Annotated in this window: 34 protein-coding genes; 17 read left to right on the forward strand and 17 right to left on the reverse strand. The window is 44.9% G+C overall.

Going from position 1 to position 43,133, the window contains the following annotated elements; genetic code table 11:
* Positions 1–798: 798 nt before the first annotated feature.
* Positions 799–1,152, reverse strand: coding sequence for a hypothetical protein (locus ACS8E3_RS12065; RefSeq protein ID WP_439244505.1), 354 nt, complete (start codon positions 1,150–1,152; stop codon positions 799–801).
* Between the two features lie 93 nt (positions 1,153–1,245).
* Between ACS8E3_RS12065 and ACS8E3_RS12070 the strand changes: the two genes are divergently transcribed.
* The gene (locus tag ACS8E3_RS12070; RefSeq protein WP_439244507.1) at positions 1,246–2,046 is read left to right on the forward strand and encodes an NAD-dependent deacylase; all 801 of its coding nucleotides are present in this window, start codon (positions 1,246–1,248) and stop codon (positions 2,044–2,046) included.
* Between the two features lie 32 nt (positions 2,047–2,078).
* Here ACS8E3_RS12070 and ACS8E3_RS12075 read toward each other — a convergent pair whose 3' ends face one another.
* From ACS8E3_RS12075 to ACS8E3_RS12090, 4 genes are all read right to left on the reverse strand, one after another.
* Positions 2,079–3,080: an adenosine deaminase gene (locus ACS8E3_RS12075; RefSeq protein WP_439244509.1), complete on the reverse strand. Its 1,002-nt coding sequence runs from the start codon at positions 3,078–3,080 to the stop codon at positions 2,079–2,081.
* A gap of 46 nt (positions 3,081–3,126) precedes the next feature.
* Entirely contained in the window at positions 3,127–3,651 is a 525-nt protein-coding gene (locus ACS8E3_RS12080; RefSeq protein WP_439244511.1) for a TPM domain-containing protein, read from the reverse strand.
* A gap of 88 nt (positions 3,652–3,739) precedes the next feature.
* Positions 3,740–4,912, reverse strand: a complete 1,173-nt coding sequence (locus tag ACS8E3_RS12085; protein WP_439244513.1) for a TPM domain-containing protein — start codon at positions 4,910–4,912, stop codon at positions 3,740–3,742.
* 46 nt (positions 4,913–4,958) lie between these two features.
* Positions 4,959–5,588, reverse strand: coding sequence for a LemA family protein (locus ACS8E3_RS12090; RefSeq protein ID WP_439244515.1), 630 nt, complete (start codon positions 5,586–5,588; stop codon positions 4,959–4,961).
* 728 nt (positions 5,589–6,316) lie between these two features.
* Between ACS8E3_RS12090 and ACS8E3_RS12095 the strand changes: the two genes are divergently transcribed.
* Positions 6,317–7,882 carry an alanine/glycine:cation symporter family protein gene (locus tag ACS8E3_RS12095; RefSeq protein WP_439244517.1) on the forward strand — a complete coding sequence of 522 codons (1,566 nt, stop codon included), beginning with the start codon at positions 6,317–6,319 and terminating at the stop codon, positions 7,880–7,882.
* Between the two features lie 271 nt (positions 7,883–8,153).
* On the opposite strand, the gene ACS8E3_RS12100 is transcribed toward ACS8E3_RS12095, so the two are convergent.
* Positions 8,154–8,771, reverse strand: coding sequence for a fasciclin domain-containing protein (locus tag ACS8E3_RS12100; RefSeq protein WP_439244518.1), 618 nt, complete (start codon positions 8,769–8,771; stop codon positions 8,154–8,156).
* Between the two features lie 355 nt (positions 8,772–9,126).
* The gene (locus tag ACS8E3_RS12105) at positions 9,127–9,681 is read right to left on the reverse strand and encodes a fasciclin domain-containing protein (protein ID WP_439244519.1); all 555 of its coding nucleotides are present in this window, start codon (positions 9,679–9,681) and stop codon (positions 9,127–9,129) included.
* Positions 9,682–10,264: 583 nt separating this feature from the next.
* Here ACS8E3_RS12105 and metH point away from each other — a divergent pair.
* Together metH and ACS8E3_RS12115 are read left to right on the forward strand one after the other, a co-directional pair.
* On the forward strand, positions 10,265–14,023 hold the full coding sequence (gene metH / locus ACS8E3_RS12110; RefSeq protein WP_439244520.1) for a methionine synthase: 3,759 nt from the start codon (positions 10,265–10,267) through the stop codon (positions 14,021–14,023).
* Between the two features lie 436 nt (positions 14,024–14,459).
* Entirely contained in the window at positions 14,460–15,950 is a 1,491-nt protein-coding gene (locus ACS8E3_RS12115) for a hypothetical protein (RefSeq protein WP_439244521.1), read from the forward strand.
* 67 nt (positions 15,951–16,017) lie between these two features.
* Here ACS8E3_RS12115 and ACS8E3_RS12120 read toward each other — a convergent pair whose 3' ends face one another.
* The 5 genes from ACS8E3_RS12120 to ACS8E3_RS12140 form a co-directional block, all read right to left on the reverse strand.
* Positions 16,018–16,164, reverse strand: a complete 147-nt coding sequence (locus ACS8E3_RS12120; protein ID WP_439244522.1) for a DUF2256 domain-containing protein — start codon at positions 16,162–16,164, stop codon at positions 16,018–16,020.
* Positions 16,165–16,465: 301 nt separating this feature from the next.
* Positions 16,466–16,951 carry an META domain-containing protein gene (locus ACS8E3_RS12125; protein WP_439244524.1) on the reverse strand — a complete coding sequence of 162 codons (486 nt, stop codon included), beginning with the start codon at positions 16,949–16,951 and terminating at the stop codon, positions 16,466–16,468.
* A gap of 421 nt (positions 16,952–17,372) precedes the next feature.
* Positions 17,373–17,495: a hypothetical protein gene (locus ACS8E3_RS12130; protein ID WP_439244526.1), complete on the reverse strand. Its 123-nt coding sequence runs from the start codon at positions 17,493–17,495 to the stop codon at positions 17,373–17,375.
* Between the two features lie 183 nt (positions 17,496–17,678).
* Positions 17,679–18,776, reverse strand: coding sequence for a lipase secretion chaperone (locus tag ACS8E3_RS12135; protein WP_439244527.1), 1,098 nt, complete (start codon positions 18,774–18,776; stop codon positions 17,679–17,681).
* A 144-nt stretch (positions 18,777–18,920) separates the two neighbouring features.
* Positions 18,921–19,985 (reverse strand): esterase/lipase family protein, encoded by a 1,065-nt coding sequence (locus ACS8E3_RS12140; protein WP_439244528.1) that lies wholly within the window; start codon positions 19,983–19,985, stop codon positions 18,921–18,923.
* A gap of 344 nt (positions 19,986–20,329) precedes the next feature.
* Between ACS8E3_RS12140 and map the strand changes: the two genes are divergently transcribed.
* Together map and glnD are read left to right on the forward strand one after the other, a co-directional pair.
* The gene (gene map, locus ACS8E3_RS12145; protein WP_439244530.1) at positions 20,330–21,121 is read left to right on the forward strand and encodes a type I methionyl aminopeptidase; all 792 of its coding nucleotides are present in this window, start codon (positions 20,330–20,332) and stop codon (positions 21,119–21,121) included.
* A 153-nt stretch (positions 21,122–21,274) separates the two neighbouring features.
* Positions 21,275–24,019, forward strand: a complete 2,745-nt coding sequence (glnD, locus tag ACS8E3_RS12150; protein WP_439244531.1) for a [protein-PII] uridylyltransferase — start codon at positions 21,275–21,277, stop codon at positions 24,017–24,019.
* A gap of 100 nt (positions 24,020–24,119) precedes the next feature.
* Here glnD and ACS8E3_RS12155 read toward each other — a convergent pair whose 3' ends face one another.
* On the reverse strand, positions 24,120–24,818 hold the full coding sequence (locus ACS8E3_RS12155; protein WP_439244533.1) for a hypothetical protein: 699 nt from the start codon (positions 24,816–24,818) through the stop codon (positions 24,120–24,122).
* Between the two features lie 254 nt (positions 24,819–25,072).
* On the opposite strand from ACS8E3_RS12155, the gene dapC reads away from it, so the two are divergent.
* From dapC to ACS8E3_RS12185, 6 genes are all read left to right on the forward strand, one after another.
* A complete protein-coding gene (gene dapC / locus ACS8E3_RS12160; protein WP_439244535.1) occupies positions 25,073–26,290 on the forward strand; it encodes a succinyldiaminopimelate transaminase in 1,218 nt (405 codons plus the stop codon).
* A 145-nt stretch (positions 26,291–26,435) separates the two neighbouring features.
* A complete protein-coding gene (locus ACS8E3_RS12165) occupies positions 26,436–28,361 on the forward strand; it encodes a DUF294 nucleotidyltransferase-like domain-containing protein (RefSeq protein ID WP_439244537.1) in 1,926 nt (641 codons plus the stop codon).
* 92 nt (positions 28,362–28,453) lie between these two features.
* Positions 28,454–29,059 (forward strand): 3'-5' exonuclease, encoded by a 606-nt coding sequence (locus ACS8E3_RS12170; RefSeq protein WP_439244539.1) that lies wholly within the window; start codon positions 28,454–28,456, stop codon positions 29,057–29,059.
* Between the two features lie 96 nt (positions 29,060–29,155).
* Positions 29,156–31,117 (forward strand): D-alanyl-D-alanine carboxypeptidase/D-alanyl-D-alanine-endopeptidase, encoded by a 1,962-nt coding sequence (locus tag ACS8E3_RS12175; protein WP_439244540.1) that lies wholly within the window; start codon positions 29,156–29,158, stop codon positions 31,115–31,117.
* A 47-nt stretch (positions 31,118–31,164) separates the two neighbouring features.
* A complete protein-coding gene (locus ACS8E3_RS12180; RefSeq protein ID WP_439244541.1) occupies positions 31,165–31,653 on the forward strand; it encodes an ABZJ_00895 family protein in 489 nt (162 codons plus the stop codon).
* A 264-nt stretch (positions 31,654–31,917) separates the two neighbouring features.
* Positions 31,918–32,445, forward strand: a complete 528-nt coding sequence (locus ACS8E3_RS12185) for a DUF421 domain-containing protein (RefSeq protein WP_439244543.1) — start codon at positions 31,918–31,920, stop codon at positions 32,443–32,445.
* A gap of 127 nt (positions 32,446–32,572) precedes the next feature.
* Here the strand turns inward: ACS8E3_RS12185 and ACS8E3_RS12190 are convergent, their stop codons facing one another.
* Entirely contained in the window at positions 32,573–33,034 is a 462-nt protein-coding gene (locus tag ACS8E3_RS12190; protein WP_439244545.1) for a DUF2147 domain-containing protein, read from the reverse strand.
* Between the two features lie 188 nt (positions 33,035–33,222).
* On the opposite strand from ACS8E3_RS12190, the gene rlmH reads away from it, so the two are divergent.
* Entirely contained in the window at positions 33,223–33,711 is a 489-nt protein-coding gene (gene rlmH / locus ACS8E3_RS12195; protein ID WP_439244547.1) for a 23S rRNA (pseudouridine(1915)-N(3))-methyltransferase RlmH, read from the forward strand.
* 179 nt (positions 33,712–33,890) lie between these two features.
* Positions 33,891–34,667, forward strand: coding sequence for a DODA-type extradiol aromatic ring-opening family dioxygenase (locus ACS8E3_RS12200; protein ID WP_439244558.1), 777 nt, complete (start codon positions 33,891–33,893; stop codon positions 34,665–34,667).
* A gap of 17 nt (positions 34,668–34,684) precedes the next feature.
* Here the strand turns inward: ACS8E3_RS12200 and ACS8E3_RS12205 are convergent, their stop codons facing one another.
* Positions 34,685–36,178 (reverse strand): amidase, encoded by a 1,494-nt coding sequence (locus tag ACS8E3_RS12205; RefSeq protein ID WP_439244548.1) that lies wholly within the window; start codon positions 36,176–36,178, stop codon positions 34,685–34,687.
* A 134-nt stretch (positions 36,179–36,312) separates the two neighbouring features.
* Entirely contained in the window at positions 36,313–39,612 is a 3,300-nt protein-coding gene (locus ACS8E3_RS12210; protein WP_439244549.1) for a DNA translocase FtsK 4TM domain-containing protein, read from the reverse strand.
* 460 nt (positions 39,613–40,072) lie between these two features.
* Here ACS8E3_RS12210 and trxB point away from each other — a divergent pair, with 460 nt between their 5' ends.
* The 3 genes from trxB to ACS8E3_RS12225 all read left to right on the forward strand — a co-directional run bounded on the left by trxB (position 40,073) and on the right by ACS8E3_RS12225 (position 42,447).
* Positions 40,073–41,086 carry a thioredoxin-disulfide reductase gene (gene trxB / locus ACS8E3_RS12215; protein ID WP_439244551.1) on the forward strand — a complete coding sequence of 338 codons (1,014 nt, stop codon included), beginning with the start codon at positions 40,073–40,075 and terminating at the stop codon, positions 41,084–41,086.
* A gap of 30 nt (positions 41,087–41,116) precedes the next feature.
* Positions 41,117–41,935 carry a leucyl/phenylalanyl-tRNA--protein transferase gene (gene aat, locus ACS8E3_RS12220; protein WP_439244553.1) on the forward strand — a complete coding sequence of 273 codons (819 nt, stop codon included), beginning with the start codon at positions 41,117–41,119 and terminating at the stop codon, positions 41,933–41,935.
* Positions 41,936–42,003: 68 nt separating this feature from the next.
* On the forward strand, positions 42,004–42,447 hold the full coding sequence (locus ACS8E3_RS12225; protein ID WP_439244554.1) for a MerR family transcriptional regulator: 444 nt from the start codon (positions 42,004–42,006) through the stop codon (positions 42,445–42,447).
* 21 nt (positions 42,448–42,468) lie between these two features.
* Here ACS8E3_RS12225 and rimI read toward each other — a convergent pair whose 3' ends face one another.
* A complete protein-coding gene (gene rimI, locus ACS8E3_RS12230) occupies positions 42,469–42,942 on the reverse strand; it encodes a ribosomal protein S18-alanine N-acetyltransferase (protein WP_439244556.1) in 474 nt (157 codons plus the stop codon).
* Between the last annotated feature and the right edge of the window lie 191 nt (positions 42,943–43,133).

A 43,133-nucleotide genomic window follows, 5' to 3' on the forward strand; every position in this document is an offset into this window, starting at 1 on the left:
AGCGATAAAGTGATAACTCATCTTAGACAAAATACAACCATCATAAGGGCATTCGACATTACTCGGCAAGTCTGAATATGAGATTTGTGAGATCAGTGCAGAGACTGGATGACTAATTGACCTTTATGCTACTCATTTGCTAAAGTCTATTGAAGAAGTCTTGGTATTGGCTAGATCCGGTGAGCCCATCAAACGTTTCGTTTGTGAAAGCATCCCCTAGAGCTGCCAAGGCTTCTTCTCTATTTTTGTCAAAGTGCGAGTAGTCACTCAAACATCTCTTAGCTTTCAAATAGCGCTTTCATCGCCGCATAGTACATTAAAAGGATAACGATGCTTATTATGCAAGCATAGTCTCATGACAAGTCGCATAAAGTCAGCTCACAGCTAGCCACGATTTATAGGCATAAAAAAAGCCCTCTTCAAGGCTTCTAGTCTTATTATAAACTGCTCAAGATATACTGTATCGATTTACTATTGTTATAGTTTTTATCCTTAATAAACGATATTGATAATAAAAATAGCAGCTAATGAGGTGATTAAACTAAAAGTTGCTAACGAATACGAAAAGAACCGAACATTACTCATAAAGTACTCTTTTAATATAGAGTGGAGGTAGTCTATCACCCTAATATACTTTATTTAATCTTTATGGCATAGAAATATTAAACTTTGACTGCTAATTAATTAATAAAACAAATAAATTATAGAGAAGATTTTTCATAAGATCTCGGGCGTGTTGAACATTCACAAACGAGTACTGATGTAGCTAAAAGGGTTATAGCTAAATTTAGGCTTGCTCTACTCCGCGTCTGCTAAATGAGCAGCTAACAACTCGCGGCTAGGAGCGCGGTGATAGTTAATGATTGGCACCTCGCCTAATCTACGCTGACCAGCAGCGATGCTGTTATCGATAGTGATCATCGCGACTTTTTTGCCTTGGCGGCTGACGAGTAAATGCTTGGCTTTGCGGCTGACCTGATACTCAGGAAAGCTGTTTTTGAGTAAAGTAACGGTCTTTTGCAGCGCATCGTTCTTGGGTAGTTTATTAGCGCTGGCACCATTCGCCACTTTTGCACCGCGTGCCTTGGCCAGTAGCCACAGTGCAGCCACGACACTTAGCAATATGACAAGCCACCATATTCCGTCTATCATAAAGGCATACATCCATCGTTATTGAATTGAGGGTTATTGAATTGAGGGTTATTAAAGTACGTTGACCATAAAGTGCAGAATGAGGATTAAGTCATGGTAGCAGAATTATCAGCAGAGTTAATAGCACAAGTTCAGCAAGCGGCGCAATTATTACGCTCTGCCAAGCGCATTTGTATTTTGACTGGCGCCGGTATCTCAGCTGAGAGCGGTATCCCAACCTTTCGAGATAAGCAAACGGGCCTGTGGGAGAAGTTTCGCGCCGAGGATCTAGCCAGTCCTATCGCGTTTGCGCGCGATCCTAAGCTGGTCTGGTCTTGGTATCAGTGGCGACGGCAGCTGGTGCATGACAAAGCGCCCAATCCGGCGCATCGAGCCTTAGCGCAGTGGCAATCCGCTAGCGCTTCAGTGCAGCAGCACATCACCTTAATCACCCAAAACGTCGATGACTTGCATGAGCAGGCAGGGAGCGAGGCTGTCCACTTGCACGGTCATCTGTGGAAAAATCGCTGTAGCCAATGCGATAGCGTTTATGAAGATGATCCCAATGCTAAAGATAAGCCGCTCGATTTCGATGAGCAGCTAATCGCTTGCCCACAGTGCGGTGGTTATATCCGGCCTGATATTGTCTGGTTTGGCGAGTCGCTACCGGTGGCCGCTTGGCAAACGGCTGAGGATGCGGCAGCGAATTGCGATATCTTTATGAGTATCGGTACCTCAAGCTTAGTCTATCCGGCGGCAGGACTGGCGCAGCTGGCCAAGCAAAACGGCGCGCAGATCATTGAAATCAACCCTAACCCTACGCCTAGTACGGTGGTGGACCTCACTCTAGCGGCTAAGGCAGGCGCAGTGATGCCGGTATTGATTGACAAAGTAATCAATAAGTCAGACAAGTAGCGTGTTAAGTTGGAGGCTAAATATTTGCGTTATTAAGCATTCGCTGCGGTATCTACTTTATCGAGATACGCTTGCTTTAGTTCCTCGCTGATAAACGCTGATTTAAAAGAGTTTTTGACTAAAGTTATGATATCGTCTGCCGATAAATCGATATGCTCATAAAGGTTGATAAAGTTCTGATTGATATAGCCTTTAAAATAAGCCGGATCGTCGGAATTGACACTGACGTTTAGGCCGTAGTCTAGTAGCTGTTTAATATTGTGCTGCGGATAATCGTCAAATACTTTGAGTTCAATATTGGAGTTGGGGCAGACGGTGAGCGGTATTTGCTCTTCCTTTAGGCGCTGCATCAGTTCTGGGCTATTGATCGACTGCACGCCATGATCGATTCGCTCAATCGCTAATAAGTCCAAAGCCTCATTGATATAGCTAAAATCGGCTTCCTCGCCGGCGTGAGCGACAAGCTTAAAGCCCTCGGCTTTGGCGCGTTTAAACACTGCTTCAAACTTAGCTGGTGGATTGCCTATCTCTGCCGAATCGAGACCGACACCGATGATATCGTCCTTATAGGCTAAGGCTTGCTCGAAGGTCTCAAAGGCGTCTTGCTCAGATAGATGCCGCAAAAAGCACATAATGATAGCAGACGTAATACCGTACTGCTTATGAGCGTCCGCAAGCGCCCTTTTAATACCACCGATGACTGTTGCAAACTCAATACCTCTCTCGGTATGGGTCTGCGGGTCGAAGAATATCTCAGTATGGACGATATTATTGTCCACGCACTGTAAGATATAGGCCCAAGTCAGATCATAAAAATCCTCTTCAGTGATTAAAACATTGGCCCCAGCATAATAGATATCCAAAAAGCTCTGTAGATTCGTAAAGTTATAAGCGGCGCGTACTTCCTCTACTGTCTCATAAGGAATAGTCACCTCATTCTTCTTGGCTAGCCTAAACATTAATTCTGGCTCAAGTGACCCTTCGATATGTAAATGCAGCTCAGCTTTTGGTAGTCTTTTTATCAGCTCAATCATTTTTTACCCTTACCGTGTCTCTGTTATACGTTCTTGTACTTATAGCTTACTTCAAAAAAACCACTGCATCAGATAGCTCGTTACCGGCAGGGTCTTGCTCGAGATGATAGTATTGACGCAGCAGCTGCCCAACCTCATCGAGCAAATCGGCCAGACTCTCCTCGACTTTTTTGCTAGCGATACCGGCCACCGCCTTATCACACATGGCCCGCCATACGGTTGGGCTAACATGGGCGCTGATACCACGATCCGCAATAATGTCTAAGCTTTGCTCACAGATATTGACATAGACTAGGACGCCGGTGTTCTCTTCGGTATCCCACACGCGGTAATCGCTAAATAAATCAATAGCCCGCGCGCGCGCATTTGTATGATAAGCGGCCTGAATCGGCAAAGCATTTTCTATAATTAAGAACACCTCACCGCGATGGCCGATTTCAGCTTCTGTTACCTTCGCGGTCAGACGTGCCCTCGCCTCTGGCGTCAACCACCTACTGTGCAGCACGGGTACAAATGCGACCTGACGCCATAAGCGAGCGAAACTTGCCTGCGACGAGTTATCTTGGACCATGCTTGTGTTTCCTCAAATATGCTATTGCTCTATGAATAAATACTGACTCAATTAGGAATTAGGCGCGGTTAAGTGAATAGCGCGCAGGCTACCAAGAGCCGCCAGCGCCGCCACCACCGAAGCCGCCGCCGCCGCCGCCGAAGCCACCACCACCAAAACCACCGCCGCCGAAACCGCCACCACCGCCGCCAAGACCGGGTAAGAATATCATGCCGCCACCGCCGCCGCGTCCACCGCGACCGCCGCCGCCTGAGCCGCGAGAAATTAAGAATAGCCAGATAAATATAGCCATAATAACGGTCATAAAGAAACCGCCGCCTAACGCTAACGAGCCAGCAAAGAACCCACCCGCGGTTAGAATAGAGCCGAGCACACGGCCGAATATATTAGTAATAAAACTACCGAATATCATCGCCATAAGGAATAAAAAAATAGGCGATGGCAGCTCATCTGAGCCTTGCTCGGCACGGCGCGCTTCTGCTTGCGCGTCGGCGCGGGCTAATATCTCTGGATCGGCGGTTAAGCGCTGCTCGATTTTATCCAAACCGGCTAATAGCCCTGCGCCATAGTCGTTCTGCTTAAAGTAAGGGGTAATGTCTTCACGGATAATACGATTGACTGCAGCATCAGGTAGCACTCCTTCTAAGCCATAACCTGTCAATATATATATCTTGCGATCATTAATAGCAGCTAAGATTAATAGGCCATCGTCGGTATCGGCTTCGCCCAACTCCCATCTTTCAGCCGTCTGCAAAGAGTAATCAAAGATAGGTATACCATCAGTTGTCGGTACGATTACCACCGCCGCTTGCGCAAGCCCCTGACGATAGATGCCTTGCAGCTGCGCCTCTAAGCGCTGCTTTTGTTGCGGGTTTAAGATATTGGCTTGATCGATGACTGGACTATTGAGAATCAGCTTATCCGCATCAACGCCAGCAGCGGTAGATTGAACAGGTGGCGGGTTGTTAGCTTGGGCTGGGTTAGCGGCATTGCTATTAGCATTGGCTGCATTAGGATTGATAGCATCGTTACCTAGTATAGCGTCATTGATTGCCTCATTACCGAGTACCGCATCGTTGATCGCTTCATTAGACTCGCCTGCCTTCGCGATAGCAACTAAGTCTTCAACGCTGCGTTGGTTCTGAACATCAGCATCAGCGCTAGCCACAGCGACCTCATTCTGCGCGGCAGACAGCGCAGAAGTGCTCGCGGCGCTAAGGGCGAATAATACGGCGGTTACGATTGCTCTAGAGTTGCTCATCTAATCTATCTTACCTAGTGTTTTTTCAAATAATGACTTGCTAAAACTATTCACCAAAATCAACTTCAGGTGCGGTAGAGATAGCGTCTTCATTAGCGACCGTAAAGTTCGGCTTAGTATCCATGCCGAACACTTTAGCCGTGATGTTCGTTGGAAACTGACGCACCGTCGTATTATAGCCTTGCACTTCTTGAATATAACGATTACGGGCTACGGCGATACGATTTTCAGTACCTTCTAATTGCGCTTGCAAATCCTGGAAGAGCGCATCGGACTTTAAATCCGGATAGCGCTCTGATACTGCCATAAGTCTGGAGAGAGCACCCGTCATCTGCTGTTGTGCCTCAGCATAACGCTCCATCGCTTCTGGGTCATTAAGGAGCTCTGGAGTAACGGTGATACCGCCCGCTTGTGAGCGTGCTGCCGCCACTTCCGTAAACACCTCTTGCTCTTGATCAGCGTACTGCTGTACCACTTTTACTAAGTTTGGTACTAGATCGTCACGGCGTTGATACTGATTGACCACCTCTGACCAAGAAGCGGTGACTTGCTCATCTTGTGATTGCAAATTGTTATAACCACAACCGCTTAGACTCACGGCTGAGGTCGCTAATACCGCTGATAACAATAAAGGTTTAACAAAAGATAAAGGCTTGATAATAGATTGGCGTGCCATTTATATGTCTCCAAATAATAATCTCATAATGAGTCATGCTTATAGACCGCTACATATAGCTATTCTTAAAACGGTATGTAGGCAATCTAAGTCTATGGTGCTAATGATGGCAACATCATAGCTGTTTTACAATTGACCGTTACCAAAACACAACCGCAAACTAGTAGCAGCGCTACCTTACAAGCCACCAGAAATGATATTTGATAAATTTATTCTCAGTACTAAACTTAAATTGCCTTTTAGTTTGCTTAAGCAAAAAAAACGGTTATGAGATAAAAAATACCTAGTAATTTACTAAAAAATATGGCAAATTGCTGTTACGCAGCCGTACGGTTGGCATACATTTAGTAGTAGATTTAATACTAGATAGAGATAGTCTGTTACAAAGTCTGGTTTTTAGCGTATAGTTATAAAGCTAGCTGTCAGTGCTGATGAACTTATTATCGATTTAGCATAATGTTTTAAAAAACTATCCTATGATATTTTTTAAGTCATTATGACATAACGATATTACTATAGTGTAGTGACCAAGGCGGCAAATGGAATTGCACCGCAGCTCATTGTTTGTTGGAACGTTACAAAAGATATTCATGGAATGAAGCGATGAGCCGCGCGGGTAAACACAAGAAACTCATACTCAGTAGGACGTTCAATAGAAGCCCAAGATAGCTTGGTTGCGGTTTCTATCCTTATCGATACGCTACTGAGGACGTTTGAGGAATATAGATATGGAAGGTTTAGTTGGTTTAGCAAATGACATTATTTGGAGCCCCGCGCTGGTTTATTTATGCTTAGGCGCTGGGCTTTTTTATTCTATTTTAACGCGCTTTGTACAAGTGCGTTTATTTGGCGAGATGCTCAGACTGTTATTTAAGGGCAAACCTGACAATGATGGTATCTCATCCTTTCAGGCACTAGCGGTATCTCTTGCAGGCCGTGTCGGTATGGGTAACATCGCCGGTGTAGCAGCCGCCATCGGTTTTGGTGGCCCAGGTGCAGTATTCTGGATGTGGATTGTGGCCTTCTTGGGCGCATCAACCGCTTATGTCGAGTCTACTTTAGGTCAGATTTATAAAGAGCGCGACGTCGTCACTGGCGAGTATCGCGGTGGCCCGGCTTACTACTTCGAGCGCGCACTTGGCCAAAAATGGTACGGTATTTTATTCGCCATTGCTTCTATTGTCGCTTGTGGGGTGTTCCTACCTGGCGTACAGGCCAACGGCGTTATCAATGCTGTCGCTCAGGTCGCAGGTGAAGGCTCAGCGATGAACTTCATGGGCATAGACACAGGCTCCACTCGTCTAATCGCCTTAGCTATCATCCTAGTGGTTTTAGGCTTTATCATCTTTGGTGGTATCAAGCGTATTGCAACCTTTACTGAATACGCGGTTCCTTTCATGGCATTAGGCTATATCATCCTAGCGCTACTGATTATGTTTACCAACTTTAGCATGATTCCAAAAGTGTTTGGCATGATCATCGGTGATGCCTTTACCGCGCAAGCAGGCTTCGGTGCTGCTATCGGTTGGGGTGTGAAGCGTGGTATTTACTCAAACGAGGCCGGTCAAGGTACAGGTCCACACGCAGCATCAGCTGCCGCGGTCGATCATCCAGCACAGCAGGGCTTAGTACAAGCATTCTCAGTATATGTCGATACCTTGTTAGTTTGTTCTGCTACCGCCTTTATGATTTTATCTACTGGCATGTACAACATTCAAGGAACTTTGGCCGATGGTCAATTCCTAGTACAGAACGTCGCAGCTGACGTTGAGATAAGCTCACCGTCATTTACCCAAATGGCGATGGAATCAGTCTACGGTACTTTTGGTGATACCTTTATTGCGATTGCGGTATTCTTCTTTGCCTTTACTACTATCTTGGCTTACTACTATATCGCTGAGGTCAATATCTCTTACCTCACCCGCTCTATGGGTAAAGGCGCTAGTAAAATCGGTCAATTCGTTGTCAAGCTAGTCATCATGTTCATGGTCGCTTATGGCGCATTGAACAGCTCTGGATTTATCTGGGGACTTGGCGATGTCGGCGTTGGTCTCATGGCATGGCTCAACATTGTTGGTATTATCATTATCTTCTTTGTGGCACGTCCTGCTATCGATATCCTACGCGATTACGAAGCACAGCTCAAAGCAGGTGGTGGTACGACTTCTAATAGATTCGTCTTTGATCCTAAGAAATTCGGTATCAAAAACGCCACTTATTGGGAAGATCGTCATGCCGCTGAAGTTGCGCTAAAAAGACAAGAAACAGATCTGCGTAAAGATCCTAGAGTTTAGACTCTGATAAAAGACAGCGTCAATAAAGAATGAACGTCTTATAAAAACTCGCAGCTTAGGTTGCGAGTTTTTTTATGGCACCTGTCTGCCCTCCTTAGAAAGTTATTTGCTTCGCCTATCAGACCTGCTAGAGCAAATAACCTTTCCTACTTGACATTAGGCGATCTAAAAACTTCATTACCATGTAAGATTGATACCCAAAATTGACGCAAAAAAAAGCCCAACCTATAGGCTGAGCTTCTTTAGAAGTTTGATTTAGGTCTACTAGAGATTACTCAGGCATTAGTACCGTGTCGATAGTGTGAACGACACCATTAGTCGCCATAATATCAGTTCCGGTAATGTTTGCCGTATTACCAGTTGCATCCGTGATGACATTAGCATCGCTAATAGAAATCGTCTTGCCGTTGGCCGTTTCGATATCTGTACCGTAAGGAATATCAGCTGCCATTACCACCATAGGAACAACATGGTAAGGTAGAACGCTGTTGAGTAGCTCAGTATTAGCCAACAGCTCTTCTTTAGTAACGCCTAACTTTTCTAGTACTGGAGCAAAAGCATCATCAGTAGGTGCAAATACAGTGTACTGGCTATCTGTAGACATTAGCATCGAATCAAGACCAGCTGACTGTAGTGCCGCAGTCAGAATCGTTAGGTTTTCGTTGTCTGCTGCTATTTCAGCAATAGACTGAGTCGCCATCGTGTCTGCCATTGGCTCAACCATCGGATCCGCCTCAACTGCCGGATCAACCATCACTTCTGTTTCAGTGACTTCAGTAGTTGTCATCTCTGGCTCTACTGGATCGGCAACCGTTTCCGTGTCGTTACAGGCTGCTAGCGATAAGGCAGAAGTGGCAACCGCTAGAGATAGTATTGTCTTCTTTAACATAAGAGTATCCTTTCTAATTAATATGAGTGGTGTTGTGAATAAAGTTCTTATTGCTGTCATAATTAACGATAGCAATTCAAGTTTGAGAGTAACACATCAAATGGCTAATACTATGTATAGGTAATGATATGGAGGTATAGGTATTGATATGAAGCTTAGACTTATTGTGGCCTTATTCTTTTATGCTTGAAATATCCAGTCTCTACGCAAATAATCGACTTGACTAAATAAACAAATTAAGCTTTTGAACATTGTTAATTAAATAATATTAGTGAACCTTGAATAATGAGCTCATCAAGGTTCACTAACGATTGAGTCAGGCTAACTGTTTAGATTAACCCTTTAAATAGACAGCTTATTTTGGTAATAGCACCTTATCAATAACATGGACCACACCATTTGTTGCTGCAATATCCGTCTTAATGATAGTAGCAGTACGACCGTTTTCATCCATCAGCATTTTCTGCGGAGTAACCATTAAAGTATCGTTACTAGCGGTCATAACATTACCAGGCATAACGTCTTTGGCATACATAGCCATGTCACTATTTACCACGTGATAGCCTAATATTTTTCTCAACAAGGGCTTGTTAGCGAATAGCTCAGCCTTTGTCATTCCTGTATCTTTTAACGCTTGCGCGAAAGCAGCATTGGTTGGTGCAAAGACAGTATAGTTAGCATTAGGATCAGATAACATACCTGCTAAGCCGGCAGCTTGTACTGCTTCTACGAGTATTGAGAAGTCTGCATTACTTTGTGCCACTTGTACTACATTCATTTTGGCCATATTTTGCGTAGTCATAGGCGCTTTCATCGCCGTATTTTTCACTGGCATCATATTATTACAAGCTGATAGACCTGCCAGTGATACCGCTAAAGCTCCTACAGTTGCTAATTTAGTCATTTTCATAGTTATATCCTTATTCATGAAATATCTCCTATTTTTTACCATAGGAGTTGATTTGTTGTTGTATAGAGGGGATCTTTTATAAAAAACTATGAGTCTTGGTTTATCACTTTGGTATATATGCACTAAAATGAATAACAAAACTAAAACTTATAAGAAATTCTTATAGAAGAACAATCCTTCTGAACTCAAATTAACATATAGAATTTCTATATAAATTTGTTATTACGCTACTTTTTGTAATGTCAGTGTAAGTTTTGCTCAGTTTTTAGGCAGTCGCTAACGCCTTAGTTTTACTGTGGAATTCTGTTAGCGTTGTTATCAATATTGAAAATCGAAATGATATTTATTTAAAGTTATCTTGTTTACAAACTTGCTCATACACGACGTTAATATGTTAAGAGATGTTTAAAAAAAATAGCTACCTATATCTTTTTATTGACTCTATAGATAATTAAAATCATAGAAACTGATCTCAAGTGACCCGTAAATGGTTTACTTTTCATGTTAATATGCCTACATTTACTTTTATTATATTAACCAGCTACTCTTCCCTTTTAGACATAATGATATAAGTGCTTCTTCTATGACTTCAAAAACCACGACTAATGATTTTGTGCTAACACCGCCGTCTGTCTTTCCGTACAAAGAGCAACAGCTTAGCGCCCGCGCGCGTATAGAAGCGCAAATGGCAAAGCGTATTTTGATGCTCGATGGTGCGATGGGTACGCAGATTCAGACCTACAAATTAGAGGAAAAAGACTATCGTGGTGAGCGTTTTGCCGATATTGAGCAAGATGTGCGCGGTAATAATGATCTGCTGGTGCTAACGCAGCCGCAAATGATCACCGATATTCATCATGATCATCTCGCAGCAGGTGCAGATATCATTGAGACTAATAGCTTCAATGGCACACGGCTATCGATGGCCGACTACGATATGGAATATCTAGTGCCAGAGCTTAATATTACCGCCGCTCAGATAGCGCGCAAGGCTGCAGACGAGTTTACTGCGAAGAACCCCGACAAGCCGCGTTTTGTTGCAGGGGTCATTGGTCCCACTTCGCGAACATGTTCGCTATCGCCTGATGTCAATGATCCCGCTTATCGTAACGTTACCTTTGATCAGTTAACCGATAACTACCGTGAAGCGACATTAGCGCTAATAGAAGGCGGCGTCGATATTATTTTAATCGAGACCGTGTTTGATACGCTGAACGCTAAAGCGGCGATATTTGCTATCACTGGTGTTTTCGATGATATCGGTTTTGAGCTGCCGATTATGATATCAGGCACCATTACTGATGCTTCGGGTCGTACGCTCTCTGGTCAAACTGCTGAAGCTTTTTATAACTCAGTGCGTCATGCGAAACCTTTGTCGGTAGGCTTCAACTGTGCACTCGGCGCTGATGCGCTACGCCCGCACATCCAAACGCTCTCGAATATCGCCAGTATGTATGTCTCAGCCCATCCAAACGCCGGCTTGCCTAATGAGTTTGGTGAATACGATGAGACCCCTGAACAAACCACCGCGCTGCTAGAAGGCTTTGCCAAAGCAGGCATCTTAAACATCGTGGGCGGCTGCTGTGGTACTACTCCTGAGCACATTCGTCTCATCGCGGAGATGGTCGCTAACTATCCACCGCGCGCGATTCCTGAGATTGCCCCGGCCTGCCGTTTATCAGGGCTAGAGCCATTTACTATTACGCCTGACAGCCTGTTCGTCAACGTCGGTGAACGTACTAACGTTACTGGCTCGAAGAAGTTCCTACGTTTAATCAAAACCGAAGCTTATACTGAAGCTTTGGACGTGGCACGTGACCAAGTTGAAGGCGGCGCGCAAATCGTCGATATCAACATGGACGAAGGCATGCTCGACTCCAAGCAAGCGATGATCCACTTTGTCAATCTGGTCTCAGGTGAGCCGGATATCAGCCGTGTGCCGTTGATGCTCGACTCCTCAAAATGGGAGATCATCGAGGAAGGCCTTAAGCGCGCGCAGGGTAAATGCGTGGTCAACTCCATCTCTCTAAAAGAGGGCTATGAGGAGTTTGTGCGTCATGCCAAGCTCTGTATGCGTTACGGCGCGGCTATCATCGTTATGGCCTTTGATGAAGACGGTCAGGCCGATAGCCTTGAGCGTAAAATTCAAATCTGTCAGCGCAGCTACGATGTGCTCGTTAATGATATCGGCTTCCCGTCTGAAGATATTATCTTTGACCCGAACGTCTTTGCGGTCGCCACCGGCATTACTGAGCATAACAATTATGGCGCAGACTTCATCAACGCCACCAAATGGATCACGGACAACCTGCCTAATGCGATGGTATCGGGCGGCGTCTCTAACGTCTCGTTTAGTTTCCGCGGTAACCCCATCCGCGAAGCTATTAACTCAGTATTCCTCTATCACGCCATTCAGAATGGCCTGACTATGGGCATCGTCAACCCAGCGATGCTGGAGATATATGACGATATTCCTAAGGAAGCCCGCAATGCCATCGAAGATGTAATGCTCAATCGTAATCAAGGCGAGAGCGGTCAAGATGCCACCGAGCGGCTAATGACCGTGGCTGAAAACTTCCAAAACGACGGCAAGAAAAAAGACAGTACCGTCGACATGAGCTGGCGCGAGGGCACCGTAGAAGAGCGCATCGCTCATGCCCTGGTTAAAGGTATCACCACCTTTATCGATGCTGATACCAAAGAGGCTTGGGAGAAATATCCCAAACCGCTAGAGGTCATCGAAGGACCACTGATGGATGGCATGAATATCGTCGGCGACTTATTTGGTTCCGGTAAAATGTTCTTACCACAAGTGGTGAAATCGGCGCGCGTTATGAAGCAGTCGGTCGCTTGGCTGAACCCGTATATCGAAGCGGAAAAAGTCGAAGGCGAGACCAAAGGTAAAATCCTGATGGCGACGGTCAAAGGCGACGTCCATGATATCGGTAAAAACATCGTCGGCGTGGTACTCGGCTGTAACGGCTACGATATCGTCGATCTTGGAGTCATGGTACCGTGTGAGACTATTCTCGATACAGCGATAAAAGAAAAAGTTGATATTATCGGCTTGTCAGGCTTGATTACTCCTAGCCTCGATGAGATGGTCTATGTCGCCAAGCAAATGCAAGAGCGCGGTATGACCCTGCCACTTATGATCGGCGGTGCTACCACTTCTAAAGCGCACACCGCTGTTAAGGTTGAGCCGCAATATAGTAACGATGCGGTCATCTATGTCTCAGATGCCTCGCGCTCAGTCGGGGTGGTGACTAAGCTACTCTCCAAAGACAATCGTCAAGGCCTTATTGATGAGACGCGTGAAGAGTACATCAAAGTACGCGAGCGTCTGGCGAAGCGTCAACCTAAAGCGGCGAAGTTGTCTTATGCCGAATCCATCGAGGGTGGTTTTCAGTACGATTGGGACAGTTATACTCCGCCCGTACCGAATAAACTCGGTCAGGTGATATTAGACGACTACCCTATCGATAACTTGCTACCTTATATCGACTGGACACCGTTCTTTATCTCTTGGGGACTGGCTGGTAAATACCCCAAAATCCTTCAAGATGAGGTCGTTGGTGAGGCAGCGCGTGATTTGTTCGATAATGCTAAAAACTTAATGCAAAAGATGATCGATGAAAAGCTCATTGTGGCCAAAGGGGTGTTTAAACTTGCCCCAGCCAAGCGCACTAGCGCAGATACGATTAGCGTTTATGACAAAGCGCTTGAAGACGGCGGACAGCCAACACATACCTTTGAGCATTTGCGCCAGCAGTCGGACAAAGCCAGTGGCAAGCCCAACTTTAGCTTAGCGGACTTTATCTCGCCATCAAGTAGCCACACCGATCATATCGGTGGCTTTACGGTATCGATAGTTGGCACCGAAGACTTGGCTGAGCATTACAAAGCAGCAGGTGACGACTACAACGCGATCATGGTACAAGCGCTATCCGATCGCCTAGCCGAAGCCTTTGCTGAGCATTTGCATGAGCTGATCCGTAAGGACTATTGGGGCTACCAAGCTGATGAAAATTTAACCAATGATGAGATGATTAAAGAAAAGTACGTCGGTATCCGCCCTGCCCCTGGCTACCCTGCTTGCCCTGAGCATACGGAAAAAGGCAAATTGTTTGATTGGCTCGGTACGGTTGACGCTATCGGTACGACGTTGACTGAGAGCTTTGCGATGTGGCCAGCGTCTTCGGTAAGCGGTTTCTATTACTCCCATCCTGATAGCGAATACTTCAACGTCGGAAAAATAGGCCGAGATCAGTTAGAGGATTATGCTAAGCGGAAAGATTGGGATATGAATACCGCTGAGAAGTGGTTAAATCCGAATCTGTAGGGTTATTAAAGGTTTAGCAGAATATTGTGAATTGCCTTTGGCGTACTAATTAAAATTTAGTACGCCAAATTTTTTGTCTTTGTTATTATTTTTATCACAGTGTCTTTAGTCATATCTTATTTGACACTATTTAATAGTGACACCGCCATTTTTTATTTTTTAAGCACAATTCAAAGAAGCTTTAGCTTTTTTGTGCGACAACACGTATACCACATCCTCTCACCAGACGTTTAAACTGTCTTTTTTTCTTAATATTTTAATTCGCTTATCCGGATTGTTTTTGATATATTCAATATTGTGAATATAATTAAGGTGTGCTAGTTATATTCTATGCCGTCATCTTGAAGGCATTTTTCTTTTTCTACTAAAAGGAGGAACAAGGACGTTCGTGTGAGCTTAGTTCGATTTTACATTTTTTATTCAAGGAGAGATAAAAATGAAACCCTTCAAATTGACACTACTGGCCATTACTACAGCGCTGTTTTTACAAGGATGTGGTGATGATAATGATGGACCATCTACGTCGCAACCTGATCAGTCAGATATTGACACTAATATCGTCGGCTTTTGGAGTGAAGATAGTAGTAATGACAACAGCTTGAGCGCCATATCTTTTATGAGTGACGGTACTTATGTGCAAGTTCAGGTTGACAACGAATCGCTGGTTGATGATCCACAAGGCGGTCTTGAATGGGGAACCTATGAGATTGACAGTAAAACTGGAGAATTAACCACCACACAGCTGTTTGACGAGAATGGTAGTATGGGTTTGTCAGATGCGCCAAACCTATCAGCCCGTGTATCTAACGGTAAGCTGATCCTGGAAGTCGATGAGAACGAAAACGGTAGCATCGATAGTGATGAACAATATAAGTTCTCAGAAATCGAGCCTGATGGCATCGTAGGCGCTTGGAGCTTTGACGATGTAGACGATACAGATGATGAGCTGATTGGAGTCGCTTTTTTAGATGAGAGTCAGTACGTTCATGTACAGGTAAATTCGGATCTCTCAGTTGATAATGATGAAAACGGTCTTGAATGGGGTACTTATGCGATCAACCCATCCACCAATCAACTCACAACCACTCAAACCTTTGATAGTAATGCTGGCAAAGGGCTATCAGAGCCAAGCACTCGTTACGCGCGCGTGACTGATGATGAGCAGCTCATCCTTGATGTCGATGACGATTCATTTACCTTCTCAAGAACTGCTGTTCAAGAGTCAGTCGATGAGCAGATGCTATCAGGGCTGTGGCGAATGGATCTTGGTAACGAAGAGCTAGTGACTCTATCATTTTTAGACGATGGTACTTATGTACAAACCCAAGTGACTGGTCCTACTTCCTCAAGAGGCTCGGATAATGGTATTGAGTGGGGCGAATACTCGCTAAAAGCAAATAATGAATTAGAAATTGACGATGTCATTTTTGATAATAATGGCAGTTCTGGCTTATCAGATGAGTTACTAAGAACGGTACAAATCACTGGTGATATACTGACGTTAGGCGTCGACGAGGACGATAGCGGGATAGTCGACAACGACGAAAAGTATCAGTTTACCAAAGCTAAGTCTGAAAACGAATTAGGTATCTGGAAGGCACGGGCTGGTGAACTTGATGATGAATTGGTATTATTTGGCTTTTTAGATGATCAAACCTTTTTCCATATCGAGGTAGATCAAGATTTGCCTTATGAATACGGTACTGTTCCACTTGCCGGTATGGACTGGAATACTTATACGCTAAGTAATAATGGTCTATTTACGCTTGGGCAGTCTCTATATAGTAGTACCGGCGGTGACGATTTATCATTTTATTATCAGATGAGTATCAAAATTGAAGGTAATAAACTTACTTTCATCGGCTACGAAGACCAAGATGAAGTACAGAACAATGACGGCGAAGATGTCATTTTTGATCGTCAATAATAATTAAAAAACACTACAACATAAAATTCAGCTTATTCATTGATGGGCTGAATTTTTTATTCTCTAACTATTCGATTTTTACTTTACTTCGCCGACAGCGCTCCGAACAATACACCACATTGTCCCAATCCTTCTCCCATTTTTTACGCCAGGTAAAGGGGCGTTGGCAAACTGGGCAAATCTTCTCAGGTAGGTTTTGTTTTTTATGTGCCATGATGGTGCCTTTTACTATCTATGACGCTGGGCTAAAAGTGCCAGCCTACAACGAGAGTATAATTTCGAGATAATGATTATATATTGACCGCTGTTTATTCATAATCTTAAAGTGCTTTTAATCAATTGAATGACTGTAAAGTCTAGTATTTCTCATCATAAGCCTACTTCATTCAATTGCTAAGTTATTTTTGCAAAAAAACGCCCTACTTAAAAAGTAAGGCGCTCTTTATTGGTTGTATCAATGTTATCTTACATTGAAATCGGTTTTATATTTTATTATATACCGATCAGAACTATTTCTACTTAGCAACGGCTTTAAAATGAGCAACTTGATTATCGTTACGAATAGTCAAGATAGGCACATTGTTCGCATTTCTATTTAGGCTATATTTACCTTGTACAGTCGCCATAGTCGCCGTGTCAAAGCTAGCTTGTGGCTCAGGACAAGCCTTCATAGTACTTATTACGTTACCTAGCTGCACATTATTATCAACAACGCGATAAGTGCCACCGATATTATTACAAGTATTCATGAAGCTAACGCGTTGGTTGCCATTGTCTTTAAAGAAGTTCAAAGTTAGCGGATTATTTGGCATAGTGAATAGCTGGGTTACTTTCTCGCCATTAGCGCGCTTGGCATCTACTAGTTGCCAATTATAGGCTTCAAGGGCATCAACTGTTAGGGGCTGAGCGACTGGAGCGGTCACGCCAGGAGTGGTTTGGCAACCGGCAAGCGTACCAACAGCTAGCGTGGCAGCCATAGCTAATTTAGTCATATTTTTCATATCTTCTCCTAAAAAGTTAAGTAAATGATTTGGTTATTAGTTGATAGTAATGCGTTAATAGGCATTTATCATAACAGATCTATTAATTTTTCTTTTGACCGAACTGTACAGCTATTATCCACAACATCCTCGTCACTGTCATCACTAGTTGAGTATATGCTTAGCTCTTTCTTTGTTCCACTTTGGAGGGGTTTTGCTAACGACGCTTGCTAGTTGTCTTCTTAGCTGCTAACTGACTGCCGTTTGATAATTTTTTTATTGTATTGCTTCATATATAGTACCGCTCATCGTAAAGCTGACCTAAAAAAACCTCGCTAGCTAGCAAGGCTTAATAGAACTTGAAATAAATAAAATGGACCCTGTAAGCTATAACATCAACTTTGAATAAGTTACTTTTGAGTTATTAGCTCATTGAATGGTCTTAAATAACATCGGTACCAGTAATATTTGGCTCAGCGGTGGGCTGCGTCGCTAATGATTGGCAACCTGCCAATACGCTGACTAAAGCAATGCTAGTCATCAACAATTTGATCGTGTTTTTCATTTGAGCTCCTAATATTAGTACTAAATGAGTTTATTGATATCATTATTAAACAAGAACAACTATAACATTTCACATTGCTCTTATTAATAAACTTAACTGAATCAGTTTCTATTAACTACTATTTTCATCATTGCTATAAGTTACTTAGTGTTAATAATTATATTTTATTGTAACCAATACTAACTACTTTTGGGCTATCTTCTCCAAAGCGGCGTAACCGGCCAAACGTTTACGCTCGGCATCGTCAAATAACTGTTTTTCTAACTGGGTGATTTGAGTTTGTGCCTGCGCCTTGTCAGCGGTTTGAGCCAGAATTTGCTGCTTTTGTCTTTGTAACTGCTGAAAACGCTGATCGAAATTGGCGTCTTGCTGATCAACTTGGGCAAGCCTTTTTGCTGCCGCCTCGCCTACTAGCTCACGGCGCATGTTATACAGTGCTTCAGGCGATGCACCTTTCGCTTTCATCTGCTTAGTACGCGCCATCAGCTCGCTTAAGTTGGCTTGCTGCTCGATATTGGCCTTGATAGTGTTATCGGGCATACGGCTAATGTAGTCTTGCCGTGCCGCTTGTTTTTGTGCCTCGGAGAGTTGCTGGTTTTGGTTGATTCTGACCATCTCCATACTATAGTTGTCGTACTCCTCCTCGCTACCAAAAAAAGCGACAATCGTCTCTTGGGCAAAAAACTGCTGGCGCAGCTGAGCCACATCCTGTCTTTGCTGCGCTACGGCATTTAAATCTAACTGACCACTTTTGGTCGCTTGCAGTTGCAAATTGCCATAGCGCTTCTCTATGTCAGGGATGGCTTTGAGGTAGGCGACATACTGATCAAAGATAGCCACGGCTTGACTAGCGGCTGGCTCAGGGGTGTGATAACGGATATAGCTCTCAACGCGAGCATAAATAGTGGCTTCGCTCTCTTCACCGAGCGCTGATAAAAAATAATCGAATAAGCGCCGTAAGCCTTCAGTCACCACCAATTGCTTATTTTCATCGATGATAATCTCGCCATCGACATCTGTACCTTGCAAGGACCGCGGTAGGCTTTCAAGACCTGTGGTAAAGGTATTAGTTTGCGGCGCTAGTGCCTCCTCACCTTTATCAGGATCTGACATAGCTGTCATCGAACTGTCGCTGTCATTATCGGCAGCGCTAGCCACCGCTGTCATTGGCTCAGCAGAGCTTCGGTCAGGCTTAAACCAGATAATGACTGCAATAACACCTATCACAAGAGCAAGAATAATGAGCAGGCCATAAGGAAAACGGCGGTTATTGGAGGTCATAGCGATTCTTTGCCTATTTACTATTTATATTGAAGACATAGCTTAGTTTATTTTATGAGCAAGCAGGGTCAACCGAGTTGACCCTGCTTATTGTTGTTTAGACAAACTAGATGTTAACGCTGCTAATATAGGCGTGATAGCGAATTACATACCCGCTTTTTTCAGACGATTGGCTTGATCGCGGTAGACTGTCTTGGGATTGGGCTGACCCCAAGCGACTAAACCTAATAGTTGGTTGACGGAGTCTAAGTGATTCATCTTATAATCATCACGGATAACGTAACCCAACCGACTAGAGCAAGCTGATACTAAGCCATCATTGGGATCATCATAAGCCTGTGAGGTGGCTAACATCACATAATCAATAGGATCAAGGACATTGGTCACTTGACCAACACCACTGAAAGAATAGTAATTAATACCATTGACTTTAGTTGCAGTCGGCTGACCACAGTAGCTAGTAGGCATCGCTGCAGAGAATTCGCGATTGAAGTCTTTTGTGTATTCAGTCGTCAAGGCCGTTACCGCACCAAAACCATCCTGCTCTTGCAACTCGTTAATAGGAATACCGGCGTTTAGATCCATAAAATTACCTAGAAAGCCAAATAGCGTTAAAGCGGCTTTGGTCGCGGTATTGTACTCGCCATTGACTCTGTCATTATCGATCTGCTCAACCACCCAATCCGCTAATGCAGCGCCTTGACCAGGACTGGCAACCGCCGTCACTGAAGCGACATACTGCGGCGCAACGCCAGCGACATAGCGGATATCGTGTCCACCGTGACTGTGTCCGAGCAGATTAACTTTCGGACTGCCAGAGACGGCACTAATGGTTTTGACTTGCTGTAATAACTGCTCACCGCGCACTCTACTATCATTAAAGGACGAGGTCTTAGTGGCATAAACGTCTGAGCCACCGCTCATTAAAGTTTGCGGAATACCATAGAAATAATCGATGCCTAGCAGTTTAGTAAAACCGACTAGGCCATGAGTCATTACTAACGGGTACTTGGTATCAGTATGGCTTGAGGTCCACCATTTGCTATCTACTTTTTGACAGCCAGTAGCATTGGCGCAGTTATAGAAACTTCCAGCAGCTTGCGCTGATGTGGCTGGCATGGTCAGTAATAAAGCGCTAGTACCTAAAGCACTTAGCATGGGTAGCATTTTGTTTTTTGATACTGCGAAGAGAGAGGCCTTGAGAGTCATGAGCACATCCTTGTTATTATTGAGGTTTATCGGTCTTTGTATAAGCTCAATTACATAAACTACTGAGTACAAACTACTTAGTCGCAATCAGTAGCAGCTCGCAAAAACCTATGCCAATCCATTTAGCATTCGAATTACATTACTCATATACTTTGTAATAATCAATTGACAATACGTGTTTTTTGAAAACCGATAGGTCAATAACCGACTTTTGACGGCTAAGGGGATATTGTGATTCATACACACTATCTCCATATAATGTGCAACAAAGCTGTTCAATCCTTAAATAGTACATTTATGCTATAATTAGGGCACTTTAAATCTTTAACTGTAAGTATAACAATATGATAAAAAAATCTCTCATTCAGTCTCCTGAAGCCTTAGATAAAATGCGCGTGGCAGGCAAGCTTGCCAGCGACGTCCTAGTGATGTTAGATGAGCATGTCAAGGTTGGCGTCAGTACCGAAGCGCTGAACCAAATCGCTCATGATTATATCGTCAACGAGCAACAAGCGATTCCGGCACCGCTGAACTATAATGGCTTCCCAAAATCTATCTGTACTTCTGTCAATCACGTGGTCTGTCACGGCATTCCTACCGAAAGCAAACTTCTTAAAGACGGCGACATTATCAATATTGATGTGACAGTGATCAAAGACGGCTACTATGGCGATACTTCTAAGATGTGGATCGTCGGTGAAGGCTCTATCATGGCTAAGCGCATTTGTGATGTCGCGCAAAAAGCGCTCTACGCGGGTATGAGTGTGGTCAAAGACGGCGCCCGTCTCGGCGATGTCGGCGCGGCGATTCAAGAGGTCGTCGAGCCTGAGCGTTTTAGTATCGTACGTGAGTTCTGTGGTCACGGTATATCTAATGAGTTTCACCACGAGCCGCAAGTCATGCATTATGGCAAAAAAGGCACAGGCTTTGAGCTCAAGACGGGCATGACTTTTACCATTGAGCCGATGATCAACCAAGGCACTTGGCAGACCAAAATTTTGCCAGATGAATGGACGGCGATTACCAAAGACCGTAAGCTCTCAGCGCAGTGGGAGCATACAATGGTGGTCACGGACAATGGCTGCGAAGTCTTTACTACTCGTCCCGAAGAAGACTTGAGTTTTTTGACTCAGTAGTTACATAAAGAAAAGATCGCTTACGCGGTCTTTTTTTTGCGGTTGATTTATACTTTATAGTATTAAAACAAAACATAGTATGACAACCCTCAGCTGTAGCTTTACAGCTCTCAGTTTTCGATTTCTAAGTATTTGGTTTATGGGATAACGATCATGTTCACTTGCGATGTTGCATCTATGTATATTACGCCGTTACCAGCATTGGCTCCGCCTGATGAGTCAACAGGCACGCCTTTATTGGTCGTCAGTGATCCCAGCAAACACTCTTTATTAGGTATCCCTGAGTGGCTAGCTCAGATCAAAGAAGATATCAGCCGAGCGCTTGAGCGCGGGGTCAATATCAGACAACTGGTAGCCGCACGCGCCTGCGCTATCGATGAGCTATTAAGCAGTCTTTTTTTATGGTTCGAATTGGAGCAGACTGATCTGGCACTATTTGCCGTTGGCGGCTATGGCCGCGGTGAGCTGTCTTTGTATTCAGACATCGACATTTTATTACTGTCTCCTAATATAATCACCAAAGAGGTCAGTAATAAAATAGACCGCTTAGTCGCTATGCTTTGGGATGTTGGCCTTGAACCAGCGCTGGCTGTGCGTAGCGTCGATGACTGCTTAGAGGCCGCTCATGATCACACAGTAGCCAGCTCCTTGCTAGAAGCAAGACTGCTCATAGGCAATAATGACCTAAAAAACACGCCTATCGCCGTCGTTAATAAGCTATGGTCACAGCTCGACTTCTATGAGATTAAAATCGAGGAAGCCAAAAACCGTTATCTACAACACAATGCTACCGAATACAATCTTGAGCCAAATATAAAAACAGCCCCTGGCGGTCTGCGTGATATTCATATTATCGGCTGGGTCACTAAGCGCTATTTTCGGGTCGGTAAGCTCTATGACTTAGTACAGCAGAGCTTTTTGACCGAAAAGGAGTTTGATGAGCTCAGCTTTGCCGAGAGTTATATCTGGCAAATACGTCATTATTTGCATGAGCTGACCGGCCGTAATGAAAATAGGCTGTTGTTCGATTATCAACGTGATATCGCTGCGCTTATGGGTTATGAGACTCAGCCTGATGATGAGCCTAATGCGGCGGTCGAGCGCTTTATGCGTGATTATTATCGCTGCGCTATGCAAATCTCAACGCTGTCTGAGATGCTAACCAATCACTATTTTGAGACCATCATAGAGCCGCACCTGCCTATCGATGAGCGCCCAAGCAAGCGCCCCTTAACCGCGCGCTTCAATCAAATTGGCGATCAAATCGCTATCGCCCATCATCGTGTGTTTGCTCAGCATCCCGAAGCTATCTTGGAGATGTTCTTACTTATGGGACAACATGGACTCAAAAAAGTCCGTACCCATACGCTGCGCGCGCTCAAAGTAGCCGCCCGCGGTATTGATCAAAACTATCGTGACACTCCTGAGCATCAAGCGCTGTTTTTGGCTAATCTTAAAGAGCAAAACTATCTATTTCATCGTCTGCGAACGATGAACCGTTACGGCGTCTTAGGTAATTATATTCCTTCTTTTGCGCAAGTGACGGGGCTGATGCAGTATGACTTGTTCCATCGCTATACGGTCGATGCGCATACGCTGTTTTTGATTCGTATTTTGCATCGCTTTACCGATGACAGGTTTCAACAAGACTTTCCGCTAGTTAGCGCTATCTTTCAGCGTATTGAACGTAAAGAGATTTTAGTGCTCGCGGCGATGTTCCATGATATTGCCAAAGGTCGCGGCGGTAATCATAGCGAGCTTGGGCAGACCGAATCGATCGAGTTTTGTCTCAAGCATGGCATGAGCTTAGCGGATGCTAATCTGGTGGGCTGGCTGACGCGTTATCATTTACTGATGTCGATGACCGCGCAAAAAAAGGACATATCAGACCCTGATGTAGTGACTGTATTTGCCGATCTTGTCAGTAATGTCACTCATCTCAATCATCTGTATGTACTCACCGTTGCCGATATGAATGCCACTAATCCGCAGCTCTGGAATAGCTGGCGCGCCAGTCTTATGAAGCAGCTGTACTCGCAGACGCGGCGTATATTGCGTGCTGATATCGACGCTCCTACCAACCGTCAAGATATGATCCGCGCCACTCGTAAGCAGGCTATGCAGATGCTTGACTCAGCAGACAATCAGCACATGGACCGCGAAGAGGTGCTAAGGCTTTGGGACGACTTAGGCGATGAGTACTTTTTACGAGAGATTGCTGAGGATATCCTTTGGCACACGGCAGCGATTTTGGCGCATCCGCCGATTGGACGGGCCTCAGATGCTGATAGTGCGCCTTTAGTAGTGCTACGCGAGCACAGAGAGCTGGCGCTAGATGCGGTACAAGTGTTCGTCTACACCCAAGATCAGGATAATCTATTTGCAGTGACGATGGCGGTCTTTGATCAGATGAACTTGGATGTGTTAGATGCACGTATTATCACTGCTACGCGTGATTTTGCTCTAGACTCTTACGTCTTGCTTGATCGTAGCGGTACCTTATTGACGGAAGCTGACGAGCAAGAAGAGTTAAAACAGCGCCTAATCGATGCGTTCAAAGATCCTAGCGCTCCGAAATTGACCAGCAAGCGCCTGCCTCGGCAATTACTGCATTTCGATGTTCCAACGACGATCAGCTTTGAGTTCAACGAGGCTTCTAACCAGCATATTATGAGTTTACAAACACTGGACCAACCCGGATTGTTGGCCCGTGTGGGTCAAGTATTTTTGCAGCAAAATATAGAAGTGCACGCCGCTCGTATTACCACCTTAGGTGAGCGTGCTGAAGATATGTTTTATATTAGTGACCGAAATGACGCACCCTTATCTGATGCTATGTTAGCTACCCTAAAAGAGGCATTGATAGCCTCTCTGAGTGTTCGCGCAGATCATAGCTGATACCGTTATCACTAGGGTCAGTTGTCGCTGATAAATAGGACGGCTAGTTACCCCTATTTATGAGTGCATGCTGATGAGCTAAAGCTTTTATGCGTTAAGACTATGACACCGTACTTCTATAAATGATGTCTTCAGCAACATCATTGAGCTCATCTTCGGCAAGCTCTAATGGCAATGAACCTGCCTGCGTTTCATACTGTAAAATCAATCTTCCAGCATCAATTTCACGATTGAGTAAAGTATATAAGCTCATTAGCTGTATCTGTTTGTCATACTGCTCGTAGATACTGTGTAGGGAAATGGGCGCTTGAGAATGAACGTCTGGAAACAGACTGTCTGAGGCTAAAATCATCATTTCATTGAACGACTGCTCTCGTTTTAGCTCCGCTCTGTGGAACTTGTTTTGTAATAGTCTGGCTAGATTGCCTTTAAAGACAAAGGCGGCGATAAAGACTAAAGTTTGTAAGGCAAATATAAGCACATATTGCTGTAACGAGAGTGATAAATTTAGCATTTTGCTCGCTAGCATTAGCACTAATGCCACGATGAAATAGCTAACTAAATGCCAAAGCAGCCACATCATCATACTGCTCTCCCCGAACCAAAATATCTGTCGCTCTTTGAGGTCAATAAGACTTTGATGAGCTTGCCACCATTGCTGCTCACGACTCTTCAATTGCTCACATACTTTACTCGCATGTTTTGAGTCGCAATCATACTTTACTGCTGGGTTTGCGATATTATCCAACTCCATACCGCTAATACTATCAGGTTTAGAAGCTTTGTAACTTTTAGTCATAATTATCAAGTCCTCTAAAGAGCACAGTAGTTATTATTTATAGTCTTCAATGTTATCGGTTAGAAGATAAGTGACTGCCGACAGTTATGAATGGTAGAGGTGTACTATCTTTGATCTTTGCTAGCAGCCTTGCTATATCAACAGGTAATAACCACCATAAGAAAAAGACAAAAAATAAGAGAGGTGCTACACTGCGCTAATGTTATTTTTCTTTATAACTTTATTATTAATTGTCTATTATAGTTACTGCGCCTATGAATCACAACTTACGAGCTTTGCATCCTTATCCTTTCGCTAAAATGAGTGATTTGCTTGCTGACAGCAAGCCAAACCCGAACTACAGCGAAATCAAGCTTGGTATTGGTGAGCCAAAACACGAGCCACCCACCTTTATCTTGGACGTTCTACAGCAAAATTTGGACAGTTTAAGCTGTTACCCCACTACTAATGGCTCTTTTGAGCTGCGACAAACGATAGCTCATTGGTTAGAAAAACGGTTTTTTCTACGTCATGTCGATGCTTATAATGAAGTACTGCCAGTGATGGGCACTCGTGAAGCTATATTCAGCTTCGTACAAGCGGTGGTCAATCATAGTGCAGAGACGCCGCAGCCGACAGTGGTCATGCCCAACCCTTTTTATCAGATTTATGAGGGAGCAGCACTACTGGCCCAAGCGACGCCTTATTTTGTTCCTTGTACGTTAGAGAATGATTTTAAGGGCGACTATCGTTCGGTTCCTGTTGAGGTTTGGGCGCGCACTCAGCTGCTGTTTATCTGTAGTCCAAACAACCCAACCGGCTCAGTGATGAGCTTGGATGATTGGGAATTTATCCTGCGATTATCTGATAAATACGGTTTTATTATTGCCAGTGATGAGTGCTATAGCGAGCTGTATTTTGACGAACCCCCTATCGGCTTATTACAAGCTTGTACGGCGTTTGGTCGGGATGACTTTAGGCGCTGCATCGTTTTTCATTCCTTGTCCAAGCGCTCAAACTTACCGGGTCTACGCTCAGGCTTTGTCGCTGGTGACGCTACCATTTTAAAATCCTACTTACAGTATCGTACTTACCAAGGCTGCGCTATGCCTATCCCGCATCAGCTTGCGTCGATTGCGGCTTGGCAGGATGAAAAGCATGTCGCTCATAATCGAGCGCTTTATAAAGAGAAGTTTGCCTTGTGGATGCAGGAGCTAGGTGACTTATTAGAGCTGCGGATGCCGGATGCTGGCTTTTACTTTTGGGTAAAAGTACCGGAGCTATTCGCAGGGGACGATGAAGCGTTTGTAAAAGCGCTTTATGAGCAAGCCAATATTCATGCTCTAGCCGGGCGCTATCTATCCCGCGAGGTCAATGGCAAAAACCCAGGACAAGGGTATGTACGGATAGCGCTGGTGGCGAGCGTAGAAGAGAGTCGCGAGGCCATTGATCGGATTCGTCAATTACTGACTACCGCTGCTAATACCGAATAACTAGCCAATAACTTTAGGCTAATATTTTTAAATAATCCTTAATAACCCTTATGTTATTAAGGATTATTTTTTATATAATGCTATAGTAATAAGATAAATACCTTATTTACTATAGCGGATTAATAACGCTATCACGGATGATGCCATGATCCCTCTTGATTTTACCCAGCCGCCATTTGACGTGTTAAGCTTAGCGGAACGCCAAAGTATCAGAAAACACACGCAAATACGTTATTTAGCAGCCGATGAGCGCTTGATGACTGACGATATGACCTACTTTTATGTGCTGATAAAAGGTCAAATCGAGCAGACCTGCGCAGGCGATTTTGTTGCTGCTTACTTCGGTAGCAATCACTCCGACCACTTTCACAGTAACGACTGGTTCGATAGCCGCCGTACGCCTGAAATGGCAAAGAACACTAGCTCAGATGTCCTGTCATATGACTACCGCGCCAGTGAGGATACGCTACTCTTACAAATCGATGGTGCGGCTATCGATAAAATTAGCGCCCAAAACCATTTAGTGCGTCAGCTCCTCTCGGATAAATTACCCGAGAAGCTAAAAGCCTTACAACAGCGCCAAGGCACTAAGTCACAGAACCTATCGCTGAGTAATAGCGGCTACACCGCCCAGCAAGAAGTACAGCAAATCATGCTACAGCCAGTAACTGATGTGACTTTACTCCCGGTACATATCGTTGAGGCAGCTGCTAGCCTACAACAAGCAGCTCAGGTCATGAACAAAGTTGGGATGAAGCACGTGTTAGTACGTCAATTAGCTGATGTAGCCGAGGACTTAGACGACAGTCAGCTAGGGATTTTGACTGATGCTGATGTTTGCCGAGCTGTCAGCGATCAGCGAGATCCGGCAACTACCTCTTGTCAAGACTACGCCAGCTTCAATCTACGTACTATCAACGCTGATAGTGAGATTGGCGATGCGCTGTTGACCATGACTCGCTATCGTATTCATAGGCTTCCCGTCATCGATGATAGTGGCCAAGTCGCCGGTATCTTAGGTCAAAGCGATATGCTTGCCTATATCGGTCAGCACTCACAGCTGATCAGTATTCAGATCGAGCAAGCCAAGGATTTTGCTAGTATCGATACTGCCGCCGCACTGATCGGGCGCTATATCCGTGCCCAGCAGCAAAACGGCGTCAAAATTGGTAACGTCAGTCGCATGGTACAGACGCTTAATGCGCAGGTATTTACTAAACTGTGGCAGCTTATCGTGCCTAGCGAGGTCTTGGAAAACACTTGTATGATCGTTATGGGATCTGAAGGACGCGGCGAGCAGATCATGCGTACCGATCAAGACAATGCGCTGATTATACGCGATGGCTTTAGTCATCCAAAGCTTGCTGAGTATACTGATACCTTCAATCATCAATTAGCGGCTCTAGGCTACCCGCTGTGTGATGGTAATATTATGATGACCAACCCAATATGGCGACAGCCGCTGCCAGAGTTTACAGCGCAGATCAGCTTATGGTTTAAGAACACTGATCCTATGCACGCTATCTATCTATCCGCGATACTCGATGGCGAGTATGTTTGCGGCGATGAGGCGCTACTGACTCAAATTCGTGATCATCTCAAAGTCGCACATCGTCATTCAGATCCTATGTTTGTGCGTCAATTCGCCCGCGCCGCGCTACAGTTTGGGGATGTTAACCAGTGGTGGCAGCGGCTTGCGCCTCTACTGGGTAAGACCAATAATACGAGTATCGATCTCAAAAAGTCCGGTCTGTTTCCTTTAGTGCATGGTATTCGCAGTATGGCCTTAGAATATGACATCTTGCACGTGCCCAGTACTAGGGATCGGCTAAAGGCGCTGGTGCAAGCCGGAGTGCTGACTCAAGAGCGAGCCACCACTTTGGGCGAAGCATTAGAGTTCTTTATGGGTCAGCGGTTGGCTGTGGCGCTCGCTACTGATGATAAGTATGCTCGGCAAGTCGATCCTATGACCCTATCGGCGCTTGAGCGCGATGTACTAAAAGAGTGCTTAGCGGTAGTGAAGAGCTTTAAGAACCAGCTACGCCAGCACTATCAGCTCGAGATCGGTTAAGGCAGAATTATACGGTTTAAGCGCTTTACTGCTTATTTACAACTACAATCACTATCATTATCATTATCATTATCACTAAGAAGCAAACATTTATGAGTTGGCTCAAACAATTATCAAACCAATGGCGAAAGACACAGCTACAGCGAGCGGAGCTTGCCTCGATGTTTGAGCCTCCTATAGAAGGTCAATGGGTGGCGATAGATTGTGAAATGACGGGTCTCAATCCTCGCAAGCATCATTTGCTCTCGGTCGCTGCCATTCACATCAACGGCGATACTATCGATACTGGTAACGGTCTGCATCTGGTATGTCGTCCGCCAGTCATGCCCGATCGTGATACTATTATCATTCATGGTCTACGTAGCGCCGATGTTGCTGAAGGTATGAGCTATGAGGAGATGCTCGCAATGCTACTGCCCTTTATCAACAATCGCCCTATCGTTGGGTTTTGTCCGCAGCTAGACACTGCATTTTTGAACCCCTTAATCAAGCAATATATGGGTACTACTTTGCCCAATGAAGTGCTTGATGTTAGACGCTTATATAGTCAGCGTATGGGCGATCGCGACCCCAATACGCCCAACTCTTCACAGCAACTATCCAAAATACTCGCTCATTATAATATTCCTGAATTTGGTAGTCATGACGCCTATAATGATGCGCTGATGACTGCTATGGCTTTTTTACATGTGCGCTGAGAGTGTTATCTTAACCTTTCTTTTATACGCTTTTTAAGACTCACATAGCCACTCATGTTACTATAAGCCGTTTTACGATTTAAGCTCAGATACCTCATGACCATACTCTCTAGAATCTCTAGCCTGTTTCTTACCTCTCGTTTTACTGACTCTACTAGTCGTCATCAGCGCCTCCAACGCTTAAAATTATTAACGGGCGCTATTCTTAGCTTAATGCCACTCACCTCACAAGCAGCGCTACCTGCCTCTATTGAGGCGGCATTAAATAAAGCCGAGCTAAGCGCTGACACCATCAGTATCCTCATTACCCCACTCGGTGATAAGACGCATAGTCGTTTGCCCGCGATCATAAAAGTCATCGATAGCAATACTGAGGGTGATGGCGCGAATGTTGGTAATCTTGATACTGAAGTAGCAGCTGTAACCAACGCGGCTCAAAGCGCTAATAATAGCAATAATAAAGCCGCCAATTCAGCTATCACTGTCGACAAACAAGCCATTGAGCAACAAGATCGTAAGCTGCAAGCTTATACCGATGACCCTTATACTTATCAAAGCTTAGAAAACCCGCCACCAATATTAGTAATCAATGAAAGCCGTACCGTTCGCTATAGCGATACTGAAGATACTGCCAAACGCCGACTTATACCACTGATTAGCCATAATATTGATATCCCGCGTACTCCTGCTAGCACAATGAAGCTGATCCCTAGCTTTGTGGCGCTCGATACACTAGGCGCAGATTTTGTTTGGTTTACTCGGGTCTATCATACTGGTATCGTCCTTGGGGATAGGCTGCAGGGCGACTTGATCATTCAAGGAAGCGGCGATCCTAAAATGACGCATGAGCGCTTAGAGCAGCTACTCTATCAAGTGCAAAAAACCGGCATTCGGCATATTGACGGTGATATCATTGTCGATAGCTCGATATTTAATAACGTCAGTAAAGATCCGGCCGCCTTCGATAACGCTCCTCTGCGACCTTATAATGCTAGTCCGGATGGATTCTTAGTAAACTTCAATAGTCTCGCTATTAAGACTCATCCTTTGGCGACTGGACAAGCGCAGCTCACTTATACGCCGCAATTAGCCAACTACCAACTCCCAAGTCACATAGGTGTTCGTAGTGCTCGCTGCTCGCAGGCTCGTAATAGCCTAGCGCCGCGCTGGCAGCAAAATAAACTAACGCTCAATGCTAAACTGCCAGACAGCTGCGGTGAGCATGTCTTCTATGTTAATTACCCAGACGCAAAAGACTTTGCGGCTCGTGTCATTGCGACAAAATGGCAGGCGCTTGGCAATACGCTTAGCGGAGAGATAATCAGTCAAGAAAAGCCTTACGCAGCGTATCATTCGCATGTTGGCTTAACTTCTTTGCCTTTATCGCCATTCCCCCTAGTTAGTTATCCGTCTTATAACTTGGCGCAGCAGATATATGATATCAATCACTTCTCCAATAATGTGATGACTGAGCAAGTGGCGTTGTCCATAGGTAGCTATCACAAAGCTAAGCGCGCAGATACTATTGATACGAATAACAGCGCCGTTAACAGTCAGACTATGACTGAAGTTAATAATATTAAGCCAAACGCCACTAGCCTTTATCAATTTGGGCAACCAACAGCGACTGATTATCCGCAAGCATTAGCGCAGATCAATCAATGGTGGCAAAATAATTTAACCACTACCCCACCTTATCTAACCAACGGCTCAGGGCTATGCCGAGATTGTACAGTGACCGCTGCCAACCTAAATGAGCTTTTGAGCTTTGCTTACCATCATCCAAGCTTCGACGCTTACGTCAACTCACTTGGCGTCGCTGGCGTAAGTGGGACGATTATGCATCATAGCGAGCGTATGCCAGACTCAAAAGCTATTGGCCGAGCTTGGATCAAGACCGGAACTTTAAACAATGTCACCGCTATGGCAGGTTATGTCAAAGGACAATCCGGACAAGATTATGCGGTAGTCGGCGTAATCAATACCGACGAGGCATTGAATCCTTATCTGGCTCGCCCGGTACTCGATGCTATGCTCGATTGGACTGCCAAAAAGTAGTCTGAGCTAAATAATTCTGATTATAATATATTTATACAGGCAAATTTATGTCGCGCAAATCCGCAAACTTAAGTAAATCTAAGGCTCAATCTGTGATTAGCCCATCGACTACACCAGTCAAACTAGCGCAATATCTAGGGTTTTTTATGGTGGGTTATATTCTGGCTAGCGCTTTGTTGATGCTGCTACAAACGAAAATTGCGCTCAATCCGCAATTGGTGACTTTGCTATCTATCTTAGTGGGTGCCTTTATTGCCGTGCATAAATTCATCAAACATCAACGCCGTGCAATACGTAAAGATGAGATGAGTAAACTAGCAATTGGCGGTACGGTTATCGTTTGGTTGCTGAACGCTCTTTACTTTTTAGCCATTTGGTTATGGTTGTTTGATGAAGCCAATCGGCAAGTATTTATAGAAATGAGCCTGCAGCAACCGCTGCCATTATTAGTCGCTTTAATCGCGATTATGCTGCTCACTTTTATTAGCGCCGGTGTCGGTATTTGGCTATTTAATCGACTGCTAAGCCCAAAATGACTGTTTTTGAACCATTGACTGCCAAGCTAGATATGATGAGATAAAACAGCGCTATGAGCTTATTTTTATTAGGGCGTGTTGAACATTCACAAATGAGCACTGCCGATAGCTAAAATGTTTCTAGTTTATCTCTAAATTCCAAACGACTACAAAACTTTTATTCTCCTAAGCTATAAAATCCGTTAGGCTGAGCAAACTGCTCATTGCCGTTAATAAATAGCTATTTAAAATCAGTAGCTAAAAATATAAATAGGGGTAATCGTTATGGATATGCTGTTTTTTGACGATATAGAAAAACTTGCACGTATTGTGCTGACCGCGGTGCTGGTCTATATCTTAATTGTCGTCACCACCAAAGTCTCGGGCAAGCGCTCAACCTCGCAGCTTAATAACTTTGACTGGATCGTGACCGTTATGATCGGCTCATTGGGCGCTAGTACGATCTTGCTCAAGGACATCCCGTTTATTGAGGGTGGTGCTTCTATTGTGACCCTTTATTTATTACAGTTTTTGGTGACCAAATACGCTTCTATATCATCTTCGTTTAGCAGTTTTATTTTGTCTGAACCTAAGATTGTTTTTTATCAAGGCCAGTTTTTACCAGAAGCTATGCGTGATGAGCGTTTAACTTATCAAGAGCTTGAGAGCGTTATGCGTGCAAATGGTATTCATGACTTAGATGAAATAGAAGCCATCGTTTTCGAGTCAGATGCCACATTGAACGTTATCCCTAAAAATAAAGGTACTACGGGTATCTCTGAGACGCTTAAACCGCTGACTCATGACTCCTAACGCGCTTATTAGAATCAGATCGGCTGAACCTAAGATGATCATATTTAACGTATCGCAAAAATAACCACAAAAAAAGGACGACTGATAGCAATCGGTCATCCTTTTTATTGATGGCTTTCTGAGCGGGTTATTTAATACGCTGCCAAGTCTGTGAGCGACCAAACAAGGGCGTACCTACGTAGCCTCGCAGATCTAAGCTCTGGCCATTGTCACTCAAGGTGATTTTCCCTGAGTAGACTTTGCCAGACTCCGGATCAACCAGTTTGCCATCGCTCCACTTATTATTACCGTCCGCTTTTAGACCTGTCAGAATCTGCAGCCCTTCGACTGGTTTGTTTTTTAGGCTGCCTGGGCATTTAGTACAGACTGCTTTCGCCTGTTGTTTATCGAGTACCTTGATGATTTTACCGGAGACCTTACCGCCATTTTCATTTAGCTGAATAATGGCCTTTTTTTCACCAGTTTTGTCATCGACCGTTTGCCACTGAGTGCCATCTAATGAAGCGGCAAATACAGAAGTAGACAACAGAGCACCTGCCGTAAGGGTTAAGACATTTGCTACAGTGCGATTCATAATAATACGACTCATAAACGACTCCTTTCGTAAAAAATTTTAATTAAGTCCATAGAAAATATAACTAAGTGACAAAACAGACTCTTGTTTGTCGAATGCTAGTTAAGCATAAAAAAAAGGGGTATAAAAGTCTTGTTTGTTACATTAAATTAAGCGTAGACTTCTTTTGTTATTTTTACTCAATTATTGGAGTACTAACTGCCATGAAAATAAGAATACTGAGCGTCGGTAATAAAATGCCTACATGGATACAGACCGGGTTTGACGAATATTTCAAACGTATCCAGCCTATGCTCAGCACCCAAATCGTGGAGATTGCTGCGGCAAAACGAGCAAAAAACCCATCGGTCGCTAATCTAGCACAGTACCGTGAGCAAGAAGGACAGGCGATAATGGCTGCGCATAACGCTTCAGGGCATGAGCAATTATGGGTGCTCGACGTCAAAGGCAAGATGCTCTCAACCGAAAAGTTAGCGAACAAACTTGCCGATGTGATGCCACAAGGTATGGATGTGGCGTTAGTAATAGGCGGCGCTGATGGCGTCTCACCGGCAGTACTGGCAAAGGCAGATATGACCTGGTCATTATCAGCGCTCACTTTGCCGCATCCGCTAGTGCGAGTCGTGCTGATGGAGCAGCTGTATCGCGCGATGAGCATCAATAATAATCATCCTTATCACCGTGGCAACTAGCACCAGAGCTGAGCTAAAACACCTAAACGGATTGAAAAACGCGAATCTGCCCTAATAAAGCTGACATGAACCAATCAAAGTCAGCCAGATCTACTAGCCAGCCTAATCACAGCCCCCAGCATGAGAGACATGATACGACTACGCCTATCAGCGGTGCGGCCGCCTGGTTAGATGCGCCTATGGGCTTGACTAACGCGGCAAGATTGCCTGCTTTATTTATTTCACATGGAGCGCCGACCTTAGCTATCGAGCAGTCCGCGACTACCAGCGCGCTAGCCCGCATCGGACAAAACCTACCTAAGCCGCGAGCCATTATCATTATGTCGGCGCACTGGGTGTCTACTAAGCTTGAGATTAGCAGTAATCCACAGCCGAAGACTTGGCATGACTTTTCAGGCTTCAGTCAACAGCTACATGAGCTACAATACCCGGCTCTAGGTCACGCTCCACTTGCTGAGTCTTTGGCGCAGCAGCTCAGCGCACGCGGTATCAATACCGCGGCCAACCCGTTACGAGTCAGCGATCACGGCGTTTGGTCGCCGCTTCGCCATCTTTATCCGCAGGCAGATGTGCCTGTGGTGCAAATATCTTTACCTCAGCATTATGACAGCATTGCTTGCTATCAATTAGGCGCGCAGCTTGCTCGTCTACGTGAACAGCAAATCCTAATCATCGGCTCAGGCAATATTACTCATAATCTGCAAGCACTGCGCTGGGAAGCCGATAGCGTGGATAAGACAGCAAAGGACTTTAAGCTGTGGTTATTGCAGCAGCTAAAAACCGATATCCCTGCCGCCTTAAACTGGCAGCAGTATCCTAATTATAAAGATATTCATCCGAGCGATGAGCATTTACTGCCGTTGTTTTTTGCCCTAGGCGTAGGACAACGCGTCAGTGTCGTGCATCAAAGCATGGCGCACCACAGCTTAGGGATGGATATTTACCGCTTTGATTAGCGTGATCTATATTTAGGCTACTTTGCAAAGGCAGGCTTAGTAAACATGCCAGCCCGCTCCATCTCACCTGCCACACTGAATAATGTCGTTTCATCATTCATGCGCCCGATCAGCTGCATGCCAATAGGTAAGCCTTTTTTACTCATGCCTACGGGTACAGAAACTGCCGGTAGGCCGGTGACGTTACCTAATAAAGTAAAAGCCATCTTACTCAATACCGGATGGCTGAGCTTCTCTATCATGCCAGAGCTAAAAGCATACTTACCCATATCGATCCCTTTATTGAGCACCTCAGCACTACGCATCAGCATCTCATCCATCACACTTGGCGGCAATACGCCGTGCTTGACCGCTGTTGTCGGAACAGTCGGACACAAAATCATGTCGTAGGTCTCTAACAATAATCCCGTCTGATATTGGCTGTCATGCCAGCCTTGCTTAGCGTGCGCTAAATCAACTGCCGATAAGGAACGTCCTAGTAGCGCCATGTTTTGGGTTTGTGGCTCTAGTTTTTTAATGTGATGAGCACCATAATTATGCGCAATATCATCGATAGTAAAGGCAGTATGCGTACAGACTACCACCATAAAGTCATGCCAGAACTGCTCTATATTGATATTCGGCTCGGCAGGCACCACACGATGCCCCATGGATTCTAGCTGCTTAGCAGTATGCTCAAGTACCGCCAACACCTCTTTATCCACGACCGTACCGGCAATCAGTGGCTGCTGATGCAGGGCAATTGTTAGCGGTTTGGGTTCGCGCATCGCCGCTTCTAAAAAGCTCCCTTTTGGCGATGCAATCACGAACGGCGCGCCAATTTCAGCACCGCTAGTGGCATCGAGCATCGCGGCACTATCACGCACGCTGCGGGTAATCACGTGATCAGCGACCGCGCCTTCCCAGCCCTCTCCAACCTTAGGCCCCATAGGGTTGCGACCACGGCTAGGTTTGAAGCCAAAAGTACCGCACCAAGCGGCTGGAAAACGAATAGAGCCGCCGCCATCACCTGCGCCTGCCATCGGTACGATACCACTCGCTACTGCAGCGGCACTACCACCCGATGAGCCGCCAGAGCTATAGCCTTTTTTAAACGGATTATGAGTGGCGCCATGAGCCTTAGGCTCAGTGGTAATAATCAGGCCAAACTCAGGCGTATTAGTCTTGCCAAAGGTATTGACCCCTGTGGCTTTCATTCGTTTGACAATTTCGCTATCGTAATCTGACATGATATTGACGCTGCGGCTACCCATGGTCAAAGGCTCACCTTCAAAACTAAAAGATAAGTCTTTTAGCAAATAAGGTACACCGGTAAAAGCGCCAGACGGTAGTCCCGCTTGCGCTTTATCATAAGCACGCTCATCGAAACGGTGAATGATGGCGTTTAGTTTGGGGTTGAGCTTATTGGCGCGTGCGACGGCACTATCGAGTAATTCTTTGGCGCTGACTTCGCCTTTGCTGACGAGCTTGGCTAAGCCTAGCGCGTCAAATTGGGTGTATTCTTTAAACATAGAGCATCCTTGCATAGCTGTTAGTTTTGTCAATTATATAAGCAAATACTATATCTTAGTATTAAGCTAAAGCAAAATTTGCACAAAAAAACGAGCTATTTGCGTAGCTCGTTTTTTGACATTTTATTATAGACTTACATCAGCAGTTCACGCTTACCGCTTTTACCCATTGAGCTGACAAGGCCCGCTTCTTCCATCGAATCGACAATACGCGCGGCGCGGTTATAACCAATGCTGAATTTGCGCTGAATGGACGATGCGGAGACTTTGCGCGTCTCCATAATAAAGGCAACCGCATCATTATAAAGATCGTCATCTTCGCCTGACGCGCTAGCGCCAGAGCTACCACTGCCAGAACTCGATAATTCAAAATTGCCCGCCATATTATCGATATAGTCTGGAGCGCCGCGCTCACGCCACGCGTCACAGACGCGGTTGACCTCTTCATCACTGACATAAGCGCCATGCACTCGATCAGGCTCAATTTGACCTGGTCCTAAAAACAGCATATCACCATTACCGAGCATGTCTTCAGCGCCGCCGCTATCCAAAATCGTCCGCGAATCGACTTTTGAGTTGACTCGTAGAGCAGCACGTACTGGGATATTGGCTTTGATCAGGCCGGTAATCACATCGACTGAGGGGCGCTGAGTCGCTAGCATCAAATGAATACCAGAAGCCCGCGATTTTTGCGCAAGACGGGTGATCAGCTCTTCGGCTTGTTTGCCAACTTGCATTATCATATCGGCAAACTCATCGGCGACGATAACGATCATCGGTAGCGTTTTTAGCTTAGGCGCTTGGTCGATACTGACATTATCGTTGGGACGCCATAAAGGATCAAGCATCGGCTTGCCTGCCTTTTCAGCGGCGAGCACCTTTTTATTGAACTCATTGAGTTTACGCACCTTTAGCAAACTCATCAGCTGATAACGGCGCTCCATCTCTGCCACACACCAAGACAAGCTACTGGCCGCCTCCGTCATATCAGTTACCACAGGCGTCAGCAGATGTGGAATCTCATTATAATTAGCTAGCTCAAGCTGCTTGGGATCAATGAGAATCAATCTGAGCTCATTGGGGGTATATTTCAGTAGCATCGAGAGCAACATAGAGTTGACCAGCACCGACTTACCAGAGCCTGTGGTACCAGCGACTAACATATGCGGCGCGCGTGCCAGATCAGTAATGATCGGTTTACCGCCGATGTCTTTACCCATCGCCATACTGATTTGCGCGTTAGGGTCTTTATACTTTTCGGTATTTAATAGCTCAATTAAGCGTACCATTTCGCGCTGCTTATTAGGTACCTCGATACCGATATAAGGCTTACCAGGGATGACCTCGACCACGCGCAATGAGGCCATAGACAAGGAGCGAGCCAAATCACGTGAGATACCTGTGACTTTACTGGCTTTGATCCCCGCAGCAAGCTCGACCTCAAAGCGGGTAACTACTGGTCCTGGAATCGCTTGTACGACTTCGGCTTTGACATTGAACTCTTGGAGTTTGATCTCTAGTAGCTCTGAGAGTTGATCAAGCTCTGCTACGGTGTAGCTCGGCTCGCGATCAGGATCAGGCTTATCGAGAATAGCAAGCTCTGGGATCTTACTGAGACTACTGCGGTACTGAGCGGTTTGCATCGATCTTGAGCGTTTGGCAAAGGCTTCATCATCATGAATATCCGGCATGAAGGGCTCATCCAAATCCTCGCTACTCGCCGGGCTATTGTCTTCGGGCATCATATCAGTAATATGATTGCTCGCATCGCCATCAGGTACCGCAAAGCTAACTGCAGGTTTTGTCACTGGTGCTGACTCTACTGGTAACTCGTCATCTATTTTCTGCGCTTTTGGCGCTTCTTTTGGATTGGACGGCGGTGTATTAGTTGGGGTCATATCTGCAAGCGAGGAGGTATTAGCTGTAGGCGCTTGCTCACTAGCAGGGATAGCTATTGATGCCGCTTTCGTAGCTGCATTTTCTGTGACCACCGCAGCGGCGACTGCAAGTTTTGTTATGGGATTAGTAGCCGCAGTTGATTCAATAGCAATATTTTCACTAGCCGCTGTTTCCCTGTTATTTATTTCAGTGCTAGCTGTTTGCGTGCTATCTGCCTCAGCTTGCTTAGCACTTAATTGATCAGTATTGGGCGCTTGTTCGACGGCGCTATGTTCGGCTAACCAAGCATCGGCTAAACCATCAACTTGAGCTGATGGTGTCGGCATGACTGAGCTATCTAATGTTTCGTTATGAGTTTCAGTTATTCCTTTCGGTTCATCAGTCGCCGCTTGCTCAGACTCTAAATGAGTCATGCGATTGACTTGACTGCCCTGCTCTGCCTGATCCATAGTAGTCGGCGATACAGCGGGTGCAGGTGCCCCTTGCTCAGTAGCTGATTCACGAGCAAGCAAATCAGCCACCATGTCATCATCATTCCAAGCGAAGCTGGGCTCAACTTTGCGTATCGGCGCGGCAGTTGCACTAGTATTTTGTTGACGCGGATGGGCTAAGCTCTGAGCGCGATCTGTATTCGCAGTAGCGGTAGCGGGCTGTAGATGATCTGCCATAGCTTTGTTAGTAGCTGCCGCTTCAGCGCTAGCTATCGCCTCTTTGACACTAGCACCCAATCCTGACTTAGCTAGAAAGTCGGTCAACACATGACTAAAGCGGCTGCTATTTTGGGCGGTAGCGCTAGACGCTTCTTGTAGCTCAAGTGGTAGCTGCTCATAGTCGGCTGCTTTAGTAAAACTATCACTGCTTTGATTTGCTACGTCAGCTTCATCATCGGTAATCAAGGCATTGCTATCAAGAGCGTTGTCATTCTCAAGTGAGCCTGTGCTAGCCGTATTGCCGATACCAGAACCGAACCAATGCAGATCAGTTAATCTGTGATATAGCGATAACCAATGAATATTAAAGGCAAAAGTAGCCGTCACTATCACAAAAGCGCTTAGAAATAACAGGCTACCCCATTTAGTCAATAACAGCGCTAAGCGCGCTTGTAACTCGAGGCCGATAATGCCACCAGCCACGCCTTTGAGACCTGATGTGACCGGATCTGCCACTTGCTGAATCAAAGCCATCAATTGCGCAAATAGAGCGCTGGCACTCAATAGCAAAAAGATATAAGCCACCAAACGTAGCACCCAAAAAGTCGGTTTGTTATTCCACCAAATCAAGATAGACTCGTAAACCATAAATACCAGCAGCCACCAAGCGCTAAAACCAAAAAAGCTATAAAGCAAATCGGACAACCACGCGCCTGTCGCGCCGCCCATATTATTGATAGTGGTCATATCACTACTGATATGTGACCAGCTAGGATCATTACCGGTATATGTCATCAAGATAATGAACAGATAGACTGCCAGCATTAACCCAAGAATGGTAAATATCCCTTTTTTTAAATAGTCTATAACTGCTGCTGATATCACGTAGGATCTGCCTTTATCAATATATTGATACTAAATAAGTGGTGACACACGATTACTCACAATCGTGCTTAGGTGTTTATAGGCTTGCTTATATGCTGACTTGCTTCTTTAACTCTAAAGCCTGTGAACCATAAAGCGCCATCTAGATAGCTTTATATTTACAAGTCGCTGTTTCCATGGCTTTTACTGCTTTTTACATAACTGGTTATGATAGCAAATACCTAGCCAAAGTGGCGAGTCTGTTATCAATAAAGCGGCTTTAATTTTGAGCTATCGTTTAGTTCTTATCATAGTGATGTTTGTTTTAGCAAACTTGCACTTTTTACCCGCTGCCCTTATGTTATTATCACATCGCAATGACAAAAACCATCTTAGTCGCAATTTTTAATCATTAATTTTAATAACTTATAACGCTTCATATTTATAATCAGTTCATTAAATCATTAGTAAGGAATATTTTATGGCAACTGACACTACAGCGCCACGTCACGAAAAACTCATTATTTTAGGTTCAGGCCCTGCAGGTTACGCCGCAGCTGTCTATGCAGCGCGTGCCAATCTTAAGCCTGTCATGATTACCGGCCTAGAAGTCGGCGGACAGTTAACCACGACAACTGAAGTCGATAACTGGCCAGGTGATGCTCATGATTTAACAGGTCCGGCGCTAATGGATCGCATGAAAGCGCATGCCGAGCGCTTCGGTACAGAGCTGGTCTATGATCACGTCAACGAAGTAAAGTTAAATGAGCGTCCTTTTACTTTGATTGGTAATAATGGCAGCTACACTTGTGATGCGCTCATTATCTCAACTGGCGCCTCAGCTCAGTATTTGGGCTTAGAGTCAGAAGAAAAATTCAAAGGCTTAGGCGTATCCGCTTGTGCCACTTGTGACGGGTTCTTTTATAAAGACCAAAAAGTCGCGGTCATCGGTGGCGGTAATACGGCTGTTGAAGAAGCACTGTATCTATCCAATATTGCCTCAGAAGTCACTTTAGTGCATCGCCGTGACAGCCTGCGCTCTGAGAAAATCCTACAAGACAAACTGTTCGAGAAAGCCAAAAATGGCAATGTTAAAATAGAGTGGAACCACACCGTAAAAGAAGTTGTGGGTGATGATATGGGTGTCAATGGCGTCGTTATCGAATCGACCGAAGATGGCAGCAGCAAACAACTAGATACTCATGGCATATTTATCGCTATTGGCCATAAGCCTAACACCGACATGTTCAAAGGTCAGCTTGAGATGAATGATGGTTATATCATCGTCAATAGCGGTATCAATGGTAATGCTACCCAAACGAGTATTGATGGCGTTTTTGCTGCAGGTGACGTCGCTGATCATGTTTATCGTCAAGCAATCACCTCAGCAGGTACTGGTTGTATGGCCGCTCTCGATGCTGAAAAATACTTAGACGCTATTGGCGAAACCATCGCCACCGATCATACTTATGCGTCAACATTGACAATCGATTAAAACGAAGTAGCCATCAAATTAAGAACCATTATGCTCAATAAGCTCGATATCAATAATATGACGCCTGAGACTTTTTATAAAACTATTAAAAGTCTTGGTCGCTATGACTTCCCCAATCCTAATGAGGCCGATCCTGACGGCTACGGCGTGATAGCACTAGGTGGCGACTTGGCTCCTGAAACGCTGATATCGGCTTATGCGCAGGGGCTATTTCCTTGGTTTAATGAAGATGAACCTATTGCTTGGTGGTGCCCTGAGCCGCGCTGCGTCATTGCGCCAAGCGACTATCAGCCTAGCAAATCACTACGTAAACAAGCTCGGCGCTCGCGTTGGCAGTTAACGGTCAATCAAGCATTCGATGAAGTCATTCATGCTTGTAGTTTGCCGCGTAGTAATGGTGTTAATGATAAACAGCCTGAGGGTGAGCACACTTGGATTCATGAGGAGATGATCGAAGCTTATACCGAGCTGCATCGCTATGGTTTCGCTCATAGCGTAGAAGTGTGGGATGAGAATGGACAGCTGATAGGCGGGCTTTATGGACTAAAAATTGGCCACATTTATTTTGGTGAGTCGATGTTTCATCGTGCCTCTAACGCCTCAAAATTAGCGTTCTGGGGCTTGATGCAGCTCTGCGTTGACAGCGGCGTGGCGCTAGTCGATTGTCAACTGCCTAATGATCATCTACTAAGCTTAGGCGCGACTACCCTCAGCCGCAGTCAGTTTTTGGCTCAGCTAGAGCAATTATTAAATAAAGGCGCTGTTAGCTGGCCCACTCAGCCCCATCAGCCTGTGCCTGTGGCTAGGCTGGATAGCTCTGATGAGCATTCAAAAATCTGGTCACTTTAGACTGCCACTATTTGATAATAGACAAATGACATTTAGTCGATAAGATTGACATACGAAAAGAGGCCACGATGCCGGATACTGCGTTTTTACTCATTGGGGCTTTAGCAAAAAAAGCCAATACCACCAAAGATACCGTGCGTCATTATGACGAGCTAGGGCTGCTGAAGTCTCGTAAGCGGCAAGCGGGTTCGCGCTTATACACTGAGTTTCATCCCGAATGTATCGAGCGTATTGAACTGATTAAAAGCGCGCAGGCTATTGGTTTTACCCTTACTGAGATAAAAAATAGCCTTGATGATTATTACGATGGTAATTTGAATCTTGATGAGCAACTGCTCGTCACTCAGCAAAAGCTGGAACAAGTCAAAAAACAACAAGCCAATATCAACCTTATGGTGGAGATGTTAACCCAGCGCATTACTCTGCTAACGCGTATGCAAGAGGATGATAGTTACGTGCCTTCGATAGAAGATTGTAAAAATAACAGCTCTACGCTTCCTTATCATCGATAATCTTATTAATTCTCCTTCGCTTCATTTTTTATAATTTAGCTGCATAATTAAAGCATCGACAGCTGTCTGATGCGCGGTTGTGTAATAACCTTTACGCTGGTGGATCGTCTCAAAACCTTGCTGCTCATACAAAGCTATCGCCGGCGCATTATCGGCTCTTACCTCTAACAGTAAACTCTCAACATCTAGCTCTTGTAGCTTCTCGTTTAACTTAGCAAATAGGTTTGAAGCAATACCTTGACGCTGATAGTCAGGATGCGTGCCTATGCGTAATATTTCCGCCTGCTCAAAAACGACCTGATAAAGACAGTAGCTAACGACTTTATCGCTTTGATAAACGACCAATAAATCAACACTATCTTGTGCAAGCAACTCTACTATTGTCTGATAACTCCAAGCATCTTGCGGTTGAATAATACTTTCGATGTCTGCAGCGGTTTGAATACTACTTTGAGTGTTAGATGATCTTTTATTGAGTAAATCTATAGTTAGCATCATTATTCCTTTACCACAAATATCTGCAAAATCGATATTCAATCGTGTAGCAAATTCGGTGGGTTATGCTTAAGCTAACCTACCCTACAGACAATCGATACTTGTCTTTGGACTATAAAAAAAGCCACCCTCAATAAAGAGAGCGGCTTTTGACTAACGGTTTAGCATAACGCTAAGCGTTGATGATTAGT

This window comes from Psychrobacter sp. 2Y5 (genome assembly GCF_051847375.1).
Lineage (GTDB): Bacteria > Pseudomonadota > Gammaproteobacteria > Pseudomonadales > Moraxellaceae > Psychrobacter.

What these genes read in the sequence shown, in the direction of transcription:
- rlmH (WP_439244547.1), top strand. Translation starts at nt 33,223, where the DNA reads ATGAAAATAAGAATACTGAGCGTCGGTAATAAAATGCCTACATGGATA.
- ACS8E3_RS12185 (WP_439244543.1), top strand. Translation starts at nt 31,918, where the DNA reads ATGGATATGCTGTTTTTTGACGATATAGAAAAACTTGCACGTATTGTG.
- aat (WP_439244553.1), top strand. Translation starts at nt 41,117, where the DNA reads ATGCTCAATAAGCTCGATATCAATAATATGACGCCTGAGACTTTTTAT.
- ACS8E3_RS12170 (WP_439244539.1), top strand. Translation starts at nt 28,454, where the DNA reads ATGAGTTGGCTCAAACAATTATCAAACCAATGGCGAAAGACACAGCTA.
- ACS8E3_RS12120 (WP_439244522.1), bottom strand. Translation starts at nt 16,164, where the DNA reads ATGGCACATAAAAAACAAAACCTACCTGAGAAGATTTGCCCAGTTTGC.
- ACS8E3_RS12155 (WP_439244533.1), bottom strand. Translation starts at nt 24,818, where the DNA reads ATGACTAAAAGTTACAAAGCTTCTAAACCTGATAGTATTAGCGGTATG.
- ACS8E3_RS12080 (WP_439244511.1), bottom strand. Translation starts at nt 3,651, where the DNA reads ATGGTCCAAGATAACTCGTCGCAGGCAAGTTTCGCTCGCTTATGGCGT.
- metH (WP_439244520.1), top strand. Translation starts at nt 10,265, where the DNA reads ATGACTTCAAAAACCACGACTAATGATTTTGTGCTAACACCGCCGTCT.
- ACS8E3_RS12140 (WP_439244528.1), bottom strand. Translation starts at nt 19,985, where the DNA reads ATGACTCTCAAGGCCTCTCTCTTCGCAGTATCAAAAAACAAAATGCTA.
- ACS8E3_RS12070 (WP_439244507.1), top strand. Translation starts at nt 1,246, where the DNA reads ATGGTAGCAGAATTATCAGCAGAGTTAATAGCACAAGTTCAGCAAGCG.
- rimI (WP_439244556.1), bottom strand. Translation starts at nt 42,942, where the DNA reads ATGCTAACTATAGATTTACTCAATAAAAGATCATCTAACACTCAAAGT.
- glnD (WP_439244531.1), top strand. Translation starts at nt 21,275, where the DNA reads ATGTTCACTTGCGATGTTGCATCTATGTATATTACGCCGTTACCAGCA.
- ACS8E3_RS12075 (WP_439244509.1), bottom strand. Translation starts at nt 3,080, where the DNA reads ATGATTGAGCTGATAAAAAGACTACCAAAAGCTGAGCTGCATTTACAT.
- ACS8E3_RS12225 (WP_439244554.1), top strand. Translation starts at nt 42,004, where the DNA reads ATGCCGGATACTGCGTTTTTACTCATTGGGGCTTTAGCAAAAAAAGCC.
- ACS8E3_RS12090 (WP_439244515.1), bottom strand. Translation starts at nt 5,588, where the DNA reads ATGGCACGCCAATCTATTATCAAGCCTTTATCTTTTGTTAAACCTTTA.
- ACS8E3_RS12105 (WP_439244519.1), bottom strand. Translation starts at nt 9,681, where the DNA reads ATGAAAATGACTAAATTAGCAACTGTAGGAGCTTTAGCGGTATCACTG.
- ACS8E3_RS12115 (WP_439244521.1), top strand. Translation starts at nt 14,460, where the DNA reads ATGAAACCCTTCAAATTGACACTACTGGCCATTACTACAGCGCTGTTT.
- ACS8E3_RS12125 (WP_439244524.1), bottom strand. Translation starts at nt 16,951, where the DNA reads ATGAAAAATATGACTAAATTAGCTATGGCTGCCACGCTAGCTGTTGGT.
- ACS8E3_RS12100 (WP_439244518.1), bottom strand. Translation starts at nt 8,771, where the DNA reads ATGTTAAAGAAGACAATACTATCTCTAGCGGTTGCCACTTCTGCCTTA.
- ACS8E3_RS12190 (WP_439244545.1), bottom strand. Translation starts at nt 33,034, where the DNA reads ATGAGTCGTATTATTATGAATCGCACTGTAGCAAATGTCTTAACCCTT.
- ACS8E3_RS12200 (WP_439244558.1), top strand. Translation starts at nt 33,891, where the DNA reads ATGGGCTTGACTAACGCGGCAAGATTGCCTGCTTTATTTATTTCACAT.
- ACS8E3_RS12130 (WP_439244526.1), bottom strand. Translation starts at nt 17,495, where the DNA reads ATGAAAAACACGATCAAATTGTTGATGACTAGCATTGCTTTAGTCAGC.
- ACS8E3_RS12095 (WP_439244517.1), top strand. Translation starts at nt 6,317, where the DNA reads ATGGAAGGTTTAGTTGGTTTAGCAAATGACATTATTTGGAGCCCCGCG.
- ACS8E3_RS12135 (WP_439244527.1), bottom strand. Translation starts at nt 18,776, where the DNA reads ATGACCTCCAATAACCGCCGTTTTCCTTATGGCCTGCTCATTATTCTT.
- ACS8E3_RS12180 (WP_439244541.1), top strand. Translation starts at nt 31,165, where the DNA reads ATGTCGCGCAAATCCGCAAACTTAAGTAAATCTAAGGCTCAATCTGTG.
- ACS8E3_RS12165 (WP_439244537.1), top strand. Translation starts at nt 26,436, where the DNA reads ATGATCCCTCTTGATTTTACCCAGCCGCCATTTGACGTGTTAAGCTTA.
- ACS8E3_RS12205 (WP_439244548.1), bottom strand. Translation starts at nt 36,178, where the DNA reads ATGTTTAAAGAATACACCCAATTTGACGCGCTAGGCTTAGCCAAGCTC.
- ACS8E3_RS12065 (WP_439244505.1), bottom strand. Translation starts at nt 1,152, where the DNA reads ATGATAGACGGAATATGGTGGCTTGTCATATTGCTAAGTGTCGTGGCT.
- ACS8E3_RS12175 (WP_439244540.1), top strand. Translation starts at nt 29,156, where the DNA reads ATGACCATACTCTCTAGAATCTCTAGCCTGTTTCTTACCTCTCGTTTT.
- dapC (WP_439244535.1), top strand. Translation starts at nt 25,073, where the DNA reads ATGAATCACAACTTACGAGCTTTGCATCCTTATCCTTTCGCTAAAATG.
- ACS8E3_RS12085 (WP_439244513.1), bottom strand. Translation starts at nt 4,912, where the DNA reads ATGAGCAACTCTAGAGCAATCGTAACCGCCGTATTATTCGCCCTTAGC.
- trxB (WP_439244551.1), top strand. Translation starts at nt 40,073, where the DNA reads ATGGCAACTGACACTACAGCGCCACGTCACGAAAAACTCATTATTTTA.
- map (WP_439244530.1), top strand. Translation starts at nt 20,330, where the DNA reads ATGATAAAAAAATCTCTCATTCAGTCTCCTGAAGCCTTAGATAAAATG.